Raw genomic sequence first — 42,135 nt, forward strand, 5'->3', positions numbered from 1 at the left:
GCGATCAGGATCCTCATGCCACGGCCTCGGCCTGTGGCGCGGCCACCCCCTCGGGTTGTTTGTAGCGGTTGTAGCTCCAGAAATACTGGGCCGGACAGCGTGCGATCAGCGCTTCCATCGCGCGGTTGATGCTGGCCGCCTGCTCGGCAGCGCTGCCCGACAAGTCGCCCTCGAACGGCACGAAGCGCACGACATAGCCGCGCCCCTTCGGCAGCCGTTCGGCATATACCAGCAAGATATCGGCGCGCCCGAGCTGGGCCAGTTTCGCCGGCAGCGTCATCGTGTACGCCGGACGTCCGAAGAAGGGCGCCCATACGCCTTCGCCTTCCTGCGGCACCTGGTCCGGCAGCAAGCCGATCGGCTGGCCGCCTTTTAATGTCTTCGCCAGGATGCGCACGCCGGACAGGTTGGCCGGCGCCAGGTGCAGGTTATGGCGCGCACGGGCGCCTTCGACCAGCGGTTTCAGCGCGCTTTTCTTGGGCGGGCGGTACATCACGGTCAGCGCCGTGTGCAACGCGATCTGCTGGGCGGTCATCTCGAAGCAGCCCAGGTGTGGCGTCAGGAACACAATGCCGCGGCCGGCGTCGAGTACGCGCTGCACCATCTCCCAATTCTCGACCGTGGCATGACGGGCAACACGTTCCGGCTTGCCGCACCAGACAAACGCCAGCTCGACGATGGCCTTGCCGGCTTCGGCAACGGCGGCGCGGCGCTGGGAACTAAAGCCCGCCTGCGCCAGGTTGGCGTCGAGACGGCGCCGGTAGGAAGGCGACAACCAGTACACCAGCCAGCCCAGCATGCTGCCGAGGGCATGCAGCATGCGTAGTGGAAAGACGGACAAGACTCTGAATAAAATAACTAGCATGCGCTTGATCGGCATCGATGCACAAACCGTGCCCCTCCGCCAGAATTTCTTAAAGGAGCGTAAAATACCACTTTACGCAGGATCCGCCGAGTTAATAGACAACTTGCGAAGCGGAATATAAATGTCGCTAAAGCGTCGCAGGCATCGGTTGCTGCGGCAGTTTTTTGATCACAGTAACTGGAGCCTTCATGTCCAACGATTATCTCTTTACTTCCGAATCCGTCTCGGAAGGACATCCCGACAAAGTCGCCGACCAGATCTCGGACGCGATTCTCGATGCCATCCTCGAGCAAGATCCGCGCGCGCGCGTCGCTGCTGAAACCCTGTGCAACACGGGTCTGGTGGTGCTGGCCGGCGAAATCACGACCCACGCCAACGTCGATTATATCGGCGTCGCCCGCAACACTATTAAACGCATCGGTTACGACAATACCGACTTCGGCATCGACTACAAAGGTTGCGCCGTCATGGTCTGCTACGACCGCCAGTCGCCGGACATCGCCCAGGGTGTCGACGAAGGCGCCGGCCTCGACCTCGACCAGGGCGCGGGCGACCAGGGCCTGATGTTCGGCTATGCCTGCGACGAGACCGCCGAGCTGATGCCCGCCGCGATCCACTACGCGCACCGCCTGGTCGAGCGCCAGTCGCAGCTGCGCAAGGATGGCCGCCTGCCATGGCTGCGTCCGGATGCGAAGAGCCAGGTCACGCTGCGCTACGTCGACGGCCGCCCGGTCGCGGTCGACACCGTCGTGCTCTCGACCCAGCACCATCCCGACGTGTCGCACTCGCAGATCGAGGAAGCCGTCATCGAGGAAATCATCAAGCCGACCTTGCCGCGCGAATGGTTGCAGAACACGAAATATCTGGTGAACCCGACCGGCCGCTTCGTCATCGGTGGCCCGCAGGGCGATTGCGGCTTGACCGGCCGCAAGATCATCGTCGACACCTATGGTGGCGCAGCCCCGCACGGCGGCGGCGCGTTCTCCGGCAAGGACCCGTCGAAAGTCGACCGCTCGGCCGCCTACGCTGCGCGCTACGTGGCGAAAAACATCGTCGCCGCCGGCCTGGCGCGCCAGTGCCAGGTGCAGGTCAGCTACGCCATCGGCGTCGCCCGTCCGATCAACATCACGGTCTATACCGAAGGTACCGGCGTCATTTCGGACGAGAAAATCGCCCAGCTGGTGATGGAACACTTCGACCTGCGCCCGAAAGGCATCGTGCAAATGCTCGACCTGCTGCGCCCGATCTACACCAAGTCGGCTGCTTACGGCCACTTCGGCCGCGAAGAGCCGGAGTTTACGTGGGAGCGCACCGATAAGGCGGCGCTGCTGCGCGCCGAAGCGGGCTTGTCGTAAGGCAGTAAAGCGGCCATCGGCGTAGAAGGCTGATGGCCGCTGTGTAGGGTGGGCACTCGTGCCCACGGGGTTGTGCCGATGCATACCGCACATCGTCCCGAGATCGCGAACGTCGCGTTCCGTAACATCGCCACCACTCTTCAAGTGCCGCACCGCGTGGGCAGAGCGGTGCGCCGCCCGGCCCACCCTACGCAAACCGGTGGATCGATACAATCCGAGCTGCTCAGTTTGTTGCAACCGCACAAATCCCCCTCAGCATGACCTGCGTCCGGTACGACGCCGCCCCAGACATGCTAAACTACCCCGTTCCGAGGAGCGTTGCGACGAAAAAATTCTTTTTCGCCAGGCTCGGATATCAACACTGCGCTCACGTTACTTTTTTCTTAACTTGAAAGGAGGGCGTGATGAGCGCCGTACTGAAAACCACCCAAGACTTCCACATTGCCGACATCTCCCTGGCCGCCTGGGGCGAGAAGGAAATCCGCATCGCCGAAACCGAGATGCCGGGTCTGATGGCAATCCAGGAAGAATTCGCCGCTGCGCAGCCATTGAAGGGCGCGCGCATTACCGGCTCGCTGCACATGACCATCCAGACCGCCGTGCTGATCCGCACGCTGGAAGCGCTCGGCGCGCAAGTGCGCTGGGCCTCGTGCAACATCTATTCGACCCAGGACCACGCCGCCGCCGCCATCGCCGCGGTCGGCACGCCGGTGTTCGCCGTCAAGGGCGAAACCCTGGACGAGTACTGGGAATACACGCACCGCATCTTCGAGTGGCCGAACGACGCCGCCGGTAACGCCGTGTACTCGAACATGATCCTCGACGACGGCGGCGACGCCACCTTGCTGCTGCACCTGGGCGCGCGCGCCGAGACGGATAGCTCGGTGCTCGACAAGCCCGGTTCGGAAGAAGAGATTTGCCTGTTCAACGCCATCAAGGGCCGCCTGAAGACCGATCCGCAGTGGTACTCGAAGCGCCTGCCGCACATCCTCGGCGTAACCGAAGAAACCACCACCGGCGTGCACCGCCTGTACCAGATGCACCAGGAGGGTAAGTTGGCCTTCCCGGCCATCAACGTCAACGATTCGGTGACGAAATCGAAGTTCGACAACCTGTACGGCTGCCGCGAATCGCTGGTCGACGGCATCAAGCGCGCGACCGACGTCATGATCGCCGGTAAGGTCGCCGTCATCGCCGGTTACGGCGACGTCGGCAAAGGTTCGGCGCAGGCCATGCGCGCCCTGTCGGCGCAAGTCTGGGTCACCGAGATCGATCCGATCTGCGCCCTGCAGGCGGCGATGGAAGGCTACCGCGTCGTGACGATGGAATACGCGGCCGAGCACGGCGACATTTTCGTCACCTGCACCGGTAACTACCACATCCTGACCGAGCAGCACATGCTGCGCATGAAGGACCAGGCGATCGTCTGCAACATCGGCCACTTCGACAACGAGATCGACGTCGCCTCGCTGAAGAAATATCAGTGGGAAAACATCAAGCCGCAGGTCGACCACGTGATCTTCCCGGACGGCAAGCGCATCATCCTGCTGGCCGAAGGCCGCCTGGTGAACCTGGGTTGCGGCACCGGCCACCCGTCGTACGTGATGAGTTCGTCGTTCGCGAACCAGACCATCGCCCAGATCGAGTTGTTCGCCAACACCGACCAGTACCCGGTCGGCGTCTACACGCTGCCGAAGCACCTGGACGAAAAGGTCGCGCGCCTGCAGCTCAAAAAGCTCAACGCCCAGCTGACCGAACTGACCGACGAGCAAGCCGCCTACATCTCGGTGAAGAAGGAAGGTCCATACAAGCCGGACCACTATCGTTATTGATGCAACCCCGGTTGACGCAATAACGCAGGTTGCCTACGGACGCAGGCGTCCGTAGGCCCTCCCTAACAAGAAAACGCACCACGAAAGCTGAACATGCGCCTGCTCCTGACCTGGCTGATCAATGCCGCCGCCTTGATGGCCCTGCCTTACCTCATGAATTCCGTGTCCGTCAGCAATGTCGGCACCGCCCTGATCGCCGCCCTCGTGCTGGGCCTGGTCAACACGCTGATCCGGCCCGTGCTGGTGTTGCTGACCTTGCCTGTCACGCTGCTGTCGATGGGGCTGTTCATCCTGGTGATCAATGCCGTCCTGTTCTGGCTGGTGTCGCACTGGGTCGACGGGTTCGCGGTGGCGGGGTTCTGGTCGGCCTTCCTGGCAGCCATCCTGTACAGCGTGATTTCGTGGGCGCTTTCGACCTTGCTCCTCAAAAACGATGGAAACGCATAATTTCAGCATCGAGTTTTTCCCGCCCAAGACGCCCGAGGGCGCGGAAAAGCTGCGCGTCACCCGCGGCAAACTCGCCGAACTGAATCCGAAGTACTTTTCGGTCACCTTCGGCGCCGGCGGCACTACCCAGCAGGGCACCCTCGATACCGTGCTCGACATCATGGCCGACGGCCACCTGGCCGCGCCGCACCTGTCGTGCATCGGCGCCACCCGCGACTCGATCCGCGCCATCCTCCAGCAATTCCAGGCGCAAGGCATCCGCCGCCTTGTGGCGCTGCGCGGCGATTTACCCAGCGGTTACGGCGGCGCCGGCGAACTGCGCTACGCCAACGAGCTCGTCGAGTTCATCCGCGCCGAGACCGGCGACTGGTTCCATATCGAAGTCGCGGCCTATCCGGAAGTGCATCCGCAGGCGCGCTCGCCGCAGGACGACCTGCTCAACTTCGAGCGCAAGATCAAGGCCGGGGCGAACTCTGCGATCACCCAGTATTTCTACAATGCCGACGCCTACTTTCAATTCGTCGACAATGCACAACAAAGGGGCATCGACGTGCCGATCGTGGCCGGCATCATGCCGATCACGAACTACACCCAATTGATGCGCTTTTCCGACATGTGCGGCGCCGAAATCCCGCGCTGGGTACGCCTGAAACTGGCCAGTTTCGGCGACGACAGCGCCTCGATCAAGGCATTCGGGTTGGATGTGGTGACCAGCCTGTGCGAACGGCTACTGGCTGGCGGCGCGCCGGGCTTGCATTTCTACAGCATGAACCAGGCGGTGGCCACCACGGCCATCTGGCAGCGTCTGGTGTAAGCGGGCGGCAGTGGCCTACAACGATCCCGGCAGCGTCCAGACGTCGCCGGGATTGTTTTATATCGGCGCGCCCGCTATTGCGCGTCGGTCGTTTCGGTGACGACGATATCGAGCGGTACGTCGTGGCTATCTCCCTCGAACAGCGCCTGCTGGCACGCATAGGCAATGCCCAGCGTGAACGGCCGCGGCGGGGCAGCCAGGGTGCGGTCATAAAAACCGCCGCCGTAGCCGAGCCGGTAACCGTGTTCGTTGAAACCGAGGCAGGGCACCAGCAGCGCCGGTGGCCGCGCCAGCGTGCGCAGCACGGCCGGTACCGCGATGCCCATCGGATCGAGCGCCATCGCTTCGCCCGGCGTCCAGGCGGCAAACGCCAGCGCCGCGTGGCGCCGCACCACCACCGGCAAGGCCAGCGTTGCACCTTCCTGCGCCAGTTGGGCGTAAGTGTCGTGCAGGTCCGGCTCGCCGCTCAGGGGCCAGTAGACCGCCAGCAGGGGCGGGCGGGTGCGGCGCCACCAGGCCAGCACTTGCTCTCCGATGCGGCGATCGCGCTCGCGCTTGCCGGGACCGTCCAGGCTGGCGCGCACGGCTTTCAGGTGGCGCCGCAGCGCCGCCTTGGCCGCTTTCGCATCCGGCACGTCAGCGGCGGAAACCGGCGTTGCAGCCACGGTTTGTTGTTTCCGCGCATCCTCGGGCGCGTGCAGCGGCGCGCCGTCATGACCCATCGCGGAGGGCTGCGCCACACTCGCAGCAGGGGCGTCCGCAGCGTACCGGGCGCCGCTCTGGCGCTCCGTTACGCTAGCCTCTGGTTCTGGTCGCGCAACGGATGCGCATGGTATTCTTGATTTGCCGGTCATGGTTCGATGAAGGGTTGTCATTCGTGTTTTTGCTTCCGAAGAATTTCTTAGCCGGCGCCGTCCTGGCAGCAGCCAGTGCCTCCGTCCTTGCCGAGCCACAGGTCGAGGCGCCTGCGGTGACTGTCTCGCCAGTACCGGGCGCCACCACCGTTCCCGCAGCTCCCGGGGCCGCTCCCGCCAGCGAGACCGCACGCGCCGAGGACGAGACCTTCCTGCTGCTGCGCGAAGCGGCGCGCCAGAACGACAGCGCGCGCGCCAACGCATTGTCCTCGCGCCTGCCCAACTACGTGCTGGCGCCGTATGTCGACTATTATCGTCTCAAACCGCGCCTGCGCGACGCGGGCGCCGACGAAGTCCGCAGCGTGCTGCAGCGCCACCAGGGCACGGCCGCCGCCGAGCGCCTGCGCACCGACTGGCTGCTCGAACTCGGGCGCACGCGCGACTGGGCCAATTTTGACCGCGAACTGGGGCAAGCGGCGCGCAGCGACGATTTGCAGGTGCGCTGCTATGCGCTGCTGGCGCGCGCCGCCCACGGCGAGCGCGTAATCGACGAGGCGCGCACTTTACTTGTCAATCCGCCTGCCTACGGCGAAGGCTGCGCGGCGCTGATGGCGCAACTGGCGCAAAGCGGTCAATTGAGCCAGGAAGAATTGCTGGCGCAACTGCGCCTGGCCGGCGAGATGGCCGCGACCGGCCCTTCGCGCCGCATCGCGCTGCTGCTGGGCGCTTCCGACACGCGCGCGGCGCAGGCGGTCGACGTGCCGGCAGTGGCCATGGCGCGCGGCATCGGCACCACCCGCGCTGAACGCGAAATTTATCTGGTGGCGCTGGGCCGCATGGCGCGCACCAGTCTGAAACTGGCAGTCATCGCGCTCGACAAAAACAGCAGCAAGCTGGCGCCCGACGAGCGCGCGATCGGCTGGGCCAACGTGGCGCTGGCCGCCTCGATCGTGCTGGCGCCGGAAGCGTCCGAATACTGGCGCCGGGCCGAAGGCGCGCCCTTGACCAATTTTCAGCGCGAATGGAAAGCGCGCATGGCCTTGCGCCGCGGCGACTGGCGCCAAGTGTCCGCCACCATCGACGCCATGCCGTCGCCGTTGCGCGACGAATCGGGCTGGGTGTACTGGCTCGGCCGTGCCTATGCGCAGCAGGGGCGACGCGAGGATGCCGATGCCCTGTACCGCCGCATCGCCACCCCCAACAATTTCTATGGCCAGCTGGCGCTGGAAGAACTCGGCCAGCAGATCGCGACGCCGCCCGCCGCGCTGCCGGTGACGCCGGACGAGGTGAACCAGGTGGCGCAACTGCCGGCGCTGCGCCAGGCCCTGAAATTCTATGAATTGCGCCTGCGTGCCGAGGGCAACCGCGAGTGGAACTGGGCCACGCGGGGGATGAGCGAGCGCCAGCTGCTGGCCACCGCCGAATATGCGCGCCGCAACGAGCTGCTCGACCGCATGGTCGAAACCTCGCTGCGCACCCGCAATGAGCTCGATTTCAACCAGCGCTTCCCGGCGCCGCACAACGACATCCTGCAGCCGACCGCGAAAAACCTCTCGCTCGACACGGCCTGGGTGTATGGGCTGATCCGCCAGGAATCGCGTTTTATCACGGACGCGCGCTCCGGGGTCGGCGCCTCCGGCCTGATGCAGGTGATGCCGGCCACCGGCAAGTGGGTGGCGGCCAAGATCGGCCTGACCGACTTCGTGCACAGCATGCTGAGCGACCTGCGCACCAACATCACGCTCGGCGCCAACTACATGAACATGGTGCTCGAAAATAACGGCGGCTCGCAGGTGCTGGCCACCGCCGCCTACAACGCCGGCCCGGCCCGTTCGCGCACCTGGCGCGGGACGCTCGAGACGCCGATGGAAGGCGCGATTTTTGTAGAGACGATTCCGTTCTCCGAGACGCGAACCTATGTGCGCAATGTGATGTCAAACGCTACCAACTACGCGGCCCTGTTCGAGAAGCGCCCGCAGTCGCTCAAGGCGAGATTGGGGACCATCACGCCGCGTACCGGCGGCGCCGGCTTGCCATAACAGGGGCGCATATTTCTGACGATATTCCTGGCGAGGACCCCATGCGCGACCCGAACGTGGTGGTATTCGGCGGTTCCGGTTTCATCGGCAGTCACTTGCTGGCATTGCTGGCGCAGGAAGGCATCCCGGCGCTGGTGCCGGTGCGCCACGCGGCGCGCGTGCGCCATTTGACGACCTTGCCCGGCATCGACGTGGTCGAAGCCGACATCCACGACGACGCCACGCTGCGCCGCCTGCTCGCGGGCCGCACGGCGGCCTTGAACCTGGTCGGCATCCTGCACGGCAGCCGCGCCCAGCCGTATGGTCCCGAATTCCGGCGCGCCCACGTCGAGCTGCCGCAGCGCATCGTCGACGCCTGCCGCGCGAGCGGCGTGCCCCGTTACCTGCACATGAGCGCGCTCGGCGCGAACGTCGACGGGCCGTCGATGTACAGCCGCTCGAAAGCCGACGGCGAACTGGCTGCGCGCAGCTACCCCGAGGTAGCGGCGACCATTTTCCGGCCGTCGGTCGTGTTCGGTCCGGGCGACCATTTTCTGACCATGTTCGCCAAACTCCAGCGCCGTCTGCCACTGGTGCCGCTGGCGGGCGCTTCGGCAACCTTCCAACCGGTGTACGTGGGCGACGTCGCCACCGCCTGGCTGCACGCGCTGCGCGATCCGCACGCGGCGCACCAGGTCTACCAGCTGGGCGGACCGACGATCTACACGCTGGCCGAGCTGGTGCGCCTGGCCGGGCGCTATGCCGGCTGCGAACGCCCGGTGTTCGAGCTGCCGGCGGCGCTGGCGCGGCTGCAGGCGCGCTTTTTCGAGCTGCTGCCGGGCGAACCGATTCTCACGCGCGACAATCTCGACTCGATGAAGGTCGATAACGTGCTCGCGCCGGGCATAGGGGACTTGACAGCGGCTGCGCTGGGAATCAAGCTCACCCCGCTCGAAGCGGTCGCGCCGCACTACCTGGCGTCCGGCGAGCCGCTCGACCGCCTGCGCACCCGCGCCGGGCGTTAACCACGCCACCATTCACCAGGAACGCCATGCAGACCATCGAACTCGATCCGACCCTCTCGAACACGCTCGACAATGCGCGCAAGCCCGGCCTGACGCTTGTCATCGGCAACAAGAACATTTCGTCGTGGTCGATGCGGCCCTGGGTGGCGGCAGTCGCGTTCAACATCCCGTTCACCGAAGTGCGCCTGCTGCTCGATCAACCCGACACCGCCGCGAAAATCGCCGCCTATTCGCATGCCGGCCGCGTGCCGGTGCTGCTGGCGGGCGAGATGACGATCTGGGACAGCCTCGCCATCTGCGAATACCTGGCCGAACAGTTCCCGGATAAACACCTGTGGCCGCAGGACGTGGCCGCGCGCGCCATGGCGCGTTCGATCACCGCCGAGATGCATTCGGGCTTTGCGTCGCTGCGCAACGACATGTCGATGAACATCCAGGCCCGCTTGCCGGGACGCGGGCGCACGGCCGGCGCCCAGGCCGACATCGGCCGCATCTGCGAAATCTGGGAAGAATGTTTGGCTCGCTTCGGCCACCACGGCTTCCTGTTCGGCGACTTTTCCATCGCCGATGCCTTTTATGCGCCGGTCGTGATGCGCTTTAACACCTATGGCGTGGCGCTGGCGCCGGCGCTGCAGGGCTATTGCGAGCGCATGCTGGCGCATCCGGCGGTGGCGCGCTGGGTCGCCGAAGCGATGCTTGAAACCGACCTGACCCCGCTGCACGACGCCGACCTGCCGCGCGCATGACGATGCAGATCTATGTTGTCGGCGGCGCCGTGCGCGACGCGCTGCTCGGCTTGCCCGTCCAGGACCGCGACCACGTCGTCGTCGGCGCCACCCCGGAGGCCATGCTGGCGGCCGGCTTTCGCCCGGTCGGCAAGGATTTTCCGGTATTCCTGCACCCCGACACCCAGGAAGAGTACGCATTGGCGCGCACCGAACGCAAGACCGCGCCCGGCTACCACGGCTTCGTGTTCCATACCGCGCCTGAGGTCACGCTGGAAGAAGACCTGGTCAGGCGCGATTTGACCATCAACGCCATGGCGCAGGGCGAGGACGGCGTCATCGTCGATCCTTACGGCGGGCGGCGCGACCTGGACGCGCGCGTGTTCCGCCATGTGTCGCCGGCGTTTGCCGAGGACCCGGTGCGCATCCTGCGCCTGGCGCGTTTCGCCGCGCGCTTCCCGGAATTCACGGTGGCGCCCGAGACGCTGGCGCTGATGCAAACCATGGTCGAAGCGGGCGAGGTCGATGCCCTGGTGCCCGAACGCGTCTGGCAGGAACTGGCGCGCGGGCTGATGGAAAATCACCCGTCGCGCATGCTGGCCGTGCTGCGCGACTGCGGCGCGCTGGCGCGCATCATGCCCGAGCTCGATGCTTTATGGGGCGTGCCGCAGCCTGCCAAACACCATCCTGAAGTGGACACCGGTGTCCACATGATGCTGGTGATCGACGTCGCCGCCGAAGGGGGCCACACGCTGGCGGTACGCTTCGCCGCCCTCATGCACGACCTCGGCAAGGGCATCACCCCGGCCGACAAGTGGCCATCGCACCACGGCCACGAAGGCATGGGCACTAAACTGATCAGCGCTCTTTGTAAACGGTTAAAGGTGCCGAACGATTGCCGCGACCTGGCGCTGATCACCGCGCGCGAACACGGCAACGTCGCCCGCGCCTTTGAACTGCGCCCGAACACGATGGTCACCCTGTTCGAGCGCTGCGATGCCCTGCGCAAGCCGGAGCGCTTCAATGACATGCTGCTGGCCGCCGAATGCGACGCCCGCGGCCGCGGCGACCCGGCGCACCCGATGCGCACGCGCGCCTATCCGCAACGGCCCTACCTGGAACGGGCGCTGGCCGTGGCGCGCGCCGTGAACGCGGGAGAAGTCGCGGCCGGTTGTGGCGACAACAAGGCGCAGATCCCCGAAGCCGTGCACCGCGCACGGGTGACGGCCGTGTCGCAATGGGTGTACAGCGCGGAAGGGGCGCAGGCCTACGCCGAAGCCCAGCACCCGGACTGATCAGCGGCACGAACGCGCGGGCATGCCCGCCCTACGGTGCACCACCGCCCGTGGCAAGTTCCCGGAACTGTGGCCTGACGTAGGGCGGGCATGCCCGCGTTCCACCCCACGCATCGACGCGGCGATGATCCTGGCCGCCGCCCCATGCATGGCAACTGGACGCCGCCACCCCTTCCTCCTATAGTCGAGCATCCCGACTCGACAAGCCACCATATGCACCGGATCGACGTCAAACCATCCTGGCAGGCGCTCCCGTTCGGCATCGGCGGCCTGACGCTGGCCTTCGTGCTGGCTTCGTCCGCCGGCCGCGCCGTGGCGATGTTCGGCCCGCCCAGTTGGCGCGGCCTGTTCGCCCTCGTCTGCATCGCCATGGCCGCCTTGCCCTGGCTGGTGCTGGGCCGGGCAGGGCGGCGCCAGATCGGCCTGAAACAGCCGCGCCACGCCGCCTGGCTGCCGGTCGCCCTGGGACTGGGAGCGCTGGCCGCGAGCGCCTGCTACCTGCTCGGCGTCACCCTGTATGGCGCCGGGGTCGATAACTGGTTCGTCAGCGTCGCCCGCAATTATCAGTTGCAGCCGACCGCCGGCTGGAGCCTCTTGCGCCTGCACCTGACGTTCACGATCGTCGCCTGCGTGTTCAGCCCGATCGGCGAAGAGATCTTCTTTCGCGGTTTTCTGCAACAGGTGCTGGAAGACCGCCACGGCCGCACCCGCGCCACCGTCATGGAGGCAAGCCTGTTCGCGCTGGTGCACCTGTGTCACCACGGCATCCTGCTGAGCGCGGCCGGATTCCAGTGGCTGCCCGTGTCCGGCGCCTTGTGGGTGGCGCAGATGTTCGTGCTTTCTCTGCTGTTCGCCTGGCTGCGCCGCGCCAGCGATTCGATCCTGCCGGCGATCCTGGCCCACGCCGCCTTCAACGCCGCCATGAACGGCTGGATCTTCGCCCGGCTGTGGTCCTGAGCTGGCCCTAGGCATGCCGGCACAGCCATAATTGTTACAAGACGTACATAGTCGGTATGGCGCAAACAGTTTTGCTATGCTCATAGCATGAGCAGATTGTTACAGCAGACGGACAGGGTATTCGCGGTGCTGATGCACCGTCTCGAGGCAATGGGTCCGCGCCAGCGCCTGCGTTACGGCGCGCTCGCCGCGCTGGCCCTGGTCGCCTTGCTGGCATTTCTGTACACCCGCACCACCGGCGTCGACGTCGACACCCAGAACCGCGTGATGTTCGACCTGCACGAACTGCAGCAGGTCGACGCCGAATGGGATACCAACCTGCTGCGCGCCCACATCGGCAGCAACGTCGCCGATGCGCGCCTGGCCGCGCCGCTGCCGCAGATCGACGAACTGAGCGCGCGCCTGGCCGAGGCGTTGCCGATGACACGCGGCAACGGTGCGCGCCATGCGCATGCGGCGTTGCTGGCCTCGCTGCGCACCAAGACCGAACTCGTGGCGCAGTTCCGCGCCCTCAATCCCCCATTGCGCGCGGCGCTGTTATCTCTGCCGCCGGCGCTGGCCGACCTGAAAACGGAACTCGGCGGCATCGAGGGCGCGCTGGCGCCGGGCCGGGTGGTGGTGCGGCTCGACGCGCTGCTCAACGATTTATTGGCCGATACGCTGCGCTACAACCTGGCCCCGAGCCCGGCGCTGGCCGCCCGCATCGAAGGTAACCTGGCGCAGATCGAAGACCAGAAAGACCGCTTTTCGCTGGCCGTGAACGAGCAGATTGAGGCATTGGCGCGCGACACCCGTACCATCCTCGCCAACCGCCCGCGCGAAAACGCGATCGAAGCGCGCATCGCCGCGCTCGACACGGGAGAGGCGATGGCGCGCCTGGGACGTGAACTCGACCGTTCGTTCCAGGCCGAGGTGCTCGAACGCCAGCGCTACCGTGGCTTCCTGTTCGGCTATTCGATCCTGCTGCTGGCTTTACTGGCCTACGCTGGCTGGCGCCTGCGCCGCAGCTACCGCATCATCAACGACGTCAATCGCCGCTTGAGTGCCGCGAACGACACCCTGGAACACCGCGTCGCCGAACGCACCGCCGAGCTGGAAGCGCAGTCGGTCAAACTGGCGCGCCTGGCCCAGCACGACAGCCTGACCGGCCTGGTCAACTACGGCCAGCTGACGCGCCTGCTGGAGCTGGCGCTGGTGCGCGCGGCGCGGCGCGACAGCGTAGTGGTAACCATGTTCATCGACCTCGACGGTTTTAAAGGCGTGAACGACACCTGGGGCCACGCCACCGGCGACCTGGTGCTGCAACTGGTCGCGCGCCGCGTGCAAAAAGTGCTGCGCGCCGAAGACATCCTGGCGCGCCTGGGCGGCGACGAATTCGTCGTCATGCTCGAGGGCGTCGGTTCGTCCGACGGGGCGTTGCGCATTGCCCGCCTGGTGCTCGACCAGATCGAAGGCATCACCGAGGCCGACGGCAATCCAGTGTCGATCTCGGCCAGCATCGGCATCGCCAGTGCGCGCGGCCGCGCCGGCGCCGAGTGGGGCGCCGCCGCCTTGCTGGCCGACGCCGACAAGGCGATGTACGCAGCCAAGCAAGCCGGCAAGGGCACGTTTATTATCAGCCCGAATGCGCACTGGGCCGGCGATAGCGCGCCCAGCGTGTCCTGAACCGCCCAGCGCGAGAAAGTCATTGCCGCTACAATGACGCCATGGTGCAGCGCACAAAAACGGACCGATCCCATGCCTGACAATTCGATAAGCAACTGGTTTGCCAGCCTGGCCGGCACCAGCGCGCGGCCATCGGTGCTGGTCAAGGCATTGAGCAAGCGCGACCGCCGCCGCATGCTGAAGCATTTTCTGGCGCTGGACGACGCCGACCGCCTGCTGCGCTTCGGCACCGTGCTGCCGGACCCGCAAATCCACGCTTACGTCGACAAGATCGATTTCAAGCGCGACATCGTGTTCGGCGTCGTCAGCCGCGGTTTTCAACTGGTCGGCGTCGGCCATCTCGCCTTTGCGCCGCCGGAACCTGGACGCGCCGGCACCACGGCCAAGCAACGCGTCGCCGAATTTGGCGTGTCCGTCTCGAGGTCGGCGCGCGGGCAGGGCGTCGGTTCCCGTCTGTTCGAACGCGCGGCAATTCACTGCCGCAACAACGACATCGACACCCTGTACATGCAGTGTTTATCCAGCAACCGCACGATGATGCACATCGCCAAAAAGGCGGGCATGGAGATCAAGCGCGAGTATGGCGAAGCCGATGCCTATCTGCACCTGCCGCCGCCGAGCCCCGGCAGCGTGATGCGCGAAGCGCTGGAAGAGCAGTTTGCGGTGATCGATTACACCGTGAAAGCCAACGCTCGCGCGGCCGTAAAATGGTTTTTACCAAGAAAAAAAGAATAGACGTGTAAGGTGGGCGGGTTTCCCGCCCACCTTACAGGGCAGCGCATCGACCGCGGCAGGAGCAGCCCCGGAGATTAAATAATAATTACCGTCCCGATTCCCCGATCGGCAACGCCGTCGTTTCTTTAATCCGCTGCAACGCAAAACTCGATTTCACATCCAGCACCGACGGATGGCGCAATAAAGTCGCCATCATGAAGCGCGAGAAATGGTCCATGTCTTCCACGTGTACGCGCAGCAGGAAATCCATCTCTCCGGTCATCGCATAGCACGCCACCACTTCCGGCCAGGCCGCCACTGCCTGGGCGAACTCGAAGCGGGGAGAGGTCGCCGGCACGCGCGAATTGGCCGGTCCTTCGCTGTGCTTTTCCAGGCGTACATTCACGTACGCCAATAGCCCAAGGCCGATCTTGTCCGGATCGACCAGCGCCACGTACTGGCGGATGACGCCGGCTTCTTCCAGGCGTTTAATACGGCGCAGGCAGGGCGACGGCGACAGGTTCACGCGCTCGGCCACATCCTGGTTCGACAGGCGGCCGTCGGCCTGCAAAATCTCCAGGATCTTGCGGTCCGTTTTGTCCAATTCTACCTTTGACATAAATTTCCCTTGTGCTGACCAGAGCCGCAATTTTATTGCGCAACTGGTGAGTTGGGGGGAATTGATTGGTATTTAATGCCGGACCCACAAGCGTATAGTGTCGCCAACCACGGAGGAGACATCTCCGTCGCCGCGCGAACAACAATAACAACGCGCGGCACACATGAAGGATGCATACCGCTGCGGAAAAACCGCAGCGGTCATGCACAACATAACGGAGACAATTCAATGAACGCACCCCTCGACCGTTCCCAGCTGCAGCCATCCCAGCCCGGATCACAGCCGACTCATGAGATCACGCTCGACGACAAGTGGACGCTCGAGCGCGGCCGCGCCTTCATGACCGGCACGCAGGCGCTCATCCGCCTGCCGATGCTGCAGCGCGAGCGCGACCTGCAGGCCGGCCTGAACACGGCCGGCTACATCACCGGTTACCGCGGCTCGCCCGTCACCGCCGTCGACCAGACTGCGATGAAGGCAAAAAAACACCTGGAAGCGCACCACGTCAAATTCCACCCGGGCATGAACGAAGACCTGGCGGCGACCGCCGTCTGGGGCACCCAGCAGACGAATCTGTACAAGGATGCGAACTACGACGGCGTGTTCGCCATGTGGTACGGCAAGGGTCCGGGCGTCGACCGTTGCGGCGACGTTTTTAAGCACGGTAACAACGCCGGCTCCGCCAAACACGGCGGCGTGCTGGTACTGGCCGGCGACGACCATGCAGCGAAATCCTCGTCGACCGCGCACCAGTCGGACCACATCCTGACCCACTGCGGCATTCCGGTGCTGTACCCATCGTCGGTGCAGGAATACATCGATTTCGGCTTGCACGCCTGGGCCATGAGCCGTTATACCGGCCTGTGGGTGTCAATGAAATGCGTCACCGACATCATCGAATCGGGCGCCGTGGTCGACCTCGACCCGGACCGTGTGCAAATTAACCTCCCGACCGACTTCGAGCTGCCGGAAGGCGGCCTGAACATCCGCTGGCCGGACGCCGTGCTCGACCAGGAAGTCCGGATGAGCAACTTCAAGTGGTACGCAGCGCTGGCCTACGCGCGTGCCAACAAGCTCAACAAGATCGTCTGGGACAGCCCGCAGCCGAAGATCGGCATCATCACTGCCGGCAAGAGCTATGTCGACACGCGCCAGGCGCTGGCCGACCTCGGCATCGACGAACAGGCGGCGCGCGACATCGGCCTGCGCCTGTATAAAGTCGGCATGACCTGGCCGCTCGAATCCGAAGGCGTGCACGAGTTCGCGCGCGGCCTCGACGAGATCCTCGTGGTCGAGGAAAAGCGCCAGGTGATGGAATACGCGCTGAAAGAAGAACTGTACAACCTGCCCGACAGCGAGCGTCCGCGCGTAGTCGGCAAGTTCGACGACACCGGCGAGTGGCACAACAAAAACCGCACCGGCCACGGCGACTGGCTGCTGCCGGCGACCTACGAACTGAACCCGGCGCAGATCGCGCGCGCCATCGCCAGCCGCATCTCGCACTACTGCGCCGGCCATCCTGTCGCCGAGCGTGTGAAAGAGCGCATCGCCTTCCTCGAAGCGAAAGAGCTGGTGCTCAAGAATATTCCAGCCAAGGCCAATCCGGACACCGACCGCATTCCGTATTTCTGCTCGGGCTGCCCGCACAACAGTTCGACCAAGGTGCCGGAAGGCTCGCGCGCCATGGCCGGCATCGGCTGCCACTACATGGTGCTGTGGATGGACCGCGAGACGTCGACGTTCACGCACATGGGCGCCGAAGGCACGACCTGGATCGGCCAGGCGCCGTTCACCAGCGAAAAGCACGTGTTCGTGAACCTGGGTGACGGCACCTATTTCCACTCCGGTATCCTGGCGATCCGCGCGGCGGTGGCCGCCAAGGTGAACATCACCTACAAGATTCTGTACAACGACGCGGTCGCCATGACCGGCGGCCAGAACGTCGACGGTCCGCTCGACCCGGGCATGATCAGCCGCCAGATCGCCGCCGAAGGCGTGGGCCCGATCATGGTCGTCACCGACGAGCCGGAAAAATACCCGAGCGACTACGCCTGGGCGCCGGGTGTCACCGTGCATCACCGTTCCGAGCTGATGGACGTGCAAAAAGCGCTGCGCGAACTGCCGGGCGTGACCGCCGTCATCTACGACCAGACCTGTGCGTCGGAAAAACGCCGCCGCCGCAAAAAAGGGGAATTCCCCGACCCCGCCAAACGCGCCGTCATCAACGAGGCCGTCTGCGAAGGCTGCGGCGACTGCTCGGTGCAGTCGAATTGCCTGTCGGTCGAGCCGCTGGAAACGGAGCTGGGACGCAAGCGCCAGATCAACCAGTCCTCGTGCAACAAGGATTTCTCGTGCGTCTCCGGCTTCTGCCCATCGTTCGTGACGGTGGAAGGCGGCGGCCTGAAAAAGCCGAAGAAGGCATCGGTCGCCACCGATAACGCGCCGCCCGTCCTGCCTGCGCCGGCGATTCCGGCGATCGACAGCCCGTTCGGCATCCTGATTGCCGGCGTCGGCGGTACCGGCGTCGTCACCGTCGGCCAGATCCTGGCCGTCGCCGCCCACGTCGAGGGTAAAGGAGCGATCGTGCTCGACCAGAGTGGCCTGGCCCAGAAGGGGGGACCTGTGATGTCGCACGTGCGCCTGGCGCAGAACCAGGCCGATTTGCACTCGACCCGCGTCGGCACCGGCAGCGCCGACCTCGTGATCGGCTGCGACCAGATCGTTGCCGCCAGCCGCGATGCGCTCTCGCGCATGGGCGAAGGCCGCACCTGGGCCGCCGTCAACGGCACCGGTTCCACCACCGCCGCGTTCGTGAAAAATCCGGAATGGCAATTCCCGGCCGAAGGCTCGCGCGCCGCCATCCAGCTCGCCTGCGGCACGGAGAATGTCGACTTCGTCGACGCCGGCCAGATGGCGACCACGCTGATGGGCGACGCGATTGCGACCAACATGTTCATGCTCGGCTACGCCTTCCAGAAGGGCCGCGTGCCACTGACCGAAGCGTCGCTGATGCGTGCGATCGAACTGAATGGCGTCTCGGTGCCGTTCAACAAGGCCGCCTTCAACTGGGGCCGCAGCGCCGCGCACGACCTGGCGGCAGTGAAAAAGCTGACGACGCCGGCCAAGGTGGTCGAATTCAAGCGCGCCCAGACCCTCGACGAGCTGGTCAACCGCCGCATGGAACTCTTGACCGCTTACCAGAACGCCGGCTATGCAGCCCAGTACAAGGCCTTCGTCGACCAGGTGCGTGCCGAAGAAGCGAAGCTCGGTAAAACGACGCGCCTGACCGAAGCCGTGGCCCGCTATTTCTATAAACTGATGGCCTACAAGGACGAGTACGAAGTGGCGCGCCTGCACACCGATCCGGCCTTCAAGGAAAAGATCGCGAATATGTTCGAAGGCGACATCAAAGTGAAATACCACCTGGCGCCGCCACTGCTGGCCAAGCACGACAAGGAAGGCCGCGCGATCAAGCAGGAATACGGTCCATGGATGTTGAAAGCCTTTGGCGTGATGGCGAAACTGAAGGGCTTGCGCGGCACGCCGTTCGACGTGTTCGGCTACACGGCCGAGCGCAAGACCGAGCGCGCCCTGATCGGCCAGTACCGTGACACCGTGGCGGCGCTGCTGCCGAAGCTGTCGAGCGAGAACCTGGCGCAAGCCGTGGCGATCGCCAGCATTCCGGAAGACATCCGCGGTTACGGTCACGTGAAGGAACGCCACCTGAAAGCGGCCAAGGCCAAGGAAGCCCAGCTGTTGTCGGCGTTTAACCAACCGGCAGGTCTCAACCACGCAGCCTGATCGTCGTTTCGCATTGCCTTTAGCGCCAGGCCCAGCTCTCAGCTGGTCCTGGCGTTGTTGTTTCACGGCACTAAAAACCGGTTTTTCAAAAAAAGGGCGGGGTGGCAAACGGACTGCCTTCTCAAAGCGGCAGGCATGTCTTACTCTTTCCTTACGACCTTGTCTCCTAAACTATTTCCTATGAAATCGCCCACCTCCCCGCATGGCCGCCTGGCCACCCCGCTTCGCCTGATCGGCACCGGCCTGATCGCCGCGCTGACGCTTGCTGCCTGCGGTGGTGGCGGTGGGGGTTCCGTCGGCAGCATGACAGCACCGCAGGCCACCGACCCCAGCGCGGCCGAACCGGACGTCGCGACCCTGGGCGATGCCTTCAGCAACTACTGGAACCTGTGCGCCAAGCCGCGCAGCGGCATCGATCCATACACCGGCAAGGCCTATCCGGACAAGCAGGGCACCCTGCGCGACGAACTGACCTTCCTGCGCGCCTGGACCCACCAGAACTACCTCTGGTACAACGAAATCTCGACCAATATCAGGATGGCCGATTTCAGCAACCCGATCGACTATTTCAATCGCCTCAAAACGCCGGCCGTGACGGCATCGGGCACGCCCAAGGATCAGTTCCACTTCACCTACGATTCGGCCGACTGGGACAAGCGCACCAATTCGGGCATCGAGCTGGGCTACGGCATCACCTGGAGCAGCGCCGGCGCCACCGCGCCGCGCACCTGGAACGTCGCGATCGTCGAACCGGGCTCGCCGGCCGCCGCCGCCGGCCTGCGCCGCGGCGACCAGCTGACCGTGGTCGATGGGGTCGACTTCGTCAACGCCAGCGATGGCACGTCGGTCGACCGGATCAACGACGCGCTGTTCCCCGACACGCCGGGCGAATCGCACAGCTTCAGCCTGCGGCGCGGCGCCGAAAACATCGCCGTCACCATGCCGGCCCAGGACGTGACGGCGCTGTCGGTAAAGGGGACCAAGGTGATCGATAGCGCCGGCGGCAGGGTCGGCTACCTGAGCTTCGAGAACCACAATGCGGTTGCCGAGCGCCAGCTGATCGACGCTTTTACGACCCTGAAAAACGCCAACGTCGACGGCCTGGTGCTGGACATGCGCTACAACGGCGGTGGCCTGCTGAACGTGGCCGCCGAACTGGGCTACATGATTGCCGGCCCGGTGTCGACGGGCCAGGTGTTCGAGCGCCTGCAGTACAACGACAAGATCCCGGTCGACCCGAGCGACACCATCCGCTTCCCGGCGACCGCCTATGGCTTCAGCGCCGGCGCCGGCACGGTTGCCAGGGGCACGCCGCTGCCGACCCTGGGCCTGAACCGCGTCACGATCCTGACCACCGACGGCACCTGCTCGGCCAGCGAGGCGGTGATCAATGCGCTGCGCGGCATCGACGTCCAGGTCGACGTGATCGGCGCCCAGACCTGCGGCAAGCCCTACGGCTTCACCCCGGTACCGAACTGCGGCACCACGTATTTCTCGATCGAGTTCAAGGGCGTCAATGCCAAGGGTTTTGGCGACTACAGCGACGGCTTTGCCCCCACCTGCGCCGTGGCCGACGACCTGACGCGCGACCTGGGCGATCCGAACGAAGCGCTGCTGTCGACGGCGCTGAGCCACCGCGCCAGCGGCGTCTGCCCGGCGCAGGCCCGCACCTCGGCGCAGGCGATGGCGATCACGGCGCGTACTGCGGTTAAGCCGATGGGGGCGCAGATCGCGATTCATACCAGGGCGCGCTAGGAACGCTGCATTGCCGTAAGCCCGTAGCGTGGACGGGTCTCCCGTCCACGCATTCAGAAACGTAGGGTGGACTCCTGAGTCCACGCGTTACGTGCGTCTCTTGCATACATAACGCCGATCATTTGCAGCGGCTTTTCAATTCACCAGCACCGCCGCCAGCACCATCACCAGCCCCACCAGCGACACGCCCCACACCAGCGAGCGCAGCACCGGTACGCCGAACGCGTACAGCGGTAAATAAACCACGCGCGCAACCAGGTACAGCCAGCAGCCCCACAGCGTCACCGCGCTTTCCTCGTTCGCCACATGGGCGATCAGGACCGCGGCGGCGAACAGCGGCAGCGTTTCGAACAGGTTCGCTTGCGCCCGCTGCAGGCGCGCCGTGACGGGGCGCGGCGGCGGCGCCTCGCCGTCGCGCGCGCTCATGTTGTACTGCAGGCCGGTCTCCTGCGTGCGCAGCTGCGCCGTCAGCATGATCTGCACCAGCGCCAGCACCAGGGTCCAGGCCAGCAGCGTCAGTTCGGTCGTCATCGGTATTCCCCTCGCAAGTGTCAATACGGCCGAGCATAACAAAGCGCCGGACCGTAAAGCGCTCGTCTGCACGGGGCCAAACCCGACTATAATTTTCCGCTTTGCCGCCCCCTTCACCTGCCGGAGCTTCACCGATGATTCGTTCTGCATTACTGCTTGCGCTGCTTGCCGCCTCGCCTCTGTCCGCCCTCGCCAATGCGGCCGCTTCCAACCTGACCACGGTCTCGGAGCGCTCCGGCTTCCAGGCCACCGGCCGCTACGACGAAGTGATTCAACTGTGCGCAGCCTTCGCCAAGGCGTATCCGAAGGACGTCAAATGCATCGAGTTCGGACGCACGCCAGAAGACCGGCCGATGCTGGCGCTGGTCGCCACCCGCAGCGGCGCCTTTACGCCGCAGGCGGCCGCGAAGAAGGGCTTGCCGGTCACCCTGATCCAGGGCGGCATCCACGCCGGCGAAATCGACGGCAAGGACGCCGGCTTCCTGGCGCTGCGCGAGGTACTGGAAAACCGTCTCGCCAAGGGCGCCCTCGACAAGCAGGTGCTGCTGTTCGTCCCGGTGTTCAACGTCGACGGCCACGAGCGCTTCCAGCAGTGGAACCGCCCGAACCAGCGCGGCCCGGTCGAAATGGGCTGGCGCACCACCGCCCAGAATTTCAACCTGAACCGCGACTACGTAAAAGCCGACGCGCCCGAGATGCAGGCCATGCTGAACCTGGTGAACGCCTGGGATCCGCTGACCTATGTCGACCTGCACGTGACCGACGGCGCCAAGTTCCAGCACGATGTCTCGATCCAGGTCGAACCGGTGTATTCCGCCGATCCGGAATTCCGCAAGGCCGGCCTGGCGCTGCGCGCCAACGTCATCGCCGACATCGCCAGGCAGGGCTCCACGCCGCAGTCCTACTACATGTCGTTCGCCAGAACCGACGATCCGCAATCGGGCTTTATTGACGGCGTCTCCGACCCGCGCTTCTCGACCGGCTACTTCCCGCTGCGTAACCGCATGGCGATGCTGGTCGAGACCCATTCGTGGAAGGATTATCCGACCCGCGTGCGCATCACCCACAACAGCGTGATCTCGGTGCTGGAGCAGGTGGCGCAGCATGGCAAGGAGTGGCAGCTTGCTGCCGCCGCGGCCGACGCCCGCGCCGCGCGCCTGGCCGGCACCCCGGTGGCGCTGACCTATAAGACCACCGAGAAATCGACCATGGTCGATTTCAACGGCTATGCCTACACGCGCACGCCGTCCGACGTTTCCGGCATCCTGATGACGCGCTACGACGAGAGCAAGCCGCAAGTCTGGCGCGTGCCGCTGCGCGACGAGGTGGTGGCCGATCTGCAGGTGGCGGCCCCGCGCGCCGGCTACATCGTCCCCGCTGCGCATGCCGCCATGGTCGCGGCCAAGCTGACCCAGCACGGCGTCACTTTCCGCAAGCTCGACAAGCCGCTGGCGCGTTTCGCCGGCGAGACCTTCCGCGCCGACAAGGCGACTTTCGGCGCCAAATCGCTGGAATCGCACCAGCGCCTGACGGTGGAAGGCAGCTGGAAGAGCGAAGCGCGCGACGTCGGCCGCGGCGCCCTGTTCGTGCCGATCGCCCAGCCCAAGGCGCGCCTGGTAATGGCGCTGCTCGAGCCGCAGGCGCCGGATTCGCTGCTGGCCTGGGGCCTGTTCAACAATGCCTTCGAGCCAAAGGAATACATGGAAGAGTATGTCGCCGAAGACGTCGCGCGCGAGCAGATGGCGGCCGACCCGGCCGTGGCCGCCGAATTCAAGCGCCGCCTCGAAAGCGACCCGGCATTCGCGAAAAACCCCCACGCCCGCCTCGAATTCTTCGCCCGCCGCCATGCGTCGTGGGACGAGCGCTTGAATCTGTATCCGGTGCTGCGCGCGAACGTCGCGCCGTAATCGCCGGTACGTGGCGATAATGAAGCCACATGGCCGCAAACGGTGTTCCGCATGGGCTCGGAGAGCCCACCCTACGGTGCGCCGCTGTCTCGATTCATTGACGCGGCGCTGGCGTAACGTAGGGTGGGCACTTGTGCCCACGCGGTAGGCCGGTCTTTCAATCGCAACAATGACCCAAGCCGTTGACGCAGGTATCGCAGAACTTACGCCTCCAACAGCGCTCGTACCGCCCCCACATACCGCTCGCTCACCGGCACCTCGGCCCCGCAGCGCAGCCGCAGCAGATAACTCCCATCTCCCACCACGCTCAAGCCTGCGCTCTGCGTTCTGCGCACGATGACCCCGCGATGCACCCGGGTGAACTGCGCCGGATCGAGGTACTCTTCCAGGCGGCTCAGCGCCACCCGGTGCAGCGGCGACCCGGCCGCTGTATGCAGCGCCACATAATTCCCCTGCGCCTCGCACCAGAGGATGTCGGCCACCCGCACCTGGTCGATGCGCCCGACCGAGCGTACGCTGATCTGCGCGAGATAGGCCGGCCCTTCGGCATAGGCCTGCAGCGCGCGGCCGTAGGCGCCGCGCTGGCGTCCGGCCAGCAACAGCGTGGCCCGTTCGACCGCCTGTGCCAGGCGTGCATCGTCCAGGGGTTTGAGCAGGTAGTCGAGCGCGTGCACTTCGAAGGCGTCGATCGCGTAGGTGTTGTGGGCGGTGACGAACACCACCAGCGGCGGTTCGTCCAGGCGTCCGAGTTCGCGTGCCAGCAGCAGGCCCGATTCGCGCGGCATCTGGATGTCGAGGAAGAGCAGGTCGATGCGGCAGCCTGCCAGCCCCTCGCGTGCGCGCGCCGCGCTGTCGGCCTCGAAGGCGAGCCGCCAGCCGGGGTGCGCCTCCATCGCCAGGCGCAGGTTGTTGCGGCCCGGTTCTTCGTCGTCGACGATGGCGTAGTGAATGGGCGGATGCATGGTCAGTCGCGCAGCGCCAGCGGCAGGCTGATCTCGGCCAGGAAGTGGGAACCCTGCTGCTCGGTGCGCAGGGTAGCGCGCGGGTTGGCCAGGGCCAGGCGTGCGCGCGTATTCGCCAGGCCGAGGCCGGTGCCGGGATTGGGCGAACTGTAGGCACTGACCGGGTTCATCACGCGGATCAGGAGTGCGTCGGCGCTGCGCTCGAACGAGAGGCGGATGTCGCCGGCGCCGTCGTGGCAATCGAGGTCATGGCGCAGCGCGTTCTCGATCAGCGGCTGCAGCAGCAGGGGCGGGCATTCACCGCGCCGCACCCGCTCGTCGTCGCCGTCGATGCGGATGCGCAGGCGTTCGCCGTAGCGCAGGCGCTGCAAGGCGAGGTAGTCGCGGACGAAACCGAGTTCTTCGTCGATGGTCGCCTGTTCGCGCTGGGTGGCCGACAAGGCATAGCGCAGCAGGTCGGACAGGCGCCCGATGCCGGACAGCGCATCGGCCTTGTCGCCGGCGCGCACCAGGGCGCTGATGGCGTTCAAGGCATTGAAGATGAAATGCGGTTCGAGCTGGGCGCGCAGGGCCAGCATGCGCTGCTGTTCGAGGGCCAGGTGCAGGTTCAGGTTTTCGGCCTGGGCTTTGGTAAACGCTTCGCTGCGGGCGCGCGCTTCGCGGTGGTTGCCGATGGCGACCATGGCGATGAAGGTGCCGGTGGTCCAGGCCGTCTCGCTGAACCAGGTCATCTTGCCCATCTGCGTGAATTCGCGCCAGCCGCTGGCCAGGGTCAGCACCTCGCCGCGCAGCAGCACGTCGGCGCAGGCGAGGAACCACCATTCGAGCGGCAGGAACAGCAGCACGATGCCGGCATATACGCGCAGCGTCGTGCGGCGTTCGACGAACAGGGCGGGGCGCCGCACCAGCGCCAGGCTGAGCGCGCTGCTGAGGGCCATGACCGGGATGTGTCCGACCCACCATTCGCGCAGGATGAGGGCGTAGACCGCGTCGCGGCCGAGCTGGACGCGGTCGGCGTACACGCCGAGCGCGCCGGCGGCGCACAGCGCGGTCCAGAAGGCGACGTGGTGGGCGATGGTGCGGACGATCTTGCTGTGCTGTGGCGTCATGGTGCGCCGAGTATAGCAGCGCCGGCAGGGGCAAAAACGGCGGCCGGCAGCGTTCGTCACGCCCCGGCGGTATTTCGTCACACGGCTGGCGCCGTGCATGGCGCAAGCCCTAGAATCGCCGCTCCAGCCTACTGCCGCGCGTCCATGAATCGCCTGTCCCTGCTCCTGCTGCTGTCCCCGTTACCGTATGCCGCCGCGCAGGAGGCGCCGGCGCGGGTCGAGATCAAGGGCGCGGTCGATCGGCCCGATACGGCGGCCGCGAATAAAGTCGTCGGACGCGCCGAGATCGCCGCCTATGGCGACGGCAACCTGGCCGACGTGCTGAAACGCCAGGGCGGCATCTCGGTGGCCGGCAATGAAGTGCGCATGCGCGGCCTCGGCAGCGGCTATACGCAGATCCTGGTCGATGGCGAACCGGTGGCGCAGGGTTTTAGTATCGATGCGATCGCACCCGAACTGGTCGAGCGGATCGAGATTGCGCGCAGTCCGACGGCCGAGCGCAGTGCGCAGGCGGTCGCCGGCAGCATCAACATCGTGCTGCGCAAGCGCAGCGGCCCGCGGCGTGAAGACAAGCTCGCCAGCGGCTACCAGCGCGGGCAATGGAGCCCGTCGGCGTCGACGCAGGTGAGCGGCAAGCGCGGGAATGCGACCTGGTCGCTGGGGACGGCGTTCGAGCGCAGCATGCGCATCGACCGCGTGCTGACCGGCGAGACGCTGGCACAGGAAGCACAGGCGGGCGCCACGATCGAAGCGCGGCGTTTTACCGAGACCGGCCTTGCGGCTACCCGCCGCCTGAACCTGACGCCGCGCCTGAACTGGACGTTCGACAATGGCGACACCCTCGGCTGGACTGCCCTGCTTGGCCTGGTGCGCTCGCAGGGCGCCACGACCGCGGACGAAGCGACGCTGCGCGGACCGCCGACCGACTACCCCGCCAGCAGCGCCAGTATCGGTTCGCGCGTCGCCAACCTGCGCAGCGACCTGGCCTGGGCCCACCGGTTGACGGGTGCCGGCAAGCTGACCGTGAAAGGCGTATTCGATACCAGCCGGCGCCGCGGCGACTACCTGTTCCTCGGTACCCGCCCGGGCGGCGAGCCGGGACTGGCGCGGGCGGTGGCTTCCGGCGCGGACGAGCGCACCGCTGGCTTGAACGGCAAATACCTGGCGCCCCTTGGCGCTGCGCACAGCCTGGGCCTCGGCTGGGATGCCAGCCGCACCACGCGCGGCGAGCACCGCAACCAGTCCGATACCCTGGACGGCGTCGCCAACGCGGCGCTGCGCCTGCAGGACTACACGGCGCGGGTCGAGCGCCTGGCACTGTTTGCCCAGGACGAATGGACCATCTCGGATGCCTTCGAAGGCTATGCCGGCTTGCGCTGGGAGGGACTGCGCACCAAGACCGACGGCGCCGACTTGGCGCGCGTGGCCACCAGCAGCGGCGTGGCCAGCCCGATCCTGCAACTGCTGTGGAAGCTGCCGGCCAAAAACCAGTTGCGCCTGGCGCTGGCGCGCACCTATAAAGCGCCCTTGACCGGCAACCTGGTGCCGCGCCGCTATACCATCAACAACAACAACGGCCCGGCCAATCCCGACGCCGAGGGCAATCCGGACCTGCGCCCGGAACTGAGCTGGGGCCTGGACCTGGCCTGGGAGCGCCCGCTCGGCAAGGGCAGCACGGCCACGCTGTCGGGCTACGTAAAACGCGTGAGCGACGTGACGACCGAGCAGCTGTACCGCGACGGCGCCAGCTGGGTTGCGCGGCCGATCAACAATGGGGATGCCGACCTGGCCGGCATCGAGGCCGACCTGAAGTCGCCCGTGCAACTCGGCGCCATGGCCTTCGCGCTGCGTCTGAACGCGGCCCGCAACTGGTCACGGGTGCGCAACGTGCCCGCTCCCGACAATACCCTGGCCGAACAGGTGCCGTTCACGGCGAATGCCGGCATCGATTACCGCGGCGCCGGCTGGGACGCAGGCGCCAACCTGAATCTGCGCGGCAGCGCGCGCAGCCGCTCGAACGATGGCATCGCCACCTGGGCCGGCAGGCTGGCGCTGCTCGACCTGTACTGGACCCGCAAGCTGGACGCGCAGTGGCGCGTGCGCGTGAGCGCGGCCAATGCGCTGGGCCAGCTGCGGCGCGCCGGGACGGTGTACCGCGGGGCGGACGGCAGCACCGTCACGCGCGCGCTGGCCTGGGATGGTATGGCCAGCATGCGTCTCGGCCTCGAGCGCACTTTATAGGACTCAGGGCGCCGGGCCGGTCGGCGGCAGGGATGTGAACACCACCGTGGTCACTGCGTCCGCAGCGGGAATCAGCTGGTAAACGCGGTCATACTCGTTGTCGGCGATCTCGACGCCCGGCTGGCCGCCGAACAGGCGCACCAGCTCCGATAACGTGTTCGAGTGGCCGACGACCAGCACCGGTCCGTTCAAACTCTTCACCTTTTCGACCAGCGCTTTAGGGGCACGCGGATCGTATTCCTGCACCGGCAGGCCGCGCGCCTGTGCCAGCGGCTGCGCGGTCTGGCGCGTGCGGTTCGTCGGCGTGCTGAAGACGTGGGCGATGCCGGTCTTGCTCAACATCGTGGCGATGTTCTGCGCGCGCTGCCGTCCTTGCGCCGTCAGCACGGGATCTTTTTCGTCAGAGGTCTTTTCGCCGTGGCGCACGAGATAGACGATCCCGGGAGCGGCGAGGGCGGTAGCAGGCGAGATCATGGAGAGAACAAGCGTAAGGACGGTCAGCAGGCGTGGCAGGGACATGGGATCGGCTTTCTCGGATTGAACCAGGATTGTAATACTGCTACCGGATAATGCCGGCCAGCCGGGTTTTGAATCTACAATCATGCCATGAGCAGCCATGCGAACAGCGCCTCGAACACCTCGCCCGGTCCGGCCTCGCTGGCCGCGCGGCGGCCCTTCCTGACGGCCTTCGCCCTGTCGCTCGGCGCCGCCGTCTCGCTGGGATTGACGCGCTTTTCCTATGCGCTCCTGTTGCCGCCCATGCGCGCCGACCTCGATTGGTCCTACTTCCTGTCGGGCGCCATGAATACCGGGAACGCCCTCGGCTATTTTCTCGGCGCCCTGGCCACGCCCGCCCTGATGCGGCGCTACGGCGCGCAAGCGGCCCTGGTTGGCGGCGCCGTGCTGGCCAGCCTGTTCATGCTGCTTTCCGGCTTCGTGGTCGACGCCGGGCTGCTGATCGGCCAGCGCGTCCTGGCCGGCATCGCCAGCGCCTTCATCTTCATTTCCGGCGGCCTGCTGGCGGCCCGCCTTGGCCTGCTGCACCCGCAGCGCGCCGGCCTGCTGCTGGGGATGTATTACGGCGGCACCGGCCTGGGCATCACTGCCTCTGCCTTGCTGGTGCCTCTGGCCATGGATGCCGCCGCGGCGCAGGGCGCAGAACATGCCTGGCAATGGGCCTGGATCGCGCTCGCGGCGCTGTGCCTGCTGGCGACGCTGGCGATGATCCCGCCGGCGCGGCAGGTCGACGGCGCGCCTTCGCAGGCGGGCGCGCAGGGCGGGTTCCGGCTGTCTCCCTTCGGCTTCGGGCTGGCGGGCTACCTCATGTTCGGGGTCGGCTATATCGGCTACATGACCTTTGTGATCGCCCTGCTCCGGGAGCAGGGAATGGCTGGCGGCACCATCACGCTGTTTTATTCCATGCTCGGCCTGGCGGTGATGGCCTCGTCGCGCATCTGGGCCGGCATGCTCGACCGCTTCAAGGGCGGGCAGGCGATGGCGATCCTGAACGCTTTATTGGGAGTGGCAACGCTCCTGCCGGCGCTGACGGCGCTGCCCGCCCTGATGTTCGTCTCGGGCCTGCTGTTCGGCGGGATTTTCCTGTCGGTGGTGGCCTCGACCACGGCGCTGGTGCGCCACAACCTGCCGCAGCACGCCTGGTCGGCCGGCATCAGCGCATTTACTACCGTGTTCGCGCTGGGCCAGGTCGTCGGGCCGTCGGCCATCGGTTGGATCGCCGACGGCCCCGGCGGCCTGCAGCGCGGGCTGGTGTTTTCGGCGCTGGCGCTGTTCGCCGGCGCGCTGCTGGCGTCGCGCCAGCGCCCTCTCCCAACGCAATGAGCCTTTGATGATCGTCCTGCAAACCGAGCGCCTGCGCCTGCGCCACATGACCCTCGATGATGCCGAATTCATGCTCGGCCTGCTCAACGATCCCGCCTGGCACCGGTTTATTGGCGACCGCGGCATCCGCACCGTCGAAGGCGCGCGCGCGTACATCCTCAACGGACCGATGGCGATGGTGGCCCGTCACGGTTTCGGCTTTCATGTCGTCGAATTGAAGGAGGGTGGCCACCCGCTCGGCGTGTGCGGCCTGGCGCAACGCGATTTCCTCGACGACGTCGACATCGGCTACGCCTTCCTGCCGCAGTATGGCGGCCAGGGCTATGCGCTGGAGGCGGCGCAGGGCGTGCTGGCGCATGCGCGCGCGCTCGGCCTGAAGCGCCTGGTCGCCACCGTCGTTCCCGAGAACGCCGCCTCGATCCGCCTGCTCGAAAAGCTGGGCCTGCGATTCGAGCGCACGGTGCAGGCGCCGGATACCGCGCGCGAACTGCAGCTGTTCGGCATGGCGCTCGGCTGAAAAAAAACGGCAGCGTAATCACGCTGCCGTCCTGGATAGCTCAAACCAAACGATTACAGCTGCGTCAGCGAAATCGTATTCGCTACCGGCGTCGAGCACGGCTCTTCGTCAAAAGCGATGTCGCCGTTCGGATTGACCACGCCATCCGTTTTCAGGTCCATGAACCCGAACAGATTCCGGTCCTGCAGGTGCGACGGCACCACGGTGGACAGCGACGAGAACACATTTTCCACGCGTCCCGGATGGGTCTTTTCCCAGCCGCGCAGCATGGCCTTGATCTGTTTTCTCTGCAGGTTTTCCTGCGAGCCGCACAAATCGCACGGAATGATCGGGAAGCCCTTTACCTCTGCATAGCGCTCGGTATCGGCTTCCTTCACGTACGCCAGTGGGCGGATCACCATGTGCTTGCCGTCGTCCGACACCAGCTTGGCAGGCATGCCTTTCAGCTTGCCGCCGAAGAACATGTTGAGGAAGAAGGTTTCGAGGATGTCGTCGCGGTGGTGGCCGAGGGCGATCTTGTTGCAGCCGAGTTCGTCGGCGACGCGGTACAGGATGCCGCGGCGCAGGCGCGAGCACAGCGAGCAGGTGGTCTTGCCCTCCGGGACCAGGCGCTTGACGATCGAATACGTGTCCTGGTTTTCGATGTGGTAATCCACACCGAGCTTGTCCAGGTAGGCCGGCAGCACCTCGGCCGGAAAATTCGGCTGTTTCTGGTCGAGGTTGACGGCAACGATATCGAAGTGAATCGGCGCGCGTTCGCGCAGCGTCATCAGGATGTCGAGCAGGGCGTAGCTGTCCTTGCCGCCGGACAGGCAGACCATCACCTTGTCGCCGTCTTCGATCATGTTGAAATCGCCGATCGCCTGGCCGACCAGGCGGCACAGGCGTTTATGCAACTTGCCGTTTTCGTAGGCGATCTTTTCCAGTTTTTTCGTTTCCGTACTGACGTCGGCGTCAGCCGCCGGCAGTGCGGAAAGGTTTTCTTTGTTTTCATTCAATACCGCGCTCATGCTTCTTCCTTGATCTGAAATACTTCCACGCCGACGCCTTCGCAGTCGGGATACACGTCCGGCTTCATGGTCGATACGCGCGCGGCGCGCACGCGCGGATGCGCCAGCATGGCGCGCACGACGTCGTCGCACAGGGTTTCCTGCAGGTGCACGTGGCCTTGCGCCATGCGCTGGGCGATGGTCTCGCGCATGAAATCGTAGTCGACGACTTCGTCGAGCTGGTCAGTGTGGGGGGTCGATTCGGCCAGCGGGATGTACAGGTCGACATTGATCAACACACGCTGTTCTCCCTTCTTTTCGAAGTCGTGCACGCCGATGTTGATCATCACTTCGTAATTGCGCAGGAACAGCCGGCGGCAATCGCGCAAGCTCGGGTGGGTCAGGGCGGACAGCATAAGAAAACTTTCTTCAGGTGTGAACTGGGTTATTTATTTCGTAAGGAACATCACGTCGCGCGCCAGCGGCACCAGGTGCTGGCCGCCGTCGACTACCAGCGTCGTGCCGGTGAGCGCGCGCGCCGATGCCGCGTACACGACGGCGTCGGCAATATCCTGCGGCGTCGACGAGCGTTTCAAGGGCGTTTGCGTATGGGCTTGCGCAAAACCATCCTCGCTCTGGTCGCCCGACACCAGCGTGATGCCGGGGGCGACGCCGACGATGCGTACTGTCGGCGCCAGCGCCTGCGCCAGCATCGTGGTGGCGGTGTCCAGCGCCGCTTTGGACAGCGTGTACGACAAAAAATCCGGGTTGAGATTGTACAGTTTCTGGTCGAGCAGGTTGATCACCACCGCCTGCTCGTTGTCGGGCGTGGCCGCATGTAAAGCCTGCGCCAGCAGCAGCGGTGCGGCCAGGTTGGTGCGCATGTGCGCCGCAAGTAGGCTCGGTGAAAAACTGGTGGCGTTGTCGTATTCGAACAACGAAGCGTTATTCACAATGCAAGTCACGCGCCCAAGCGCCTCCGCCGCGCGCCCCGGCAGCGCGCGCACGCCCGCTTCGTCGCCGAGGTCGCAGGGCAGTAGGGCGGCGCGCCGGCCGAGAGCGCGAATCGCTTCCGCTGTCTCGGCCGCTTCGCGCTCGGAATGGCGGTAGTGCACACCGATGTCCCAGCCGGCGGCGGCCAGGCCAAGCGCGATCGCACGGCCGAGGCGGCGACCGGCGCCGGTGACGAGTGCAACCCGAGTTTGAGCGTCAGTGGCGGATGGCGTGATGTGCGTCATGGTCTGCGGTTGAGCGAAATTGTTGATCCCTGCCGATCTGGCTACAATGCCGGAATGTCCTTACCCCTTCCCGACAGCGACGCGCTGGCCGCGTCCCACGCCTTGCAACAGGAAATTGCCGCCCATATCGAAGAGGCGGGCGGTGCGATTCCCTTTTCGCGCTTCATGGAGCTGGCGCTGTATGCGCCCCGGCTCGGCTACTACAGCGGCGGCGCCGCCAAGCTGGGCGCGAGCGGCGATTTTACGACCGCACCCGAAATTTCTCCCCTGTTCGGGGAAGCGCTGGCACGCGCGGCAGCCGCTATTATCGCCCAAAGCGCGCCCGACATCATCGAATTCGGCGCCGGCACCGGCAAGCTGGCGCGCGACGTGCTCACCGCCCTGGCCGCAGAAGGTGTGCAAGTTGACAGCTACACCATCATCGAACTGTCGGGCGAATTGCGCGCGCGCCAGCAGGAAGCGTTGAAGGATTTCCCGCAGGTGGAATGGCGCGACGGTTTTCCCGACGCGTTCAATGGCGTGGTGCTGGCCAACGAAGTGCTCGACGCCATGCCGGTCGAACTGGTCCTGAAAACGGAAAATGGCTGGCGCCGCCAGATGGTGACGGTCGAAGAGGGCCGCTTCGCCTACCTGCAGGCCGAGCTGGACGATGCGCTGGCGGCGCAACTGGCGCGCCAGATACCGGATGCCGACACCCTGCCGGCGGGCTATCTAACCGAACTGCACCCGGTCGCCTGCGGCTTCATGGGGTCGCTGGCGGCCATGTTCTCGGGTAACAAGGGCGCGGCCATCCTGCTCGACTACGGTTTCCCGGCGCACGAATATTACGTCGACCAGCGCAGCGGCGGCACCCTGATGTGCCATTACCGCCACCATTCGCACCCGGACCCGTTCTTCCTGCCGGGTCTGCAGGACATCACCGCCCACGTCGATTTCACGGCGATGGCGCTGGCGGCCCAGGATGTCGGGTTGCCGGTGCTGGGCTACCTGAACCAGTCCGGCTTCCTACTCGGCTGCGGCATCGGTGACCTGCTGCTACGCACGGATCCCGACGACGCTGTGCGTTATTTGCCACAGTCGAAAGCCGTGCATAAGCTCGTCGCGCCGAGCGAAATGGGAGAATTGTTCAAGGTGCTGATCGTCGGCCATGCGGTGGATCTGCCGGACGCGATCGTGCGGGCTGATCGACGTCATCGCTTATAGACTTGATAACTTGCGCTGGGGATACAAACCCGGCTATGCTGTATCGGTTGGGGTCGCCGATATCCCAGCCAGAACCTGCACGCGGCATGCCACCAGACACCCATGGCCAAGATTCACACCCATTACGACAACCTGAAAGTGGCGCGCGGCGCGCCGCAGGAAGTCGTGCGTGCAGCCTACAAGGCGCTCAGCCAGAAATACCATCCCGACAAGAACCAGGGCGACGAAAAGGCCGCCCGCATCATGGCGATCGTCAACACCGCCTACAACATCCTGTCCGACCCGACCCGCCGCAAGGAGCACGACGAGTGGATCGCGGCCGAGGAGTGGGAAGTCGAGTGGCTGGAGAGCAGCAACGCCGAAGAACCCGCGCGTCCGCGCGGAGAAAATTGGGAAACGCCGCCACCGGCGCATAACCGGCGCCGCCGGCGCCTGTGGCGCGATGCGCGCTGGTGGTTCGGCCTGTTCGGCGGCATCACCGTCGGCGCCGTCTGCGCACTGGTGCTGGTCAAACAGCCGCGCCTGCTGCCGACGGCACTGGCGTTCAACAAGCCGGAAACCATCGCGCCGGTGACGTCGGTGCCGGCCCCCGATCCGGACGCCTGGGCGATCCCGACCGGCGTCAATTCTCCGCCCGCGGTCGTCAAGGCGCTGGCCGTGACCCAGCTGGTGGTGCCGGCGCGCCAGCCCGAATGCGATACCGACCTCGCCACCCCGGCCGCGCCGAATGGCGAACCCTGGCCCGACCAGTCCGGCTACATTCCCGGCTACCCGCTGGGCAACAGCGGTCGCGAGATGACAGTGGTGGTCGACAACAGCGCGAATGCTTCTCCCGTGTTCGTGAAAATTTTTGATCTCGAACGGCGCTCGAACGTGCGCCATGCGTATGTGCTGGCCAACAATATGCTGACCATCGACGGGCTGGCGGCGGGCAAGTACGAGGTGCGTTACCAGAACGTCGTCGGCAGTGCGGCGCATGCCGAGTGCAGCAAGCAGGCGGCGCGGCGGGCGGACGCGGGGTTTTAATTTTAAGTTCAGCGTTCGTGGGCTGTTGCCTGTGGCGCTTGTCGTGTTTTTAATCCGCATGGGCTCGAGAGCCCATTACCTGTGGTGGCAAGCACGTGCAAGACTTGTAGGGTGGGCGGTCTGTGCCCACGCAGATGCAGGAACATCGCACCAACTGTTGCTTTTTCCCACCTGCAACCCGCTTTTCCGCAAGTCACTACCCAATTCATCTGATTTGTTCCCTCGGCGTAATATACTCGGTCGGCAGCGGCCAGCGTAGCCGCGCATTGCCGCCGGCCTGAACGGAAACAGCCATGAATGAATTAGACGGCCTTACCGCCCTGCTCATCGAGCCCCATGCGGGCATGCGGGCGAATATCCACAGCATGCTCAACATGTGCGGCCTGACCCGCATCGAGCACGCCAGCAGCGCCAACCAGGCGGTGAAACAACTGAGCGTGCGCGGCTTCGACCTGGTGCTGTGCGAATACGACCTCGAAGGCGGCCAGGACGGCCAGCAGCTGCTCGAAGACCTGCGCCACCATAAGCTCATTTCGCTGGCGACGATGTTCTTCATGGTCACCGCCGAGGGCGATTACGGCAAAGTCGTCAGCGCCGCCGAACTGGCCCCGACCGACTACATCCTGAAACCGTTTACGGCCGACCGCCTGCTCGAACGCATCGCCCGCGCGCTGGAAAAGCGCAACGTCTTCCTGCCGGTGTACCGCCTGATGGAAGCGGGCGCCCAGCACGAGGCGATCGAGGCCTGCATCGCCGGCGAAGCGGCGCACCCGCGCCATACCGTCGACTTCCTGCGCCTGCGCGCCGAACTGCACCTGTTCCTGGGCGAAGCCAGCCTGGCCGAACCGATCTACCGCCAACTCGCGGAAAGCCGCGCGATCGCCTGGGCCCGGCTCGGTCTGGCCAAGACGCTGTATTTGCGCGAACAGTACGAGGAAGCCGGCACCTTGCTGACCGAGCTGGTGCAGACCAACAGGAATTTCGTCGACGCCTACGACTGGCTGGCGCGCACCCACACGGCGCTGGGCGAGTTGACTCAATCGCAGCAGGTGCTGGCGCGTGCGGTCGCGGTCTCTCCGCATGCGGTGCGGCGCCTGCGCACGCTGGGCGAAGTCGCCTTCGAGGCGGGCGACGACGACACCGCCGAAAAAGTATTGAAGCAGGTAGTGGCGAAAGCCAAATATTCGGAATTCCGCGATCCCGAAGACCACGTGAAACTGGTACGTACCTTGGTACGCAAAGGCGATCCGGTGGCGGCAGCTTCGGTGATTCGCGACCTCGACCGCTCGATGGGCGGCAAAAGCCATGCCGACGCCTGCAGCGCGATCTCGTCGGCGCTGCTGCACGAATACACCGGCAACGACGAACGCCTGCTGGTGTCGCTCAATGCCGCGGTGTCCGCCAGCCGCGACCTGCCCGCCATGTCGCCGGATCTGAAACTGGAGCTGGCGCGCAGCTGCCTGGCGCACGACATGGCCGATGGCGCGGCCGGCCTGGTGCGCGACGTCATGCGCAACGCCGCCGATGCCAGCGCGATGGAGCGCGCGCTGAACGTCATGGCGCAAGCCGGCCACGCCGAACTCGGCACGACGCTGGCGCAGGAAACGCGCCAGCACGTGGTCGACCTGGTGGCCAATGGCGCCGAGCGTGCGCGCAGCGGAGACTACCAGGGCGCCGTCGGCCTGATGCAGGAAGCGGCGCTGCGCATGCCGGGTAATCCGCAAGTCGCCTTCAATGCCGCGCTGGCGCTGCTGCGCTGCCTGGAACACACCGGCTGGGACGACAAACTCGGCCAGCAGGCGCTGGCGCAGCTGGCGGCCGTACGCCGCCTCGATCCGCGCAACCCGAAGCTGGCCGCACTCGGCGCGCTGCACCAGGCGGTGCTCAGGAAGTACAAGAAGGTCAACAAATAAAAGTGAGCAAATGAGCGCGTAAGCGCCAGGAAAGCCGGGTAATCCCAGATGTCGGAAGCACACCAGTCCCTCGATGAGGGCGCCACCCGCCGCGTGCGCGCGGCCTTGATGCAGAAAGTGAACGGCGACGAAGAGATGTTCGCCCTCGGCGGCTCGATCGCGCGGGTGATCGAACTGGCCGACGCCGACGAGAAGGGGCCGCACGATCTCGCCTATTTCGTGCTGTCCGACGTGGCGCTGACCCAGCGCATCCTGCGCCTGTCGAACACGGTCCGCTACCGCACCGTGTCCGGCACCGCGGTGACGACGGTCTCGCGCGCGATCGCGCTGCTCGGCTTCGACAACGTGAAAACCACCGCGCTGGCGATGCTGCTAGTCGATACGCTCGACAACGGCGTCGACAGCGGCGCCCACGCCGGCAGCGTGCGCGCCGAGCTGCAAGCCTCGCTGTGCGCCAGCCTGGTCGGGCGAGAAATGGCGAAGCTGTCGTTCTACCAGGGGGCCGAGGAAGCGGCGATCGGCGCGCTGTTCAAGAACCTGGGCGCCTTATTGGTGGCCTCGCACGAGCATGTGCGCTACCGTGAAATTACCCAGCTTACCGCCGGTGCAAGGCACACGCCGGCGCAAGCTTCGCAGATGATCCTCGGCTGCAGCTACGACACCTTGTGTGCCGCCGTGCTGTCCGAGTGGAAGATCCCGGACGTGATCGTGCGCGCCCAGGCCGCGCTGCCCGCCGGCGCCTTGAAAACAGCCGCCAACCGCGCCGAATGGATGCGCCAGGTCGCCTCGTTCAGCCTCGACGTGGCGCGCCTGCTCGCCAGGAACGGCGACCCGGCCGCCACCCCGGAAGCCCGCGCGCTGCTGGCACGCTATGGCGCCGCCTTCGAGATGGATGCGGCCGGCCTCGAGCGCCTGTTCACGAACGTGAGCGAGGGCATGCAGGGCCTTATGGAAAGCATGAACCTGCAGCCGTTGCCGACACCCGCGCCCGAACACGGCGAGGGCTTGCCCGACGTGCTGATGCTGGCCACGCTCGATGCCGGCGAAGACGAGGAGGGCGCCTGGCCGAGCGGCAAACCGAAAAATGCGCGCGAACTGCTGCTGGCCGGGGTGCAGGACGTGACGCAGTTGCGCGCCGGCGCCAACACGCGCGTCAACGACGTCATCCTGGCCGTGCTCGAAACGCTGTACCAGGCGCTGGGATTCCGCTTCGCCACGGTTTGTTTAAAGGATGGGCGCGCCGGCCAGTACCGCGCCCGTGTTTCGTTCGGTGTGAAACAGGCGCAGGTGCAGGCGGGCTTCCTGTTCCCGCTGCCCGCCGCTGGCACGCGCGACCTGTTCGCGCTGGCGATGGAAAACGATGCCGACCTGATGATCTCGGATGCAGGCAGCCCTAAAATCCGCGACCTGCTGCCGGCTTGGCACCGCGCGTTGCTGCCGGACGCGAAGAGTTTTATTGTGCTGCCGCTCGTGGTCGGCAAGGCGCAACTCGGCTTTTTCTATGCCGACCGCGCCGTGACCGCATTGGAGGGCGTGCCACCCGACGAAACCGCGATGATCCGCGCCCTCAAGCGTCAGGTACTGTCTGCGCTTGCCGCCGGATGAATTCGCGGAATTCGTGGGCCGGCATCGGCCGCGCAAACAGGTAGCCCTGCGCTTCGTCGCCGCGCTTGTCGCGCAAAAAGCCCCATTGCGCCTCGGTCTCGACGCCTTCGGCCACCACCGCCAGCCCGAGCGAGTGGGCCAGGCCGATGGTGGCGGCGACGATCACCGCATCGTTCGGATTGTGCTCGATGTCTTTGACAAAACCGCGGTCGATCTTGATGCGGTCGATCGCAAACAGTTTTAGATAGGACAGCGACGAATAGCCGGTGCCGAAATCGTCGATCGCCAGTTTGAAACCGCGCGTGCGCAGCTGGCGCAGCAGCTGGCGCGTCGCTTCCGGGTCGCGCATGGCGGCCGTTTCCGTGATCTCCAGTTCCATCAGCGACGGGTCGATGCCGTGCTGCGCCACCAGTTCGTCCAGGCGAGATAATAGCGACGAGCCGGAGAACTGGCGCGCCGACAGGTTCACCGCCAGGCGCAGTTCGTCGAGGCCTTCGCGCTGCCACTGTGCCAGCAGCGCCATGGTCTGGCCCAGCACCCAGTCGCCGAGCGGCACGATCATGCCGCTTTCCTCGGCCACGGGAATGAAGCGGCTCGGCTCGACGCTGCCCAGTTCCTGGTCGTTCCAGCGCAGCAGCACTTCGGCGCCGATCACGCGTCCGGTGTCGAGTTCCACCTGCGCCTGCAGGTAGAGTTCGAAACCTTCAGCGCTGAGCGCGCTCCACATGCGGTTTTCCAGCAGCAGGTGTTCGTGGGTGGCGGCGTTCATCTCGGGCGAGAAGAACTGGAAATTGCCGCGTCCCTCGCGCTTGGCCGCGTACATCGCCATGTCGGCATGGCGGATCAATGTCGAGGCGTCTTCGCCGTCGTCCGGGAACAGCGCCACGCCGACGCTGCAGCCGCTGTGGGCGGTGGCGCCATTGAGTTGGTACGGCTGCGACAGCGATTCGACCACGCGCACCGCGACGCTGGTGACGCTGTCGGGTGTGAGCGGGCCGGCCAGCACGATGATGAATTCGTCGCCGCCCAGGCGCGCCAGCGTGTCGACTTCGCGCAGTAAATCCTTCATGCGTTCGGCGGCGCCCACCAGCAGCTTGTCGCCGGCGGTATGGCCGAGCGAATCGTTGATCTTTTTAAAATGGTCGAGGTCGATGAACAGCACCGCCACCGGGGCGTTGTGGCGCCGCGCCGCCGCCAGCTGCTGTTCGAGGCGCACGTTGAGCGCAAAGCGGTTTTCCAGGCCGGTGAGGGCGTCGTGGTGCGCCAGCCGGTGGATGCGTTCCTGCGCGCGCTGCTGCTCGGTCAGGTCGCGCAGGATGCAGACGAAAAAAACTTCGCATTCGAGGTCGACCGGCGCCACCGAGATCGCCAGCGGAAAGGGTTCGCCCCGGGCATTGAAACCCTCGAGTACCGCTTCTTCGGGCGGCGCGCTCGACAGCCGCCCGAGCTGGGCGTTGGCGTCGCTGTGGGCGCCGGCCGGCACCAGCGTGCCGAAGGGCAGGCCGATCAGGTGTTGCGGCGGGTAGCCGAACAGGCCGGCGGTGGCGGCATTCGCCGACACCACCATGCCGGCTGCATCGACCGTGATGATGGCGTCGGCGGCGTTGTCGAGCACCGCCTGTAGCCGCGCTTCGCGGTCGCGCAGGCGCGCCGTGCGGTCGGCCACCAGCTTTTCGATCACGTCGCGCTCGCCGCTGATGAGCAGCAGCAGCGCGCCCAGCAGGCCGGTCAGCAGCAGGCCGGCCGACAGCACGGTCCAGCTGGCGGCGCCCGTTTCGGCATCCATGTAGGCGGCGGTGGGGCGGAAGTTGACCACGTAGCTGCGTCCGGCAAAGGAGAGCGGCACGCGGTAATCGTCGCGCCGGGGGCTGCCGAGCGCGCCCGCCACCGGTAGCGCGGCGCCGCCGGTGACGTCGACCAGGGCGGCGTTAAAACCGTCGAAACCGGCGCGCCGGATCGCCTGGGCGAGCAGCACGCGCGCGTTGAGCACAAAGGCGACGACGCCCGCCGGCGGTCCGCTGGGGTCGCCCACCGCGCGCATCAGGGCGATACCGGGACCATCGCGCGTCTGCAGCATGAACGGTTCGGTGGCGACCGGCGCACGCGAGACGAGCACGCGCGCCGCCACTGCCGCCCGCCCCGGCGCGGCGAGATAATCGAGGCCGCGGATCACGTTGTGCGTCGTCGGCCAGGCGTACAGCACCGGCAGGTAGCGTTCGCGTTCGGCGGCAGCGATCAGGCGCACCCCGTCCATGTCGCGGATGCCGGTGAAGGCCGGGTCGAGCGTGCGCCGCACCCAGTCCTCGAAGCCGGGACGCTCCAGGCCGGTGACCGGCACCATCCAGTTCATGGCCTCGATCTCGGGGCGGCCATCGGCATAGCCGGTGGCGATGCGCAGGAACTTGTCGCGCGCCAGGATATGTTCGGTGTCGGCCAGGGTGCTGGAAAAGGTGCCCACGAAACGCACGTGCTCGTTGAATTCGGATTGCAGCAAATCCGCCGTCTGCTGCGCTTTCAGGCGGTAGGGTTGCAAATGCTGTTCGTGCTCCCAGCCGAGCGCCAGGCGGTAGATGACCAGCACCGCGGTACTCGTGACCAGCAGCGGCAGCGCGACCAGCAGCGCACGCCGGCGCCACAGGCGGCGCGGCGAGCCGCACACGATCCAGCACAGCGGCGCGGCCAGCAGCACGCCGAGCGTGTCGCCGGCCCACCAGGCGAACCAGACATGCCAGCGGTCGGGCGCGTCGACCGCGCCCAGCAGCGACAGCGCCGGCACCACGATGCTGGCGCTGGTGAGACAGACCAGGGGCGTGAGCAGCAGGAAGGCGATGACGTCGCGCCCGGAGTCGATCGCAGGGCGCATGCGGCGGCGGAACTGGCGCGCGCCGAGCCAGGCCTGCAGCAGCGCGCCCAGCATGCTGGCGCAGGTTGCCGCCAGCGCCGCACCCGCCGTGAACGCCGGATTGGCCTGGTGCAGCGGCAGATTGGCCAGCGCCGCGCCGACGGCGACGCCGGGCAGCACGCGCATGCCGCCGGCGGTGGCCAGGGCCAGGCCGATCCCGGCCGGCGGGAATAGCGGCAGCGCATAGCTTGAAGGCAGCGACAGCGCGTCGAGCAGCAGTCCCGTGCCGAAGTAGGCCGCGACGATCGACAGGTTGGCCAGCAGGATGTCCTGCCAGCTCCAGCGGGGATAACGGGACGCGTGGCTGTCCATATACACCGTATTTACATGCCTGAGGCATACAGTAACGCAGCACGCCCGAGGGTGGCGCGCAAGTAGCCAGCAAAGTACTTGAAAAAATAGCCTTGCAGATCCTACCCCCGGCGGTTACAATCACGCCCCGAAGCAACGCTGCTATTTGAGCCAGGTTGGTAGTAAAGGCAAAAATAGTTGACAGCATGTTGAGCTTGCTTCATACTCTGCGGTTCTTCGCGGTGGGGTGGCCGAGTGGTTAAAGGCAGCAGACTGTAAATCTGCCCTCTCTGAGTACGCTGGTTCGAATCCAGCCCCCACCACCAAATGAAGAAGTCGTGAAGTCGAATTGAAGTTGTACCTCGCGGGTGTAGCTCAATGGTAGAGCAGAAGCCTTCCAAGCTTACGACGAGGGTTCGATTCCCTTCACCCGCTCCAGTAAATTGTGTCGCAGTATGTGCGGCGCAAACATCAGCCCTTTTAGCTCAGTGGTAGAGCACTCCCTTGGTAAGGGAGAGGCCACGTGTTCAATCCACGTAAAGGGCACCAGAATTTAAAGCGGCAGTGCGTTGTACTCGTCCGTCAGGTGTGCCTGGTAATTCTCAAAATATCGTTAGGAGTCTCAAATGGCAAAAGGTAAATTCGAACGGACCAAGCCGCACGTCAACGTCGGCACCATCGGTCACGTTGACCACGGCAAAACCACCCTGACGGCTGCAATCGCAACCGTTCTGTCGAAGAAGTTCGGCGGCGAAGCGAAGGCATACGACCAGATCGATGCAGCTCCGGAAGAAAAAGCACGCGGCATCACCATCAACACCGCGCACGTCGAGTACGAAACGGAAAACCGTCACTACGCACACGTCGACTGCCCAGGCCACGCCGACTACATCAAGAACATGATTACCGGTGCAGCGCAGATGGACGGCGCGATCCTGGTGTGCTCGGCCGCTGACGGCCCGATGCCACAGACCCGCGAGCACATCCTGCTGGCGCGTCAGGTTGGTGTTCCATACATCATCGTGTTCCTGAACAAGTGCGACCTGGTCGACGACGCAGAACTGCTGGAACTGGTCGAAATGGAAGTCCGCGAACTGCTGTCGAAGTACGAGTTCCCAGGC

The 42,135-nt window shown here is 65.6% G+C and carries 34 protein-coding genes, 3 tRNA genes and 1 riboswitch (1 of these 38 running past the window's edge); of the genes, 25 read left to right on the forward strand and 12 right to left on the reverse strand.

The window, feature by feature from the left end; all coding sequences use genetic code 11:
* A protein-coding gene (locus AC56LG_RS15020) for an LpxL/LpxP family acyltransferase (RefSeq protein WP_497166865.1) crosses the window boundary here: on the reverse strand, window positions 1-17 show its beginning. The gene continues 847 nt to the left of window position 1, outside the view; 17 of the gene's 864 nt are visible here — the first part of the coding sequence; the start codon lies at window positions 15-17; its stop codon lies beyond the left edge, outside the window.
* Entirely contained in the window at window positions 14-865 is an 852-nt protein-coding gene (locus tag AC56LG_RS15025; RefSeq protein ID WP_497166866.1) for a lysophospholipid acyltransferase family protein, read from the reverse strand. The genes AC56LG_RS15020 and AC56LG_RS15025 overlap by 4 nt, the downstream gene beginning before the upstream one ends.
* Window positions 866-1,053: 188 nt before the next feature.
* Between AC56LG_RS15025 and metK the strand changes: the two genes are divergently transcribed.
* The 4 genes from metK to metF all read left to right on the forward strand — a co-directional run bounded on the left by metK (window position 1,054) and on the right by metF (window position 5,313).
* A complete protein-coding gene (metK, locus tag AC56LG_RS15030; protein WP_497166867.1) occupies window positions 1,054-2,220 on the forward strand; it encodes a methionine adenosyltransferase in 1,167 nt (388 codons plus the stop codon).
* A 304-nt stretch (window positions 2,221-2,524) separates the two neighbouring features.
* A riboswitch (S-adenosyl-L-homocysteine riboswitch) is annotated at window positions 2,525-2,596 on the forward strand.
* Between the two features lie 28 nt (window positions 2,597-2,624).
* Window positions 2,625-4,052 (forward strand): adenosylhomocysteinase, encoded by a 1,428-nt coding sequence (gene ahcY / locus AC56LG_RS15035; RefSeq protein ID WP_497166868.1) that lies wholly within the window; start codon window positions 2,625-2,627, stop codon window positions 4,050-4,052.
* Between the two features lie 93 nt (window positions 4,053-4,145).
* Entirely contained in the window at window positions 4,146-4,499 is a 354-nt protein-coding gene (locus AC56LG_RS15040) for a phage holin family protein (protein ID WP_192055165.1), read from the forward strand.
* Entirely contained in the window at window positions 4,486-5,313 is an 828-nt protein-coding gene (gene metF / locus AC56LG_RS15045) for a methylenetetrahydrofolate reductase [NAD(P)H] (protein WP_497166869.1), read from the forward strand. Before AC56LG_RS15040 ends, metF begins: the two co-directional genes overlap by 14 nt.
* A gap of 74 nt (window positions 5,314-5,387) precedes the next feature.
* Here the strand turns inward: metF and AC56LG_RS15050 are convergent, their stop codons facing one another.
* Window positions 5,388-6,053 carry a 5-formyltetrahydrofolate cyclo-ligase gene (locus tag AC56LG_RS15050; RefSeq protein WP_497166870.1) on the reverse strand — a complete coding sequence of 222 codons (666 nt, stop codon included), beginning with the start codon at window positions 6,051-6,053 and terminating at the stop codon, window positions 5,388-5,390.
* An 83-nt stretch (window positions 6,054-6,136) separates the two neighbouring features.
* Between AC56LG_RS15050 and AC56LG_RS15055 the strand changes: the two genes are divergently transcribed.
* From AC56LG_RS15055 to AC56LG_RS15085, 7 genes are all read left to right on the forward strand, one after another.
* Entirely contained in the window at window positions 6,137-8,206 is a 2,070-nt protein-coding gene (locus AC56LG_RS15055) for a lytic transglycosylase domain-containing protein (RefSeq protein ID WP_497166871.1), read from the forward strand.
* Between the two features lie 41 nt (window positions 8,207-8,247).
* A complete protein-coding gene (locus AC56LG_RS15060; RefSeq protein WP_497166872.1) occupies window positions 8,248-9,210 on the forward strand; it encodes a complex I NDUFA9 subunit family protein in 963 nt (320 codons plus the stop codon).
* Between the two features lie 26 nt (window positions 9,211-9,236).
* Window positions 9,237-9,956, forward strand: coding sequence for a glutathione S-transferase family protein (locus AC56LG_RS15065; RefSeq protein WP_497166873.1), 720 nt, complete (start codon window positions 9,237-9,239; stop codon window positions 9,954-9,956).
* A 2-nt stretch (window positions 9,957-9,958) separates the two neighbouring features.
* Window positions 9,959-11,230, forward strand: coding sequence for a multifunctional CCA addition/repair protein (locus AC56LG_RS15070; RefSeq protein WP_497166906.1), 1,272 nt, complete (start codon window positions 9,959-9,961; stop codon window positions 11,228-11,230).
* Window positions 11,231-11,443: 213 nt separating this feature from the next.
* A complete protein-coding gene (locus AC56LG_RS15075; RefSeq protein ID WP_497166874.1) occupies window positions 11,444-12,187 on the forward strand; it encodes a CPBP family intramembrane glutamic endopeptidase in 744 nt (247 codons plus the stop codon).
* Window positions 12,188-12,274: 87 nt separating this feature from the next.
* Window positions 12,275-13,852, forward strand: a complete 1,578-nt coding sequence (locus tag AC56LG_RS15080) for a DAHL domain-containing protein (protein ID WP_497166875.1) — start codon at window positions 12,275-12,277, stop codon at window positions 13,850-13,852.
* A gap of 72 nt (window positions 13,853-13,924) precedes the next feature.
* Window positions 13,925-14,587 carry a GNAT family N-acetyltransferase gene (locus AC56LG_RS15085; RefSeq protein WP_497166876.1) on the forward strand — a complete coding sequence of 221 codons (663 nt, stop codon included), beginning with the start codon at window positions 13,925-13,927 and terminating at the stop codon, window positions 14,585-14,587.
* Between the two features lie 85 nt (window positions 14,588-14,672).
* Here AC56LG_RS15085 and AC56LG_RS15090 read toward each other — a convergent pair whose 3' ends face one another.
* Window positions 14,673-15,185, reverse strand: a complete 513-nt coding sequence (locus AC56LG_RS15090) for an Lrp/AsnC family transcriptional regulator (protein ID WP_192055140.1) — start codon at window positions 15,183-15,185, stop codon at window positions 14,673-14,675.
* 228 nt (window positions 15,186-15,413) lie between these two features.
* Between AC56LG_RS15090 and AC56LG_RS15095 the strand changes: the two genes are divergently transcribed.
* Entirely contained in the window at window positions 15,414-18,986 is a 3,573-nt protein-coding gene (locus AC56LG_RS15095) for an indolepyruvate ferredoxin oxidoreductase family protein (RefSeq protein WP_497166877.1), read from the forward strand.
* Window positions 18,987-19,166: 180 nt separating this feature from the next.
* Window positions 19,167-20,741, forward strand: a complete 1,575-nt coding sequence (locus AC56LG_RS15100; protein ID WP_497166878.1) for a S41 family peptidase — start codon at window positions 19,167-19,169, stop codon at window positions 20,739-20,741.
* A 135-nt stretch (window positions 20,742-20,876) separates the two neighbouring features.
* Here the strand turns inward: AC56LG_RS15100 and AC56LG_RS15105 are convergent, their stop codons facing one another.
* Window positions 20,877-21,272 (reverse strand): MAPEG family protein, encoded by a 396-nt coding sequence (locus tag AC56LG_RS15105; protein WP_497166879.1) that lies wholly within the window; start codon window positions 21,270-21,272, stop codon window positions 20,877-20,879.
* 134 nt (window positions 21,273-21,406) lie between these two features.
* On the opposite strand from AC56LG_RS15105, the gene AC56LG_RS15110 reads away from it, so the two are divergent.
* Window positions 21,407-23,179, forward strand: coding sequence for a M14 family metallopeptidase (locus AC56LG_RS15110; protein WP_497166880.1), 1,773 nt, complete (start codon window positions 21,407-21,409; stop codon window positions 23,177-23,179).
* Between the two features lie 203 nt (window positions 23,180-23,382).
* Here the strand turns inward: AC56LG_RS15110 and AC56LG_RS15115 are convergent, their stop codons facing one another.
* Together AC56LG_RS15115 and AC56LG_RS15120 are read right to left on the reverse strand one after the other, a co-directional pair.
* On the reverse strand, window positions 23,383-24,141 hold the full coding sequence (locus tag AC56LG_RS15115) for a LytR/AlgR family response regulator transcription factor (protein WP_497166881.1): 759 nt from the start codon (window positions 24,139-24,141) through the stop codon (window positions 23,383-23,385).
* A 2-nt stretch (window positions 24,142-24,143) separates the two neighbouring features.
* Entirely contained in the window at window positions 24,144-25,250 is a 1,107-nt protein-coding gene (locus AC56LG_RS15120) for a sensor histidine kinase (protein WP_497166882.1), read from the reverse strand.
* A 144-nt stretch (window positions 25,251-25,394) separates the two neighbouring features.
* On the opposite strand from AC56LG_RS15120, the gene AC56LG_RS15125 reads away from it, so the two are divergent.
* Entirely contained in the window at window positions 25,395-27,491 is a 2,097-nt protein-coding gene (locus tag AC56LG_RS15125) for a TonB-dependent receptor plug domain-containing protein (protein ID WP_497166883.1), read from the forward strand.
* 3 nt (window positions 27,492-27,494) lie between these two features.
* Here AC56LG_RS15125 and AC56LG_RS15130 read toward each other — a convergent pair whose 3' ends face one another.
* On the reverse strand, window positions 27,495-28,010 hold the full coding sequence (locus tag AC56LG_RS15130; RefSeq protein WP_497166884.1) for a SixA phosphatase family protein: 516 nt from the start codon (window positions 28,008-28,010) through the stop codon (window positions 27,495-27,497).
* Between the two features lie 87 nt (window positions 28,011-28,097).
* Between AC56LG_RS15130 and AC56LG_RS15135 the strand changes: the two genes are divergently transcribed.
* Window positions 28,098-29,330: a YbfB/YjiJ family MFS transporter gene (locus tag AC56LG_RS15135; RefSeq protein WP_497166885.1), complete on the forward strand. Its 1,233-nt coding sequence runs from the start codon at window positions 28,098-28,100 to the stop codon at window positions 29,328-29,330.
* A 7-nt stretch (window positions 29,331-29,337) separates the two neighbouring features.
* The gene (locus AC56LG_RS15140; RefSeq protein ID WP_497166886.1) at window positions 29,338-29,847 is read left to right on the forward strand and encodes a GNAT family N-acetyltransferase; all 510 of its coding nucleotides are present in this window, start codon (window positions 29,338-29,340) and stop codon (window positions 29,845-29,847) included.
* A gap of 53 nt (window positions 29,848-29,900) precedes the next feature.
* Here AC56LG_RS15140 and ttcA read toward each other — a convergent pair whose 3' ends face one another.
* The 3 genes from ttcA to AC56LG_RS15155 are packed head-to-tail and all read right to left on the reverse strand — an operon-like array spanning window position 29,901 to window position 32,074.
* Window positions 29,901-30,857: a tRNA 2-thiocytidine(32) synthetase TtcA gene (gene ttcA / locus AC56LG_RS15145; RefSeq protein WP_497166887.1), complete on the reverse strand. Its 957-nt coding sequence runs from the start codon at window positions 30,855-30,857 to the stop codon at window positions 29,901-29,903.
* A complete protein-coding gene (locus AC56LG_RS15150) occupies window positions 30,854-31,252 on the reverse strand; it encodes a dihydroneopterin aldolase (protein WP_192055111.1) in 399 nt (132 codons plus the stop codon). The genes ttcA and AC56LG_RS15150 overlap by 4 nt, the downstream gene beginning before the upstream one ends.
* Window positions 31,253-31,285: 33 nt before the next feature.
* A complete protein-coding gene (locus AC56LG_RS15155) occupies window positions 31,286-32,074 on the reverse strand; it encodes an SDR family oxidoreductase (RefSeq protein WP_497166888.1) in 789 nt (262 codons plus the stop codon).
* 54 nt (window positions 32,075-32,128) lie between these two features.
* On the opposite strand from AC56LG_RS15155, the gene AC56LG_RS15160 reads away from it, so the two are divergent.
* The 4 genes from AC56LG_RS15160 (at window position 32,129) to AC56LG_RS15175 (ending at window position 37,821) form a co-directional block, all read left to right on the forward strand.
* Window positions 32,129-33,277, forward strand: coding sequence for a class I SAM-dependent methyltransferase (locus AC56LG_RS15160; RefSeq protein ID WP_497166889.1), 1,149 nt, complete (start codon window positions 32,129-32,131; stop codon window positions 33,275-33,277).
* A 102-nt stretch (window positions 33,278-33,379) separates the two neighbouring features.
* A complete protein-coding gene (locus tag AC56LG_RS15165) occupies window positions 33,380-34,303 on the forward strand; it encodes a J domain-containing protein (protein ID WP_497166890.1) in 924 nt (307 codons plus the stop codon).
* 293 nt (window positions 34,304-34,596) lie between these two features.
* Window positions 34,597-36,216, forward strand: coding sequence for a response regulator (locus AC56LG_RS15170; protein ID WP_497166891.1), 1,620 nt, complete (start codon window positions 34,597-34,599; stop codon window positions 36,214-36,216).
* 48 nt (window positions 36,217-36,264) lie between these two features.
* Window positions 36,265-37,821 (forward strand): HDOD domain-containing protein, encoded by a 1,557-nt coding sequence (locus tag AC56LG_RS15175; RefSeq protein WP_497166892.1) that lies wholly within the window; start codon window positions 36,265-36,267, stop codon window positions 37,819-37,821.
* On the opposite strand, the gene AC56LG_RS15180 is transcribed toward AC56LG_RS15175, so the two are convergent.
* Window positions 37,784-41,035, reverse strand: coding sequence for a bifunctional diguanylate cyclase/phosphodiesterase (locus AC56LG_RS15180; RefSeq protein ID WP_497166893.1), 3,252 nt, complete (start codon window positions 41,033-41,035; stop codon window positions 37,784-37,786). The genes AC56LG_RS15175 and AC56LG_RS15180 overlap by 38 nt on opposite strands.
* Before the next feature lie 220 nt (window positions 41,036-41,255).
* Here AC56LG_RS15180 and AC56LG_RS15185 point away from each other — a divergent pair.
* The 4 genes from AC56LG_RS15185 to AC56LG_RS15200 all read left to right on the forward strand — a co-directional run.
* Window positions 41,256-41,340 (forward strand) — tRNA-Tyr (locus tag AC56LG_RS15185).
* A gap of 38 nt (window positions 41,341-41,378) precedes the next feature.
* Window positions 41,379-41,452: transfer RNA gene (locus tag AC56LG_RS15190), tRNA-Gly, on the forward strand.
* A gap of 36 nt (window positions 41,453-41,488) precedes the next feature.
* Window positions 41,489-41,563: transfer RNA gene (locus AC56LG_RS15195), tRNA-Thr, on the forward strand.
* Between the two features lie 77 nt (window positions 41,564-41,640).
* A partial coding sequence (locus tag AC56LG_RS15200; RefSeq protein WP_497166894.1) for a GTP-binding protein occupies window positions 41,641-42,135 on the forward strand: 495 nt, incomplete at its 3' end.

The sequence above is a fragment of the Telluria sp. ZB2R32 genome (genome assembly GCF_059685715.1).

Excerpts from the sequence above, each read along its gene's own strand:
- AC56LG_RS15025 (WP_497166866.1), bottom strand. The coding sequence starts at position 865 with ATGCTAGTTATTTTATTCAGAGTCTTGTCCGTCTTTCCACTACGCATG.
- metK (WP_497166867.1), top strand. The coding sequence starts at position 1,054 with ATGTCCAACGATTATCTCTTTACTTCCGAATCCGTCTCGGAAGGACAT.
- ahcY (WP_497166868.1), top strand. The coding sequence starts at position 2,625 with ATGAGCGCCGTACTGAAAACCACCCAAGACTTCCACATTGCCGACATC.
- AC56LG_RS15040 (WP_192055165.1), top strand. The coding sequence starts at position 4,146 with ATGCGCCTGCTCCTGACCTGGCTGATCAATGCCGCCGCCTTGATGGCC.
- metF (WP_497166869.1), top strand. The coding sequence starts at position 4,486 with ATGGAAACGCATAATTTCAGCATCGAGTTTTTCCCGCCCAAGACGCCC.
- AC56LG_RS15055 (WP_497166871.1), top strand. The coding sequence starts at position 6,137 with ATGCGCATGGTATTCTTGATTTGCCGGTCATGGTTCGATGAAGGGTTG.
- AC56LG_RS15060 (WP_497166872.1), top strand. The coding sequence starts at position 8,248 with ATGCGCGACCCGAACGTGGTGGTATTCGGCGGTTCCGGTTTCATCGGC.
- AC56LG_RS15065 (WP_497166873.1), top strand. The coding sequence starts at position 9,237 with ATGCAGACCATCGAACTCGATCCGACCCTCTCGAACACGCTCGACAAT.
- AC56LG_RS15070 (WP_497166906.1), top strand. The coding sequence starts at position 9,959 with ATGCAGATCTATGTTGTCGGCGGCGCCGTGCGCGACGCGCTGCTCGGC.
- AC56LG_RS15075 (WP_497166874.1), top strand. The coding sequence starts at position 11,444 with ATGCACCGGATCGACGTCAAACCATCCTGGCAGGCGCTCCCGTTCGGC.
- AC56LG_RS15080 (WP_497166875.1), top strand. The coding sequence starts at position 12,275 with ATGAGCAGATTGTTACAGCAGACGGACAGGGTATTCGCGGTGCTGATG.
- AC56LG_RS15085 (WP_497166876.1), top strand. The coding sequence starts at position 13,925 with ATGCCTGACAATTCGATAAGCAACTGGTTTGCCAGCCTGGCCGGCACC.
- AC56LG_RS15090 (WP_192055140.1), bottom strand. The coding sequence starts at position 15,185 with ATGTCAAAGGTAGAATTGGACAAAACGGACCGCAAGATCCTGGAGATT.
- AC56LG_RS15095 (WP_497166877.1), top strand. The coding sequence starts at position 15,414 with ATGAACGCACCCCTCGACCGTTCCCAGCTGCAGCCATCCCAGCCCGGA.
- AC56LG_RS15100 (WP_497166878.1), top strand. The coding sequence starts at position 19,167 with ATGAAATCGCCCACCTCCCCGCATGGCCGCCTGGCCACCCCGCTTCGC.
- AC56LG_RS15105 (WP_497166879.1), bottom strand. The coding sequence starts at position 21,272 with ATGACGACCGAACTGACGCTGCTGGCCTGGACCCTGGTGCTGGCGCTG.
- AC56LG_RS15110 (WP_497166880.1), top strand. The coding sequence starts at position 21,407 with ATGATTCGTTCTGCATTACTGCTTGCGCTGCTTGCCGCCTCGCCTCTG.
- AC56LG_RS15115 (WP_497166881.1), bottom strand. The coding sequence starts at position 24,141 with ATGCATCCGCCCATTCACTACGCCATCGTCGACGACGAAGAACCGGGC.
- AC56LG_RS15120 (WP_497166882.1), bottom strand. The coding sequence starts at position 25,250 with ATGACGCCACAGCACAGCAAGATCGTCCGCACCATCGCCCACCACGTC.
- AC56LG_RS15125 (WP_497166883.1), top strand. The coding sequence starts at position 25,395 with ATGAATCGCCTGTCCCTGCTCCTGCTGCTGTCCCCGTTACCGTATGCC.
- AC56LG_RS15130 (WP_497166884.1), bottom strand. The coding sequence starts at position 28,010 with ATGTCCCTGCCACGCCTGCTGACCGTCCTTACGCTTGTTCTCTCCATG.
- AC56LG_RS15135 (WP_497166885.1), top strand. The coding sequence starts at position 28,098 with ATGAGCAGCCATGCGAACAGCGCCTCGAACACCTCGCCCGGTCCGGCC.
- AC56LG_RS15140 (WP_497166886.1), top strand. The coding sequence starts at position 29,338 with ATGATCGTCCTGCAAACCGAGCGCCTGCGCCTGCGCCACATGACCCTC.
- ttcA (WP_497166887.1), bottom strand. The coding sequence starts at position 30,857 with ATGAGCGCGGTATTGAATGAAAACAAAGAAAACCTTTCCGCACTGCCG.
- AC56LG_RS15150 (WP_192055111.1), bottom strand. The coding sequence starts at position 31,252 with ATGCTGTCCGCCCTGACCCACCCGAGCTTGCGCGATTGCCGCCGGCTG.
- AC56LG_RS15155 (WP_497166888.1), bottom strand. The coding sequence starts at position 32,074 with ATGACGCACATCACGCCATCCGCCACTGACGCTCAAACTCGGGTTGCA.
- AC56LG_RS15160 (WP_497166889.1), top strand. The coding sequence starts at position 32,129 with ATGTCCTTACCCCTTCCCGACAGCGACGCGCTGGCCGCGTCCCACGCC.
- AC56LG_RS15165 (WP_497166890.1), top strand. The coding sequence starts at position 33,380 with ATGGCCAAGATTCACACCCATTACGACAACCTGAAAGTGGCGCGCGGC.
- AC56LG_RS15170 (WP_497166891.1), top strand. The coding sequence starts at position 34,597 with ATGAATGAATTAGACGGCCTTACCGCCCTGCTCATCGAGCCCCATGCG.
- AC56LG_RS15175 (WP_497166892.1), top strand. The coding sequence starts at position 36,265 with ATGTCGGAAGCACACCAGTCCCTCGATGAGGGCGCCACCCGCCGCGTG.
- AC56LG_RS15180 (WP_497166893.1), bottom strand. The coding sequence starts at position 41,035 with ATGGACAGCCACGCGTCCCGTTATCCCCGCTGGAGCTGGCAGGACATC.